The 43,087-nt window shown below is 35.3% G+C and carries 42 protein-coding genes; 11 read left to right on the top strand and 31 right to left on the bottom strand.

Going from position 1 to position 43,087, the window contains the following annotated elements:
• Positions 1 to 335: 335 nt before the first annotated feature.
• Positions 336 to 1,922 carry a GGDEF domain-containing protein gene (locus tag EZV73_RS26025; protein ID WP_240843420.1) on the bottom strand — a complete coding sequence of 529 codons (1,587 nt, stop codon included), beginning with the start codon at positions 1,920 to 1,922 and terminating at the stop codon, positions 336 to 338.
• Between the two features lie 154 nt (positions 1,923 to 2,076).
• Here EZV73_RS26025 and EZV73_RS26020 point away from each other — a divergent pair, with 154 nt between their 5' ends.
• Positions 2,077 to 2,910 carry a sugar phosphate isomerase/epimerase gene (locus EZV73_RS26020; RefSeq protein ID WP_240843419.1) on the top strand — a complete coding sequence of 278 codons (834 nt, stop codon included), beginning with the start codon at positions 2,077 to 2,079 and terminating at the stop codon, positions 2,908 to 2,910.
• On the opposite strand, the gene EZV73_RS26015 is transcribed toward EZV73_RS26020, so the two are convergent.
• The 13 genes from EZV73_RS26015 to EZV73_RS25955 form a co-directional block, all read right to left on the bottom strand.
• The gene (locus EZV73_RS26015) at positions 2,877 to 3,074 is read right to left on the bottom strand and encodes a hypothetical protein (protein WP_240843418.1); all 198 of its coding nucleotides are present in this window, start codon (positions 3,072 to 3,074) and stop codon (positions 2,877 to 2,879) included. The two genes, EZV73_RS26020 and EZV73_RS26015, sit on opposite strands and share 34 nt — an antisense overlap.
• A 35-nt stretch (positions 3,075 to 3,109) precedes the next feature.
• Positions 3,110 to 3,670, bottom strand: coding sequence for a helix-turn-helix domain-containing protein (locus EZV73_RS26010; protein WP_240843417.1), 561 nt, complete (start codon positions 3,668 to 3,670; stop codon positions 3,110 to 3,112).
• Positions 3,671 to 3,678: 8 nt separating this feature from the next.
• Entirely contained in the window at positions 3,679 to 6,042 is a 2,364-nt protein-coding gene (hypD, locus tag EZV73_RS26005) for a trans-4-hydroxy-L-proline dehydratase (RefSeq protein WP_240843416.1), read from the bottom strand.
• Position 6,043: 1 nt separating this feature from the next.
• Positions 6,044 to 6,868 carry a glycyl-radical enzyme activating protein gene (locus EZV73_RS26000; protein ID WP_240843415.1) on the bottom strand — a complete coding sequence of 275 codons (825 nt, stop codon included), beginning with the start codon at positions 6,866 to 6,868 and terminating at the stop codon, positions 6,044 to 6,046.
• 9 nt (positions 6,869 to 6,877) lie between these two features.
• Positions 6,878 to 7,963, bottom strand: coding sequence for a Xaa-Pro peptidase family protein (locus EZV73_RS25995; RefSeq protein ID WP_240843413.1), 1,086 nt, complete (start codon positions 7,961 to 7,963; stop codon positions 6,878 to 6,880).
• Between the two features lie 207 nt (positions 7,964 to 8,170).
• Positions 8,171 to 10,642: a hypothetical protein gene (locus EZV73_RS25990; protein ID WP_240843411.1), complete on the bottom strand. Its 2,472-nt coding sequence runs from the start codon at positions 10,640 to 10,642 to the stop codon at positions 8,171 to 8,173.
• A gap of 77 nt (positions 10,643 to 10,719) precedes the next feature.
• On the bottom strand, positions 10,720 to 11,808 hold the full coding sequence (locus tag EZV73_RS25985; protein ID WP_240843410.1) for a mechanosensitive ion channel family protein: 1,089 nt from the start codon (positions 11,806 to 11,808) through the stop codon (positions 10,720 to 10,722).
• Positions 11,809 to 11,944: 136 nt separating this feature from the next.
• Positions 11,945 to 12,142 carry a hypothetical protein gene (locus EZV73_RS25980; RefSeq protein WP_240843408.1) on the bottom strand — a complete coding sequence of 66 codons (198 nt, stop codon included), beginning with the start codon at positions 12,140 to 12,142 and terminating at the stop codon, positions 11,945 to 11,947.
• 23 nt (positions 12,143 to 12,165) lie between these two features.
• Complete coding sequence (locus tag EZV73_RS25975) at positions 12,166 to 13,170, bottom strand: ABC transporter permease (protein WP_240843406.1); 1,005 nt, start codon at positions 13,168 to 13,170, stop codon at positions 12,166 to 12,168.
• 13 nt (positions 13,171 to 13,183) lie between these two features.
• Complete coding sequence (locus tag EZV73_RS25970; RefSeq protein WP_240843404.1) at positions 13,184 to 14,299, bottom strand: ABC transporter permease; 1,116 nt, start codon at positions 14,297 to 14,299, stop codon at positions 13,184 to 13,186.
• Complete coding sequence (locus tag EZV73_RS25965) at positions 14,300 to 15,172, bottom strand: ABC transporter ATP-binding protein (protein ID WP_240843403.1); 873 nt, start codon at positions 15,170 to 15,172, stop codon at positions 14,300 to 14,302.
• Between the two features lie 18 nt (positions 15,173 to 15,190).
• Positions 15,191 to 16,402: an efflux RND transporter periplasmic adaptor subunit gene (locus EZV73_RS25960; protein ID WP_240843402.1), complete on the bottom strand. Its 1,212-nt coding sequence runs from the start codon at positions 16,400 to 16,402 to the stop codon at positions 15,191 to 15,193.
• A gap of 144 nt (positions 16,403 to 16,546) precedes the next feature.
• Complete coding sequence (locus tag EZV73_RS25955; RefSeq protein ID WP_240843401.1) at positions 16,547 to 17,146, bottom strand: TetR/AcrR family transcriptional regulator; 600 nt, start codon at positions 17,144 to 17,146, stop codon at positions 16,547 to 16,549.
• 363 nt (positions 17,147 to 17,509) lie between these two features.
• On the opposite strand from EZV73_RS25955, the gene EZV73_RS25950 reads away from it, so the two are divergent.
• Positions 17,510 to 17,710, top strand: a complete 201-nt coding sequence (locus EZV73_RS25950) for a cold-shock protein (protein ID WP_240843400.1) — start codon at positions 17,510 to 17,512, stop codon at positions 17,708 to 17,710.
• A gap of 84 nt (positions 17,711 to 17,794) precedes the next feature.
• On the opposite strand, the gene EZV73_RS25945 is transcribed toward EZV73_RS25950, so the two are convergent.
• Positions 17,795 to 18,904: a YidE/YbjL duplication gene (locus tag EZV73_RS25945; RefSeq protein ID WP_240843399.1), complete on the bottom strand. Its 1,110-nt coding sequence runs from the start codon at positions 18,902 to 18,904 to the stop codon at positions 17,795 to 17,797.
• A 117-nt stretch (positions 18,905 to 19,021) separates the two neighbouring features.
• A complete protein-coding gene (locus EZV73_RS25940) occupies positions 19,022 to 19,372 on the bottom strand; it encodes a rhodanese-like domain-containing protein (protein ID WP_240843397.1) in 351 nt (116 codons plus the stop codon).
• Positions 19,373 to 19,492: 120 nt separating this feature from the next.
• On the opposite strand from EZV73_RS25940, the gene EZV73_RS25935 reads away from it, so the two are divergent.
• A complete protein-coding gene (locus EZV73_RS25935; protein WP_240843396.1) occupies positions 19,493 to 19,768 on the top strand; it encodes a LysO family transporter in 276 nt (91 codons plus the stop codon).
• Positions 19,765 to 20,364 carry a lysine exporter LysO family protein gene (locus EZV73_RS25930; protein WP_240843394.1) on the top strand — a complete coding sequence of 200 codons (600 nt, stop codon included), beginning with the start codon at positions 19,765 to 19,767 and terminating at the stop codon, positions 20,362 to 20,364. The genes EZV73_RS25935 and EZV73_RS25930 overlap by 4 nt, the downstream gene beginning before the upstream one ends.
• Positions 20,365 to 20,379: 15 nt before the next feature.
• Here the strand turns inward: EZV73_RS25930 and EZV73_RS25925 are convergent, their stop codons facing one another.
• The 4 genes from EZV73_RS25925 to hcp form a co-directional block, all read right to left on the bottom strand.
• Entirely contained in the window at positions 20,380 to 21,927 is a 1,548-nt protein-coding gene (locus EZV73_RS25925; protein ID WP_240843393.1) for an HD domain-containing phosphohydrolase, read from the bottom strand.
• Between the two features lie 2 nt (positions 21,928 to 21,929).
• The gene (locus EZV73_RS25920; protein WP_240843391.1) at positions 21,930 to 22,754 is read right to left on the bottom strand and encodes a sensor histidine kinase; all 825 of its coding nucleotides are present in this window, start codon (positions 22,752 to 22,754) and stop codon (positions 21,930 to 21,932) included.
• Positions 22,755 to 22,840: 86 nt separating this feature from the next.
• Positions 22,841 to 23,080 carry a hypothetical protein gene (locus tag EZV73_RS25915; protein WP_240843389.1) on the bottom strand — a complete coding sequence of 80 codons (240 nt, stop codon included), beginning with the start codon at positions 23,078 to 23,080 and terminating at the stop codon, positions 22,841 to 22,843.
• Positions 23,081 to 23,143: 63 nt separating this feature from the next.
• Positions 23,144 to 24,793 (bottom strand): hydroxylamine reductase, encoded by a 1,650-nt coding sequence (hcp, locus tag EZV73_RS25910; RefSeq protein WP_240843387.1) that lies wholly within the window; start codon positions 24,791 to 24,793, stop codon positions 23,144 to 23,146.
• A 400-nt stretch (positions 24,794 to 25,193) separates the two neighbouring features.
• Here hcp and EZV73_RS25905 point away from each other — a divergent pair, with 400 nt between their 5' ends.
• Entirely contained in the window at positions 25,194 to 26,624 is a 1,431-nt protein-coding gene (locus EZV73_RS25905) for a hypothetical protein (RefSeq protein WP_240843385.1), read from the top strand.
• 191 nt (positions 26,625 to 26,815) lie between these two features.
• On the opposite strand, the gene EZV73_RS25900 is transcribed toward EZV73_RS25905, so the two are convergent.
• From EZV73_RS25900 to EZV73_RS25870, 7 genes are all read right to left on the bottom strand, one after another.
• Positions 26,816 to 27,610 (bottom strand): EFR1 family ferrodoxin, encoded by a 795-nt coding sequence (locus EZV73_RS25900; protein WP_240843383.1) that lies wholly within the window; start codon positions 27,608 to 27,610, stop codon positions 26,816 to 26,818.
• A gap of 45 nt (positions 27,611 to 27,655) precedes the next feature.
• Positions 27,656 to 28,606 (bottom strand): SDR family oxidoreductase, encoded by a 951-nt coding sequence (locus tag EZV73_RS25895; RefSeq protein WP_240843381.1) that lies wholly within the window; start codon positions 28,604 to 28,606, stop codon positions 27,656 to 27,658.
• 113 nt (positions 28,607 to 28,719) lie between these two features.
• Complete coding sequence (locus EZV73_RS25890; RefSeq protein ID WP_240843379.1) at positions 28,720 to 29,121, bottom strand: hypothetical protein; 402 nt, start codon at positions 29,119 to 29,121, stop codon at positions 28,720 to 28,722.
• 118 nt (positions 29,122 to 29,239) lie between these two features.
• Positions 29,240 to 30,229, bottom strand: a complete 990-nt coding sequence (locus EZV73_RS25885) for an AraC family transcriptional regulator (protein WP_240843377.1) — start codon at positions 30,227 to 30,229, stop codon at positions 29,240 to 29,242.
• Between the two features lie 163 nt (positions 30,230 to 30,392).
• Entirely contained in the window at positions 30,393 to 30,788 is a 396-nt protein-coding gene (locus tag EZV73_RS25880) for a hypothetical protein (RefSeq protein WP_240843374.1), read from the bottom strand.
• A gap of 126 nt (positions 30,789 to 30,914) precedes the next feature.
• Positions 30,915 to 31,904, bottom strand: coding sequence for an NAD(P)-dependent alcohol dehydrogenase (locus tag EZV73_RS25875; protein WP_240843372.1), 990 nt, complete (start codon positions 31,902 to 31,904; stop codon positions 30,915 to 30,917).
• 191 nt (positions 31,905 to 32,095) lie between these two features.
• Positions 32,096 to 32,926, bottom strand: a complete 831-nt coding sequence (locus EZV73_RS25870) for an SDR family oxidoreductase (protein WP_240843370.1) — start codon at positions 32,924 to 32,926, stop codon at positions 32,096 to 32,098.
• 331 nt (positions 32,927 to 33,257) lie between these two features.
• Here EZV73_RS25870 and EZV73_RS25865 point away from each other — a divergent pair, with 331 nt between their 5' ends.
• Genes EZV73_RS25865 through EZV73_RS25855 form a run of 3 tightly spaced genes read left to right on the top strand, consistent with a single transcriptional unit; the run spans position 33,258 to position 36,067 of the window.
• On the top strand, positions 33,258 to 33,938 hold the full coding sequence (locus EZV73_RS25865) for a Crp/Fnr family transcriptional regulator (protein ID WP_240843368.1): 681 nt from the start codon (positions 33,258 to 33,260) through the stop codon (positions 33,936 to 33,938).
• 9 nt (positions 33,939 to 33,947) lie between these two features.
• A complete protein-coding gene (locus tag EZV73_RS25860; protein ID WP_240843366.1) occupies positions 33,948 to 34,649 on the top strand; it encodes a class I SAM-dependent methyltransferase in 702 nt (233 codons plus the stop codon).
• A 2-nt stretch (positions 34,650 to 34,651) separates the two neighbouring features.
• Positions 34,652 to 36,067 (top strand): 4Fe-4S binding protein, encoded by a 1,416-nt coding sequence (locus EZV73_RS25855; protein WP_240843364.1) that lies wholly within the window; start codon positions 34,652 to 34,654, stop codon positions 36,065 to 36,067.
• A gap of 19 nt (positions 36,068 to 36,086) precedes the next feature.
• Here the strand turns inward: EZV73_RS25855 and EZV73_RS25850 are convergent, their stop codons facing one another.
• The 3 genes from EZV73_RS25850 to EZV73_RS25840 all read right to left on the bottom strand — a co-directional run bounded on the left by EZV73_RS25850 (position 36,087) and on the right by EZV73_RS25840 (position 39,874).
• Positions 36,087 to 37,118: a PTS transporter subunit IIC gene (locus tag EZV73_RS25850; protein ID WP_240843362.1), complete on the bottom strand. Its 1,032-nt coding sequence runs from the start codon at positions 37,116 to 37,118 to the stop codon at positions 36,087 to 36,089.
• An 84-nt stretch (positions 37,119 to 37,202) separates the two neighbouring features.
• Positions 37,203 to 38,201 (bottom strand): phosphotransferase enzyme family protein, encoded by a 999-nt coding sequence (locus EZV73_RS25845; RefSeq protein ID WP_240843361.1) that lies wholly within the window; start codon positions 38,199 to 38,201, stop codon positions 37,203 to 37,205.
• 89 nt (positions 38,202 to 38,290) lie between these two features.
• Complete coding sequence (locus tag EZV73_RS25840) at positions 38,291 to 39,874, bottom strand: hypothetical protein (RefSeq protein WP_240843360.1); 1,584 nt, start codon at positions 39,872 to 39,874, stop codon at positions 38,291 to 38,293.
• A gap of 100 nt (positions 39,875 to 39,974) precedes the next feature.
• Between EZV73_RS25840 and EZV73_RS25835 the strand changes: the two genes are divergently transcribed.
• Positions 39,975 to 40,457 (top strand): GNAT family N-acetyltransferase, encoded by a 483-nt coding sequence (locus EZV73_RS25835; protein ID WP_240843359.1) that lies wholly within the window; start codon positions 39,975 to 39,977, stop codon positions 40,455 to 40,457.
• A gap of 11 nt (positions 40,458 to 40,468) precedes the next feature.
• Positions 40,469 to 41,377, top strand: coding sequence for an NAD-dependent epimerase/dehydratase family protein (locus tag EZV73_RS25830; RefSeq protein WP_240843358.1), 909 nt, complete (start codon positions 40,469 to 40,471; stop codon positions 41,375 to 41,377).
• 14 nt (positions 41,378 to 41,391) lie between these two features.
• Here EZV73_RS25830 and EZV73_RS25825 read toward each other — a convergent pair whose 3' ends face one another.
• Complete coding sequence (locus tag EZV73_RS25825) at positions 41,392 to 41,922, bottom strand: cob(I)yrinic acid a,c-diamide adenosyltransferase (protein WP_240843357.1); 531 nt, start codon at positions 41,920 to 41,922, stop codon at positions 41,392 to 41,394.
• 129 nt (positions 41,923 to 42,051) lie between these two features.
• Here EZV73_RS25825 and EZV73_RS25820 point away from each other — a divergent pair, with 129 nt between their 5' ends.
• Positions 42,052 to 42,963: a 4Fe-4S binding protein gene (locus EZV73_RS25820; protein ID WP_240843355.1), complete on the top strand. Its 912-nt coding sequence runs from the start codon at positions 42,052 to 42,054 to the stop codon at positions 42,961 to 42,963.
• Positions 42,964 to 43,087: the final 124 nt, after the last annotated feature.

Below are 43,087 nucleotides of genomic sequence, written 5' to 3'. Positions count from 1 at the left end.
TACAAAGTCATATTATAGAACTTGCCCATATGAATACTGGTTTGATAAATCGTTTCATCAAATCTAGACTCAATTTCTACATGAAATGAATAAGCTAATTTTAAAGACTTTGCTTTCTTTTTCTTAACACGTTTTATTCCCATTATTTACCTCCTCTTAACTATGATTATACATCATAATCTCAAAAGAAGCAAACGTTTGTTCGATGTTGTTTTATTACACATAGTATGCCTTTTCAAAGTTGATTTTATATCAATAAGTGCATTTGTAATATCGTTCCACTACAATAATGATGAGTATTTTCAAGGCATACAATCATGTTTAGAAATTTTAGATCAATACAATCTCCTAAGCAATAAAAAAGATTTCATTCTTTCGTCGAAGCTGACAATAACCTCTTCACAGAAAGCTTGAATAAGTGTAGGTTCTCCTGAACTTACAACAATAAAATCATCCCCACCTATATGACCTAAAAAGCTTGAATAAGGCATATAACGATCAATGGCCTTCTGTAAAACTTCAGATGTCATCTTGAGAACCTGATTCCCCCTTTCAAAGCCATAAACATCATTATAAACCTTGAAGTTATTTAAATCAGCATAAATGACACAGGATGATCTTTCAGTCTCAAGAAGACTGGTCATCACTCTGTTGATTATAGGATTACCCGGTAATCCTGTTAATGGGTTGAGTTCTCTTGCATGGTTTTTCTCATAATTAATTGCATAGTCTAATAAATCACTCATTGTTATGATACCAGCATAGTCATGCCCCTTGAGTACAACAATATCATCGTATAAAGATTCTGCATCTCTTTTTAAAGCTTTATTGGCAACTTCTAGAATAGAATCATAATAATCAACAACCATGGGAGACTTATTGACAATCAAGTCAATGGGTCTATGGGAATAGACCGAATAGCCAAATTGCTTGGCAAAGGCCTTGTTGATTTCTCTTAGAAAAACCAACCCGATAAGTCGCTTATTTTCTACAATAGGAATACTTTTCAGTTGGCTCAAGTTCATGCACTCAAAGACATCACGGCACCTTGTATCCGATGGAAATTGACACCTTTCCTTGATCAAATGATGGATAAAATGATATTCCTCGCTGTAATTTACAACTTGATGGATCAACTTGTTTTCTCTTTCTATTACATTTAATACATTCGGTGATAATGGCTTTATCTCTTGACTAGGCCTCTGTATATAATAGCCCTGACCATAATCTACACCCATGCCAATTAAGGTTTTTAACTCATCCATAGTCTCCACGCCTTCAGCAATGGTCTTCATATCAGCCAATCTTGCGATTTCTACGAATGACTTGACAATGGCCTGCTTAAACTTGTCTCTTTCTATATGACGGATAAAATCCATGTCTATCTTTAAGAACTTAGGATAAACCTCATACAAGGTCTTGAGTCCTGAGTAGCCAGCACCAGCATCGTCTAGGGCTATATGGTAGCCTTGATCCTTATAATGATCCAGTATAATTTTGAAATCCTGATAGGACTCTATAGCAGTTCTTTCTGTTAGCTCAAGTACAATATCATCAGGTGACACACCATAAGCTTTTAGACGTTCTTTTGTAAAACCTGACTTAAATTTACTATCTTTGATCACATTCGGGTCTACATTTAAAAAGAGCTTATATTTATCCGTAAAAGTTGCTTGTTCTATGGCCTTTACCCTTAAGAGCTGTTCTAGTTCCCAGGTCTTGTTCAAAAGTTTCGCAACCGACAGTAAAACAAGAGGTGAATTCAGCAAAGAATTTTCAGGTCCGCGACTCAAGGCCTCAAAAGCATAAATCCTTCCCGATTTCATATCCACAATTGGCTGAAAGAGTGTTGTAACACGTCCTTCTTCTAATACCTTGTTAAACTCCAAGACCATACTCTGGTTGATTGTTACTGGTTCCATACACACTACCTCCATTAGCATAATAACGGACCAATGTTAATGGCCTGTAAAGACCACCTTAATCTTTCTTTAAGTTTTAAGATTTTATGTTAAATGATTCAAATCCGCCTTGAAGCAAAAGTATACATGCATATAATGAAGTCAAGGAGGCAATATGAAATTTTTTATAAGCTTAAATGAACTGAGAAGGTTAAATGAACCTAAACTGCAAATCGAAATGTTAAGTCAGATGGGGTTTTATGAACTGGTAGATGGCATTGAGATCAACGCCAACCTAGATGATCCTTTAGAGGTTATCAGACTTTATGAATATGCAGATATATTAGATCAAAACGATAAGTCCATCCAAATTCATGTACAGGCTGTTTTTTCAAATCACTACAATGATTATGACTATTTATCTAATGCCTTAAGCATCTACGGTAAACTTGCTGACCGATTAAAAACAAGACTCATCGTTGTGATTCATTCTGTTGAACATGAGGCTATTGATGTGGCTGAATACAGAACTTTAAAACTTCTAGATAAGCTTTATGCCCTAAGAACGGTTTATCAATACGATCTAGATTTTGTCATCGAGAATTTAATCAGACCAAGAATGGATTCTACAAATCTTTATAGAATTCTTAACAAATACAAAACACCTTTTTGTTGGGATGTAGGTCATGCCATTATGAATGGTTATGAACCGCTTCTTCCTCTAGAGGATACTCGACAACTTAAAAACGTTCATCTTCATGATGTCAATCAAACAGATCATCAGCCTTTTATCTATGGCAAAACGGATTACTATAAAATCATTTCATATCTGAAGAAGAATAACTACAGGGGCGCTATTGTTATAGAAATTGCCTATGACAATCTTAGAGGCAGTAATCTATCAGATAAATTAGAAGACTACCTTTGTCAGGTAGCCTTAGTTAAAAATGCTTATGAAACTATATCGTCTTTAAATTATCCTCCGGCAGTTAAAAAAGCCATTCTATAAGCCTCAACTATTTTTTCAGCTTGATCACCTTCCACGACAATGCTTGTGGATGGAATCCTAATAGACCCCATCAGTCTATCAGGATTTTTTATTAGGCGGACATTTTCTTTATCTTTAAAATAGGCTTCTAGGTCCTTAAATGGTATAGAACTGTCTACGGTCATTTGCTCTCCTTAAAAAGAAAACACTCAAAAGAGTGTTATTTCTTAAACTTATTTGGTGTGTTTACAACTAAGACTTTTACATTTTTACTTGTGCAGTTTGTCCAGTTGTGAGGTTTTCTTGAATCAAAGTGCATGGCATCACCAGGATACAACTGATGAATTTCATTATCCAAGTTGACTGTTAAAATCCCCTCTAATACATATACAAATTCTTCCCCATCATGACCATAAGGATCATTGGCTTCCTCTTCACAGTTAGGAAGAATCACCTGTAATCTCGGCAGCATGTCCATGGTGTCAGGATTAAGTGTTAAATGGTAATCGATAAACTGAGAATTCTTAATGGTAAAAACCTCTTGCTCATAAGATCTTAAAACTTTTCTTTCACGCTTTTTAGGCATTGTAAAGAAATAAGACAAGTCTGCATCTAGAGCTTTAGCGATTGTATCTAGAGATGAAATCGCAACAGACGTAACCCCTCTTTCGATTTGTGATAAGAAACCAATTGAAAGATTGGTCTTTTGACTGAGTTCCTTTAGGGTCAACTCCTTCATCGTTCTAAGCGCTTTTAATTTACTACCTATATCGTTTACCATGTAACCTCCTAAAAACCTTTATGTTCTGTTCTATTAATAATTTCGTCCTGTAAGGCTCTGCTTAAATGGTTAAAGTAGTCACTGTATCCTGCAACACGTACGATTAATTCCTCGAAGTCTTCTGGATTTTCCTGCGCCTGTTTCAATAAGTCTGCACGTACCACATTAAACTGAATGTGATGACCGTCCATTCTGAAATAGGATCTTACCAAAGATGCCAGTGATCCTATGGCACTTTCAGTTTCTAATAAATCTGGCGTAAACTTCTGATTTAAAAGTGTACCGCCAGTTTTAAGATGATCCATCTTTGCAACCGACTTAATGACAGCTGTTGGGCCGTTTCTGTCACCACCCTTTGTTGGAGAAATCCCCTCTGAAAGCGGTAGTCCACTAAAACGACCATCTGGTGTTGCACCAATAACTGAACCAAAAAATACATGACATGTTGTTGGAAGCATATTGATTCGATAATGACCGCCTATAGGATTCTCTCGACCATTTACTTGATGATAAAACTCATCAAATACAGATTTCATCAGATCATCTACATAGTCATCATCGTTACCATATTTACGCGTCTTATTGAATAAGAGTGCTCTTTCATAATCATGACCTTCAAAGTTCTTATCTAAAACCTGTAAAAGTTGATCCATAGATAAGGCTTGTTTTTCGAATACGTGATCTTTAATGGCAGACAAAGAATCTGATATTGTACCAATACCCACACCTTGAATATATGATGAGTTGTATCTCGCACCACCTGCATTGTAATCAACGCCTGATGTGATACAGTCATCAATGACAACAGACATAAATGGGGCTGGCATTTCATTTGCATACAATCTTCCAATAACATTAGAACCTTTAATTTTTATATCAAGGAAATACTTCAATTGTTTTTTAAATGCATCAAATAAATCATCATAAGACTTAAAGTATCTTGGGTCGCCTGTTTGAAGGCCAATTGATTTCCTTGTATACTTATCATAGCCATTATTCAGTGTAATTTCAAGAATTTTCGTCAAATTGAAGTATCCCTGAAGAATATAAGCCTCTTTACCAAATGCACCCGTCTCTACACAACCAGAACAACCACCTTCTCTGGCATCTTCTAAAGACTTGCCCATGTTTACCATTTCCTCAATTACAGCATCTGCATTAAAAATGGATGGTTGACCACGACCTTCTCTGATGACTCTCAAGGCATGTTTGATAAAACCTTCTGGATTCTTTCTAGAAAGCTGAACATTTGAACTTGGCTGAACAAGGCGCATCTCATTAATACAATCCAAGATCATATAAGACATATCGTTAACCGCATCCAAACCATCAATGGTTAAACCACCCACACCGATATTGGCAAAGTCAGTATATGTCGCTGACTCTAATAGGGTAAAGCCTACCTTTGGCGGTGCCGGTTGATTGTTAAACTTAACCCAGAACAGATTTAAAAGTTCATAGGCAAAATCTTTTGTTAAAGAACCTTCCTTAACTTCCTTCTCATAAAACGGTTGTAAATGCTGGTCTAATCTTCCTGGACTAAAGGCATCCCAAGTATTCAACTCCGTTGTAATACCAAGATGAACGAACCAGTAAGCTTGAAGGGCCTCCCAGTAATTAGTCGGTGCGTTTTCTGGTACCCTGTCACAAACTTCTGAGATTTTTATAAGTTCTCCTTTTCTTACAGGATCATCACAAGCTTCAGCCAATTCTCTAGCCTTATTCGCATGTCTTTTACCATACATGATGATGGCATCACATGTTATCAGCATAGCCTTGAGTTCTTCTCTTTTTTCATAGGCTCTTAAATCATTTGAAAAATCTAACTTATCTAAAGACGTTTGAATCTCTTCTTTGAAATCTTTAAAGCCCTTTAAGAATATCTTCTTATCAGCTACAGTATGACCAGGCGCTCTTTGTTCCATAAACTCTGTAAATACACCTGCTTCATAAGCATTAATCCACTCAGGTGTCATATTAGAAATAATCTTTGATCGCATAGATTTCTTTTCCCAATATGGGATACCGATGCTTTCTTGAAAATCATAAGCTTCTTTTTCTACTTTAAAGGAAACTTGTTTTCTCGACTGCATGACATCAAAATCTGACAGTTCATGACAACACAGTTCTGGATATGTAGGTGCACCTGCAGGTTTTGCCCCTTTCTCACCAACAATTAATTCTCCATCACCAATATAAATCGGCTTTCTTTTTAGTATCTCATAAAAAGACATGGCTCTTAAAACAGGCGTTGATACTTGACCAAAATGTTCCTTATAAACATCTGTCACATATCTTGCCCTATCTATCCAAATATGAGGCACAGCTTTTAAACTTTCTTTACGCAATCTTTTCACACGTTCTGTTAACATATTAGCCTCCTATAACAGTTTTGATTCCCTGATTTACAAAGAATGATTCTAAGCTTTCTAACGCTTCATCTGATGGTCTTTTAAAGGGTTTAAACTCATAATCATTCATCAGATGTTCATACTTATTTTCCGCATAGTTGTGGTATGGTAATAGGTTGACCTGTAATACATGGTCACTTGTGATTAATTTTTTTACTTCTTCCAAATGTTCTTTTGTATCATTGATACCTTCTAAAATAGGTAGTCTAAGGTAGATATCCTTAATCTCTATAAGCTTCTTTAAGTTATCAATAATCAGGTCATTGGCTACACCTGTCAGTTCCTTATGAATCTTTGAATCAGTATGTTTGACGTCATACAAGAACAAATCCACATAAGGCAGGATCTTGTCAAAAGAAGTCCAAGGTGCAAAACCGCAGGTATCAATGGTCACATGTAGATCATGCTGTTTGCAAAGCTTCAAAACTTCTAATAGAAAATCCACTTGCAAGAGGGGTTCGCCACCTGAAAAAGTGACACCACCACCTGATTGCTCATAAAAGACATGATCTTTCATGATTTCATCAAATAAGTCTTCTGGACTGTAAGTCCTAGAAACATACTTGAGTGCTTCAGAAGGACAAAGGTCCGGTTTTGTAAATGCATCACATGTGTTACAGCCAATGCATTTATCTTTATAAAATATTCTTTCCTGTTCTCTACTGATACTTTCAGGATTATGACACCACTGACAAGTCAAAGGACATCCCTTCATAAACACAGTCGTCCTGATACCAGGCCCATCATGCAGCGCATATTTCTGAATGCTAAATATCTCGCCTGTCATCATACTCTCCTAACTGAGTACTTGTAACTCTCTTGGGAACTTTGATAAAACTTCATACCCATCTTCTGTTACCAGCACTGTATCTTCTATTCTCATACCACCCCAACCAGGCACATAAACACCCGGTTCAATGGTCACAACATTACCTGTTTCAATTTGAGCTGTTGTTGTATTACTCATAAAAGGTCCTTCATGAATATCAAGACCTACACCATGACCGAGTCCTGGATAGTAATACTCAAGATAGTCATCAGAAATGATCTCTCTTACAACAGAGTCTGGATCCTTTGCAGAAATATTACCTTTAAGAGCCTCAATACCACCAATGGTTGCCTTTAGCATCATATCGTATAGTTCTTCCTGCTTTTGACTGGCCTTACCAATGATGAATGTTCTAGACATATCAGAATGATAACCCTTATAAAGTGCACCAAAGTCTATTTGCAAGAAGTCACCTTCTTCTAATTTTTTATCACTTGGTTTACCATGTGGTAAAGCAGTTTTTGTACCAGAAACAATGATGGTATCAAAAGATATATTGTCAGCACCATATTTCTTTAAGTTATACTCAAGTTCACCTACCAAGGCAAGTTCTGTTACACCAACCTTTATAGATGGTAGTAAAGCTTCTAAAGCCTTATCAGCAATCGAACATGCCACTCTTATGTTTTCAACTTCATCACTTGTCTTAACGGCTCTGAATTTTTCTATCAAGCCCACTCTTGATTCTAAAGTGATTTCTAACTTATGATGATCAATGGCATTTTTCAAGTTGGTATACTGGTTAAAAGTATAATCATTGCCATTAAAAATCAGTTTTTTAATACCAAACTTCTTTAAGTAATGTAAAATGGTATCCGGATCTGGCCTTTTAGGATTATGCCATTTTGTTACTTCAAAGCCTGGGCATTCATTTCTTGCTTGCTCATCGTATCTGCCATCTGTCATAAAAACTTGGCCCTCATGAGACAGTATCAGGTAAGCTGCTTCTCCAGTATATCCAGACATATATTTTACATTGGATTCGTTGCTGACTAATAAAGCTTGGCCTTTTACTATATTTTCTTGCTCTAACAAACGTTTAATTCGCGACATTTTCACTTCTCCTTATAATTATTATACTCATACTACAATTATAAATAGATAAACACTTATATTCAAGTGTTTTGGACATATATATTTAACTTTTAGTAAAAAAATATATCTTCTTTTTACTTGTGTGTAAAATTATTATAGATAATAAGCCTTTTACTGCACAAAAATAAGGTATGATTTTACTAAAATCATACCTTACATCTTATGCTATTTAATTACAAGTAAAAGATCATCATCATCAAAACAAACACTTTCATTCTTATTGGGGTTGATGTCCACCTGCATCAAACCACCTTCTCTAGTGATATAACCTATTAAAATGATGTTTTTCATCAAACACTTTCTTGCTACTTCAAAAACGGTTTGGTCTATTGTGCCTACTATGTCTGCTGCTAAAACAGCACCTACCCTATTACCGACTTCTAAAAGTTGTTCCTCAACCTTTAATGTCATATTGTCCTTATCTAAAAGCGACAAGGCAACATTTCTACACTTATCATTTTCAATGACCAAGTCCACATAATCTATTTCATAGGCAAACTTAACATCTTGAGCAGAGTTAATGACAGCAGAAACCACATAATTATGTTTCTTCCTATTATATAAAGCATCTAAATATGCCAGACACTCTAAACATAAGTCATCATTTTGGTCATCTGATAAGTCAGCATAACCTGTAAAAACAACCATTTGAGGTGGATGACTCTTAAAGACACTGTCTATGTCTTCGTAGAGTCTACTTTGACTGACTGTTTTAGTTGTCACTTTTGATTTGGATAAGTCCTCTATGAGCTTGTCTTGTTTATCACCTATCATCAAAAGTCTATGGACCGATTCTTTTACAAAAGGCAGGGCCTTGTGATGATTCTCATATGACAGCTTTTTATCTAAACCATTGAAATCCGGTTTTGTATTAGAATCCATTAGAAGTATAAGACGATCCTCTTTTTCTACAATCGTTTTTCTGTCTGGATTTAAAAGTATCTGCCCTTTTCGCTCTAGACCGATGACTGTAGAATAGGAAAAGCCGCCTGCGATTTTACCAAACTCTTTGCCGATAGTCTTTCTAACTTCCTCTAAAGATATGACAAGGTCACCTTCTGCCCCCATCAGATTACCATACAACTTCAAGTATTCTTTTAAATCAAGCGCCCTGAACAAGGCATCAAACTCAAGGTTTTGTCTGTAGTAAATCGACATTCTATCACCAAAGGTCTGTTTGGCCATGCCACCCATATCAGACATGAGGACGATATCAATATCTCTATATCTCTCAGCCTTTAAAATTGAGTTTACAAGCATGGCTATTCTTAAGCTTTCTTCTTTTTTATCTCCTATTATAACCACTGAAGAAGCTTGTGTAATACCGATATTCATCAAGGTGTTTTTACTAGACAATTCCCCTGACCGACAGACAATATTCGAAACCGACGTCATAAGACCATACTCTGAAATCTCATCCTCAACGACCTTTCTAGACAACTTAGAAACAATCACAATGTTTAGATCCTTCTTCTTCTGGAACTTGATCAAGTTATCCAGAATCTTTAGGGTATCTTCACAAAATCCTATAAAGATAATATGGTCTCTTTCTAATATTTTCGAATTACCTTCTCTAAGCTTTTCTATCCTAGACGAAAAAGCACCAGAGATCATACCTATAAAGGTAGAAATCAAACCTAAACCAAGAATGGTTGCTATGGTTGTGATCAAAACAAACTTAGCATTGTTAGAGTCAGGATCTGTCGCCACATTACCTGGATCAAGAACCCTCATAAAAGATAACCAAAGCATTTTGGTAACAGAGCCATCCGTAACCTCGGGCGTTTCAATCATTAAGATGACAGAAACTGTGACTATAACAATAAAACCGATAAAAAGAAGAAGGCCTGTAATGGCGATATTGCCATAAGACATAAAACGATCAAACCTATAAGACATTTTTTCCTGTAGGGTCTTTTCATTTGAAAAACGCTCTAATTGTTCTTCTTCATCTAAAAATACAAATCTGGCATTCTTTCTTACTGCGTTTGTAAACAAGAGTGTAAACAACAAGTACATTGTAAACTCATATGAGAAAGAACCTATGAAGCCCAAGAGCGAATTGTATATGGCAAAATACTCTTTTAAGAACAAAATAATGATGGGATAGATGATGTATAAAAACTTTAGTCTGGACTTATTTTCGATCTTTCTTACAAGAAAATAGGCCATTACCATCATATAAGTTAGAGGTATAATGATGGCTGAAGCCGTTCTAAGTAAGGACTGTATCCCATCCTCAAACAAACCTATCACAATAAGATTGGAAATACCGATACCAATCCCTATACTGAGCGAATAGATAACAATATCAAATCTGTTGATGTAATGTTCAGACTTTAGAACACGTCTAAATATGATGCGGTACATACCAAGAACTACAAGTACCGAATATGCCAAAGAGTAAAGTATCTCCCATTCACTAAAATAAATCTCCACCCTAAGCTCTATGAACATCAACTTTAAAAACATATATATAATTGTAAGAATCAAATTGTAAACAGCACCCTTTACAATCAACTCAACATTGATCTTATCGTCATAAATCAACCTTTGTCTGGAAACAATGTACTTGTATAAGAAGACCGAAACCAGTCCTGATAAGAAAATCAACAATATCATTTGCAATGTATTCATAATCCCTCCCCATTTCTACCCATTATAACATAGAGCCCATTTATGGCTGAAAAAAAAGCTGATCAATTAATCAGCTCTTAACCTATAGATTCTTTTTCAACCTTAATCTGCTTAAGTGGTACTGCTAGGCTAACCTCATTGGCTTCTAAAATCTCCATAATCTTAAAGTTTGTATCTTCAGCAATAGATAGATACTCCCCCCATATGGAAGTATTTGAAAAATAATAGAGGAAGATATTCAGTGAAGATTCCCCAAACTTGTTGAACTTAACAAATATGGTTTCATTATGAACACCCTTATGCTCTATCAGCATATCTTCAATATCTTTTACCACTTTTTTAACCGAATCAATTGGTGTATCGATATGTATCTTAAGTTCATAAGAGATACGACGGATATTTCTCTTTGAATAGTTGATGATATTGGAATCAGCCACCCTTGAGTTGGGTACTGTAACAATGGACTTGTTAAACTTTCTAATCTTAGTTGATCTGAAGTTAATGTCTTCAACAGTACCTTCTACATCACCAACTATGATCCAGTCACCAATTGTAAAAGGCTTCTCTGTTATAAGAACCGCACCACCAAACATATTGGCTAAGGTATCTTTTGCAGCTAAGGCAAAAGCCAAACCACCAATACCCAGTCCTGCTACAAAGGTGCCTACATCAAAGCCCCATGTATCAGCAACAATAGCCAGTGTGACAATAAAGATGATGAGTCTAAATAGCTTCGTCATAAACGGAATCATAAGCTTATCGATCTCAATGTCAAAGGCCTTCATAATATCTGAAAACAATGTATTGGATTCATCAGTTGCATTGTAAACTGCCCAGGCAAAGAAGACAATAATTGCAGAAGCATATGCGTTCAGTGCAAATGTGTTAAAGCCTCCTATTTTATCACCTAAAAGATAGTCAAAGTCAATGATGTGATAGACAATGTATAAAACGGTTGCATTCATGACCATTCTAAAAGGTCTTTTTGTTACCTTTATAAAGATATCGTCTAACTGAGTCTTTGTTTTACTAGCACGCTTGTGAATGAAATTCTCAAACATACCCAACACTTTTTTTCTAAATAACCTATAAAGTAAAAGCACCAACAAGCCAATCAAAAGGGATTGGGTGAAGTTATGATGCCATAATTCAATCATCTTTTCCATAAGTCCTCCTGAATCACTATTTTACACGAAATTTACTAAAAATAAAAGTAGTTAACCTTAACATAAAACTATTTAAACAAGGTAAAAGAAAAACCTCTAAGCAGACCTTGCTGCTGAGAGGTTTATTCATCACTGCCTATAAAGTTAAAAGCCATACACCTAATACCAAGAATATCAGTGCCCATACATAGAAGAATATCTCTGTACCCTTATCACCCATATGTTTGATAAAAAACTGTATTTTTTTCAGTTTCCAGATTGCTTCTGGTTTTAAAACAGCTAGGACAATTACCATCACTGCATAAAGTATTGCTAAAATTCCCCATATCATCATAATAAGTCCCTCCACTTCTTTAACTATTCTAAACCTTTTCTAATTCTTGGCGCCAACAAGATAAATACCACACCTGATATAGCCAATACAATGCCTGCATATTTGAGCACATCCATCCATGAGCCATTGTTTGATAAGACTAAATCATTGCCCTTGTAAGTCCAATAGAAAGGTATCCAGTAAAATAAAAATTGCCATTTATCTGCAAGTAATTCTTCTCCAGCAATAGATCCTATTAAAGGTAAAAATAGCATCTTCATATTACCCGCAGCATTCATTACATCATCGTTGTTGATGCCTTCAATAAATCCAACCAAAACACTGATGATACCTGACGTTAAAATCATGATGACAGCATGGAAGAAGTTGATCTCCCAAAAGCCTGTAATCAACAATATTAAGATTGAACCCAAGAGTGGTACAAAAATACCTATCATACTTTTCCCAGCTATAAAACCAAGCCTTGATACAGGTGATAAATGTATAGCCGAGATTGTATTATCAGTCTTTTCTTCAACGATGTTCAAAGCAATGATCATACCTCCAAGCACGGAACAAAGCATCATTGAAGCATTCACCATAATCTTTTTAAGAGGTGGTATGTCTCTTCCATAATCTTTGATTTCAGCAATGGATTCATCTGTCCTAATTTCGTAATAATCAAAAGAAGTTAAGTTCTTTACATAATCAACAACAAAATCAGGCTCATTACCTTGAGTTAAAAGATAGTAGTCACCAGATTGATCTGGCAGTACCGCTACTATATTGTCTCTTTTTTCTACCCTTTCTTCTATTTCTTCAAGACTAGCCAGCAATTCTACTTTTGCAAACTGTTTAAAATATTCACTTTGTGCTGGATTTTCATTTTCCAGAAGAACAATTTCTACCGTTGTATCGTTGATACCGGGTGAAAATATGTTAATCATTACAGCGAATATAATAGGTACAACAATGATATACAGCGTCATAAAGTTTCTTACACTGGTTTTCAAATCTCTCAGAAATACCAAGTAAATTTTCTTTAACATGGTTTACACTCCTTCACAGAGATAATGTTTTCTTAAATCGATAGTTAGCCAGAATAAATATACTAAGGCCAAGAGTTAAGAATGCTAATGAGGCAACAAGTACATAGGTGACGTTGCCGTTAACAGAGATGGTTTCTTTGAAACTTTGGAGCATCACATAACTCGGAATAACCTTTACCCAGTCAGGATCCCAGCTTGGCGTGAAGTAGGAGATGTTAGGCATAATCATAATGACGATAACAACATACATACCACCAAAGGCTTCTACGATGTCCTTATAAAAGGAAGTCATAAACAAGCCTAGTGATGCTGCAAAGAAACCTGATGCAATAATAAAGAGAATCATCAGAAAATAGTTCGGTTGAGTACCCATCACCGGTACAGCAATAATCAAAGTCGTTATGATACTGGTCAGGATAATAACACCTATCTTACTGAGCAAGTAATGCCAAACAGACGATGCTGTTATTGCATAGGCTTTTATAATGCCTTCACTCTTATCTAAAAAGATATAAGCCGCTATGATGAACAAACTCATCAAACTGCCGTTAAAGGTCAAAAATACCGGTATCATATTCTCTTTATCACTTAAAGGCTCTGAATCCTGATAGAGTTTTCTCACCTCAATATTGTTAGAAAAATCTTCAATGACATCGTGACCAGCCAATCGATTGTGATAGACCAATAAAAGATTTTTTAGTTTCTCTGTTTCATATCCCTGCATGTAATAAGAGTGAACAATTTGATTGTCTTCGTTAATTCTTACATGAACAGCTGGCACTCTTTCTACATTTGAAAATGAATCTAATGCTTCTTTACTTTCTAATATATATATTTTTGATTCTTCTGTTTCATAAAGTGTCGCAGGATACATTTGATTATCTGCTTCAACTTCTAACCGTTCAGCAACTTCGTCCAAATCCTCATCTAACAGATTTTTTTTATACCTCTCCTGAATCACTTCAGGTGTATCAAGATACAGATACTGTTTACTTTTACTATCAAAATCCTCAGGGATAACAAATACCAAAAGAAGTAGTAGTATCACTGCCATTGCCAACTCAACATAGAAGTACCAACTTTTCGAAGAAAGAATCAATTCTTTTGAAAAACTGTACCATAGTTTCATCTAGACGAGACCCCTTCCTGTCACTTTAATAAAGATTTCTTCTAAAGTAGCTTCCTTGGTATGCATGGTCTGTATATCATACTTGTTCAAGACCTCTACCATTCTGTCTTTTTCTTCTTGTACAACTGTAGAGAAGGTATCCTTTATAAGTTCACCATCTTTTAAGTACTCTACCTCTACAAGCTTCTCACCATATTTCAGTTTTAAAGCTTTAGGCGAATCAATCAATCTGATTTTACCATCTACAATAAAGGCAACCCTATCACAGAGTTCATCTGCAATGTACATGTTGTGCGTTGTTAAGAAGATGGTGACACCCTTCTTGTTTTCCGCTCTAATGATGTCCTTTATTTGCGAGGCAATTGCAGGGTCTAGACCTGTCGTTGGCTCATCTAAAAACCACATTTCAGGATTGTTGACCATAGATCTTGCAAAGGTCAGTCTATGTTTCATACCTTTTGAGTATTTGCCCGCCTTGATGTTTTCTTTGCCTTCAAGACCTACCATTTTAATAAGGTCCATTGGATTTCTGGTTTCCACATCAAATAACTTTCTATAAAACTCTAAATTTTCTAAACCTGACATCTTGTTATAAACATTAGACTGTTCAAATGACATTCCTATCTTGTTGAACATCTTGTTTTTAATCTCTTTTACATCGTAACCAGCTACTTCTACTTCACCTTTTTGAAGTTGCAAAAGACCTACAAGAATGTTTTGAGTCGTTGATTTTCCAGCACCAGAAGGTCCTAAAAAACCAAAGATCTCACCTTTTTTTATTTCAAAGGTTACATCAGTAACTGAATAATTATCATCGTTACTATATGAATGGTACAGATTTTTCACTTTAATCATCACTTCATTATCATTCATAATAAGCTCCTCATCCATTTATTCTTCAGTTTCCTCCTGATAGTTCAGGATAACCTCTTCGCCTACTAACAAGCCACTAACCACTTCCACATCACCATTAATCATGATGCCAGTTGTAATGACTTTCTCAACCACTTCTCCCTCTTCAAGGACACCTACATAAACTTTTGAATCCTTATAGATCAAAGCGCCTTTTGGTACAACAAGTGCTTGTCTTTTTTCTTCAATCATCACTCGGGTATTTAGTTCTAAACCGAATGGTAAGTCATTAGCTTGGTCTTTTAAGCCAATCTCTACTCGCTGTCTATTTTCTTCTACAGCAAGTTCTGATAAAGTGATAAAAGCCGTTGGATATACTTTATCAACTTTCAAATTCTCAATGACAATATTCATATCTAAATCGTTAACTTCTGCTGGTAAGGCTTCTTTAATAAGGAGGGCATCTTCTACCATAAAGTCTACGTTAATAACTTTTTCTGTCGGGTCTTGAATCTCAAGAATCGCCATACCAGGCATAGGAATATCACCTACAAATGTATGAACCTGAGTTACAATACCATCCACATCTGCATAAACCGCATACTTGTCTTTACTAGATTCTAGTATTTCCAATGAAATCAAGAGAACATCTATATCAGCTTCATATTTTTCTCTTACATGTTCAGAGATCTCTTTTGAAACCTGGTTGTAATTATTCCTTGCAACATTTAAGCTGTTTTGATAGTTCTTAATCTCTTCATCTGCCCTCTCAAGTTCCACTAAAGTTGCAGCCCCATTGTCATAAAGCACTTGAACTCTTTCCTTGTTCTTCTTGGCATTATCCAATAGGCTACTGACTCTAGAAATCTCAATTCTAGCAGATGATATGGTTTCAACATCAGTACCTGACAGCAAATCCTTATAAGTAGCTTCTACACCTTCAATCTGCTTTTTCACCTTTTGAATTTCAAGATCGATGTTGTTTTCATATTTAATCAGTAGTTGCCCCTTTGTAACAGAATCACCTATCTCTAACGAGAAAGACTCAACCTTGTTAAGACCGTTGCCATAATACTTTCTTATATTTCTTGAAGAGACTGTTCCGACATCACCTACATACTTGCCGATTTCTGTCTCTACTACCTGAGTCGTATTGTACTTTGCACCAATGTTACCTGTTGTCAAAACAAAGAATAATCCAACACCTATTACCGCAAATACCAACAATACAATAATTAACTTCTTATTCATAGGACCTCCATACTCAGCTGGTCTGCTGTTCTAATTTTCTTATATTTTTTTATATTATACCCACCTATCATGAGACAAACACATTGATTAGGTTTAAATCAAAAGTAAATATAAATCATTATAAGTTAAGTCATATTACAACCCCTACTTATAAAAGGCTTTTCTTAATATCTCCATATACTTATTGATCTCCTCTACCTGATAGGCCATATCCTTTTCTTCAGAGAAGTTGATGTTTTCGCCAAATTTCTCAATGGTCCATCTTATGATCTCCATGGCTCTTTTAACATCAATATCTTCCTTAAATAAAGTGTAATCAATATTTTCAAAGTAAACCTTTTGAAAAAGATCCAAGTTATAAGCCTTTGATTTTTCAAGTAAAACCTCATAGGACATTTCCCTCAACAATTTAACTGAAAAGTCATACAATTTAGGATAAACCTGCATGATGTTCATTTTAATGATGGCTATATCTCGTATCCTTACAAAGAAGTCACTGTCCATATCATCTAATTTATCTTTTATGGAATTACCTATTGTGATAAAGACAAACTCTACCAAGTAGTCATAAAGTTCTTTCTTGCTTGAAAAATAATGATACAAGAGCCCCTTTGAAACCTTAGCTCTTTTTACAATCATATTGGTGGAAGCTTTTTCAAAATCATTAATCGAAAACTCTTCAAGTGCAGCATTTATGATTCTATCTCTTTTTTCTAAATCCGATGCTTTAAAGACGACATCCATACTTATCACCTCCATACCGACCACTATGGTCAATTTAAGTATAACACAGACCGACCACTTTGGTCAAGTTAAACCGACCGTATCGGTCAGCCTACTCAAAAGCACTTTATTACTAATTATTTCACAGTTCGTAGAACATTGATAAGGACTAAGGAAATTAAATATTACTTTTCTATATATTAACAACATAAAGCTTGACATACATATAGTTAAATGTTAGGGTGTAGATGAGGTTTAAATTAGAAGTGAATGTTTTACCCGATATATCTGAATTAGAGTTACCAGTGTATTCTCCTAATTAAGACATACGTGAAAATGATTTACGGAGATTTAAAAAAACATGAATCAATATAGGAGGTACTCATGACTGGTACAGTAAAATGGTTTAACGCTGAAAAAGGATTTGGATTTATTACAGGTGAAGATGGACAAGACGTATTCGCTCACTTCTCTCAAATCAACATTGATGGTTTCAAAACTTTAGAAGAAGGCCAAAAGGTTTCTTTTGACGTAACTCAAGGACAAAAAGGTCCTCAAGCTGAAAACATCACAGTTGTTGGCTAATTAAACACTAAAACACAATCCTAGGATTGTGTTTTTTTTATTGCCTTGTATTTTATTTTACCAGTTTTAAAATCATTAGCATGTTTAATACCCTATAAAGAGTAGGTTTGTAAATAAAATCATAAAAATCAAAGCAAATGGATAAGTTGCACCATAGCCTGTCACAACCTCTTCTTCATTAAACTTCTCAATGGCAGCTGCTAGACCAGGTGTAGAAGTCATACCTCCGCAAATACCGCCCACAAGATAAACTGTTTCTATCTTCAATAAATATTTACCAACTATCATCCCCACAAGGATACTTGTAATACCCGTTAGGAGCCCCACAAATAACAAGGCAAGACCGGAAGTTTTAACTGCAACCATGGCTGAGTAGCCATAGTTAAGGCCCACAATAGAAAGAAATAGGTTTAAAGATATATTTCTAATAATCTGTAACTGCTTGTGGTTAAACTGAAAGGAAACCTTACCAATAGACTTGATCGATCCAAGTATCAAGGCTGAAACCAATACGCCACCCGTCATCCCAAGTGATAAAGAAGCTGAATCTGTAATCTTTAACTTGAAAGACCCTAACAATATACCAAGTAGGATAACCAACATAAAAGCACCGATATTGAAGCCATACTCGTTTTCTTCTATAGGCTTATGAGATTTAGATACAGTGTTTTGAGCTCTGCCCATGATCTGAGCAAACAAAATAACCACTAAGACACCAGGCACATAGGCAATGGCATAACCAAGACCAACATTTGGACTGTTTGTACCAGCAAGTTCTAAAGCTGATGCTAGACCAGGCGAACTGGTTAAGGCTCCTACATACGATCCTATTACCTGATAAGGTGTATTAAGTCTAGAGATCATTATATAAGTCATAAGACCACCTGTTGCTGTTACAAAGAAACTAAGAATCATAAACTTAAGGCCATATTTTTTTAAGGTATTTATGATATTACCTGAAGCGGCTAAACCAACAGTGGCAATAAAGCCAATTAAACTCATCAAGAAAAGTGTTTTATCAATGACCAGATCTATAGACATAAAAGCCTTTAAAGAGTAGCTTAAAAATAAGCCTACAAATAAGGTTGCAGAACCACCCAGTTTAATGTGCTTGTATTCAATATTTCCAAGTACTTGTCCCACCATTACCACTAGGGCGATGATAAAGAGAGGGTTTGCAAGTATCCCCTTCATATAGCCTCCTTTTGTTGTTGCAAATAAAAAGCCCTTTAAGAGGGCATTAAGTTCAATAGAAGAATAGCACGCGAGTATTTCCATGTCAACAGGATCCTCAAGTAAAGTAATAAAGGTTTAAGTCATACGACTTAAACCTCCTTTAACGTTAATTAAGTTGTCGAAACCCGCCTTCTTTAAAACTCTTGCAGCATTCATGCTTCTTGAGCCTGTTGCGCATAGCAAAACGATGGCTTGGTCTTTTGATAGCTTATCAAGATGTTTATTTAGAGTTTGCAAAGGCATGTTCTTAAAGCCCTTTAACTTATGACTGTTAAACTCATTTGACGTTCTTACATCAATAAACTGGTATTTCTTCTTATCTTTTAAATAAGTTTCTAAAGTAGCCTGATCAATATGGGTCACTTTAGGTTCTGTTATCTTTCTAAAAATCAAGAAAGCAACAACAATTAAAACAATATAAATCATATGCACCTCCACCCCCCTACTATAGGGGTTTATCTAATAGTAACATATGACTATCTTATAATCAATATCTATTGTAAAAAACAGGTTTTCATCTTACACTAATACAGAAGGAGAAATTTTATGTGGAGTATTATTATCGTATTAATTGTTGGTATAGGCATTGGGAGTGTTTTAAAACCAACAGACAAGATCAAAAATATCATAAGCAAATTTCAATTTGTTGGTGTTACCCTCCTCTTATTTGCAATGGGGGCCGGTTTAGGACTTAACAAGGACTTACTTAACAACCTAAAAGACATCGGTTGGATTGGTTTTGTATTTGCAGTTCTAACGACATTATTCAGCATCATATGTGTTTATTTAAGTACAACTTTATTTGAAAGGAGAAGCAAATGACCATTTCAATTTTAGCAGCTATCGGGCTGGGAATCTTGGCTGGTATGACCATTCTCCCAGAGTCTATCGCACCCCATATGGATATGTTTACAACCATTGCCTTGAATATTTTGATCTTATTTGTAGGCATCGATATAGGGATGAACAAGTCTATCTTTAAGGATGTAAAGAAACACGGTTTACTCCTAATCATTGTGCCACTTTCAATTGTTGTCGGTTCTATAGCAGGTAGCTTAATTGCAGGCCTTATCGTTAAAATGGATAACAATCTCAGTTTGGCTGTTGGCGCAGGCTATGGCTGGTATTCTTTATCAGGCATCTTATTAACGAAATTACATAGTGCTGAAATTGGGGCTATTTCATTTATGACCAACGTCTTTAGGGAGATATTTGCCATACTCACCATCCCATTTTTAGCTAAGTACTTAAATGACTATACAACCATAGCACCGTCAGGTGCAGCATCCATGGATACCATGTTACCACTGGTATCTAGATACACCAATCCAGAGGTCGTTGTTATCTCTTTCTTCAATGGTGTTGTTTTATCTTCATTGGTACCAATACTCGTACCATTCTTTTACGCATTAAAGTAGCAGTCCAATGGACTGCTACATATTTTTTACACCAGAAGTAATATTATTTAAATTATTGATAAAAATATCAACCAAATCAGGATCAAAGTGTTTACCTCTTTGACTGTTGATATAGGCAAGTGTCTCCTCAATCGGCACAGCGTCCTTATAAATCCTCTTATGACTCATTGCATCAAAGACATCTATGATTGCCATCATTCTTGCATTTAAAGGTATCTCAAGCCCTTTCTTTCCTGCAGGATATCCAGAACCATCAAACTTCTCATGGTGATTTAAGGCAATTTCTGCTGCCATTTTAATAACTGGTAAGTTAGGATTTTTAAGAATTCTGTAACCATGATTTGTATGGGTCTTCATTATTTCAAATTCTTCTTCAGTCAACCTGCCAGGCTTTTTCAAAATTCTATCAGGAATAGCGATTTTACCTAAATCATGCATGGTAGAAGCTAACTTGATAAGCTCACTTTCTCCATAAGAATATCTGTTACAAAGGGCAAACTGATACATCATTTCTGAAATCCTCTTAACATGACTGCCTGTTTCTTCAAAGTGACTCTCAACCGTTTCAGCAAGGGCAAATACAATCTCCTTTTGAGTAATCTGAAGCATATTGTTTAAAATATAATTGTCCAGTGCAATTGAGAAGTTAGACAGGAATAAGTTGATTAACTGAAAATCTAAGTTATCTTTTTTACCGTCAATGTATATATAGTTGTTGGACTGGCTGTTTCCATGACTTTCAATGATAAAGCCCGTTTCTAAAGAATGAATCAAACCTTCCTTTGGTTCATCAGAGTTGATCCACTTGGTTATATAGTTGAGTTCACCTATGGACTCTACTTCCTGATTAACAAAGTGCTCATACTTACCCGTTGCTGCAATGATCTTATTCTGAGTAGATTGTTCTAAAATAACCATACCATCAGATAAAGGCGAAGCTTCTTCACGTATGTACAGCATCTCAATTGGATCATAATTAAATTGAGACAACTCATTTAAAATAGTTACTAAGAAGTCATCCAATGTATTGTGTTCAAATAAACTGGCACTGGCCTTGATAATTTTTTCAAGACCCTTTCTATTTTTTTCAAGGGTTTGAAGGTCTCTGTAATTTCTCAAGGAAGAATAAAGGGTCGTATTCAAGCGTTTAACAGTCAGTTCAGTTTTCAAGCGGTAGTCATTGATGTCATACTGCTTTATCACTTCTTCTTCAGGCGCTTCACCGGGCTGACCTGTTCTTAAAACAATTCTTGTCAGTTTATTCTCAAGTTCTTCTCTTAAGTACTTAACCACTTGAAGGCCGGAATCATTGTCCTCCATGACCACATCTAGAAAAACAATTGCTGTATCAGGATTGTCTTTTAGGGCTTGTTTGGTTTCCTTACCAGAATAGGTATCAATAAATGAAACACCCTTTCCTTCAAAGTTAAAATACTTTAAGATAACCCTGGTCACTCGATGGATTTCCTCGTCATCATCAGCAATGATTATTTTATAGGTATCTTCATATGTTATTTCGTCTTCTTGATCTTCTGCTAGAAAATCCATAGTATTATCAACCATATCTACCTCTTTTCAACTTCGCTTAAAGGAACTCTTATGATGAACTTAACACCCGATTCCTCATTTCTAAAACATTCTATTGTACCATTGAGTCTTTCTACAACCAGCTGATTGACGATAGAAAGACCAAGTCCTGTTCCGCCATCATCTCTTTTGGTTGTGTAATATGGTTCAAAGATTTGCTTTAGAGCATTTTCTTCAATGCCTACGCCATCATCTGTATAAGTAATTGTCAAGTAATCTGTCTTATTAACAGAAATGGTTATAGACCCTTCTGTTTGATCCTTAAAGCCATGAATAATGGAATTCATAACAAGGTTGGTGATTACCTGAGAATAGATACCTGGATAAGAATAAATTCTTACATCATGACACGCCACCACAATTTTATGACCTGCTCTTTTATACTCATGTTTTAAGGTCTTTACAATCTTTTCTATATAATCACATAGATTAAAGTCAATTTTTATGCCATTGCTTTGATAAGAAGATATTTCTTTAAAATCTCCTATCAGCTTAGCAGCCCTATGTAAGTTTTGATTAAGGATTTCAGTGCTCTCATTTACATTGGAAAAATACTGTTCCAAATCAGACTTTTTAAGCTTGCCTTCTTCAAATAAGTTAAGAACCTTTTGATTTTGCACGTCGATAAAAGAAGCTGCTGACACTGCAACACCAAGGGGTGTATTGATCTCATGTGTGATCCCCGGAACAAGCTCACCAAGTAAAGCCAGGCGTTCTCTATCAAGATAAGAATGCCTAACTGCTGTTAACATTTTTTTAAGTCTTTCTACTTCATTTTCTAAATCTTTTATTTTGTCATCCATATTTGCCACCTTATATATTTTATATCTATCTTTATATTTATCCAAAATAGAGAGAAATAATCAAAAAAAAACGTCCATTGGACGTTTTAAACATATTTACCTGCTGCTTTAATTCTTGAGCTGTCCATAGCGCTGCATGGCGTTACTGCATAAACCATGCCACATGAGCAAGCATGCTCTAAAGTAGCCATTTCTACCATCTCATTACATGATTCACATTCAAACTTATGAACCATAGGCATTTTATTCTTGTTAAAGCCCATCATTCTAATTTTTTGTAAGATGGCCATGCCATCTGTCATATTGCCACCACATCCGTCGTGCATTTTATACCTCCTAAAAATCCTAAATCACTATACAAAATAAAAGCTGCCGAAGCAGCTATTATATTAGTTTAAAACAAAGTTCTTGATGTCTTCATCAACATCGCCATTAGGTGCAATACCAAAGCTTTCAACCAATACGTTTGCAACGTTTGGAGATAAGAATGATGGTAATGTTGGTCCTAAGTGGATGTTCTTAACACCTAAGTATAGAAGTGCTAATAATACTGTTACAGCCTTTTGCTCATACCATGCAATGTTGTAGAAGATTGGTAATTCATTGATATCTTGAAGCTCAAATACTTCTTGTAATTTCATTGCAATGACAGCTAATGAGTAAGAGTCGTTACATTGACCAGCATCTAATACTCTTGGAATACCACCGATATCGCCTAAACCTAACTTGTTGTATCTGTACTTAGCACAACCAGCAGTTAAAATGATTGTATCGTTTGGAAGCGCCTTAGCAAACTCAGTGTAGTAATCTCTACCTTTTTGTCTACCGTCACACCCAGCCATAACAACAAACTTCTTAACAGCGCCAGTCTTAACAGCATCAACAACCTTATCAGCTAATGCCAATACTTGATTATGAGCAAAACCACCAACAATCTTACCAGTTTCAATTTCAGTTGGAGCTGGTAAAGTTTTAGCCATCTCGATTACTGCAGAGAAGTCTTTCTTACCATCTACAGCTTCAATGTGTGTACAACCTGGGAATCCTGAAGAACCAGTTGTAAAGATTCTCTTTTGAACGTCACCCTTAGGAGGCACGATACAGTTAGTAGTGAATAGAATTGGACCATTGAAAGTTTCAAATTCTACATCTTGTTTATGCCATGCATTACCATAGTTACCTACTAAGTTGTCATATTTTTTTAACTCTGGGTAGTAGTGAGCTGGTAACATTTCACTATGTGTATAGATGTCAACGCCTGTACCTTGAGTTTGATCTAATAATTGCTTAAGGTCGTTTAAGTCATGACCAGAGATTAAGATTGCTGGATTGTTTCTAACACCAATATTTACTTCTGTTAACTCAGGGTTACCGTAAGCACCTGTGTTAGCAGCGTCTAATAACGCCATTGTCTTAACTGCAAATTCACCAGTTTTAAGCGTTAATGCAACTAATTCATCAGCAGTTTTTTCTTCTGTAATTGCTACTAAAGCTTCTTCAACAAAAGCAACAATTTCAGTGTCTACTTTACCTAAGTTTGCTGCATGCTCATAGTAAGCTGCTAAACCTTTTAAACCATATGTGATTAATTCTCTTAAAGATCTTACATCTTCATTTTCAGTTACTAAGATACCTACTGTTGAAGCTTTTTCATCAAAACTCGCTCTTTCGCCATTCCATGTTAAAGAATCATGTGTAGGGTTACAACCTTCTGTATTAAGACCATCTCTGATTGAGTTTCTTAATTGTAAACCAGCTTCAATTTTGTCTTTAATTACTTCACCATCAAAGTTTGCATTTGTGATTGTAGTAAATAAAGCATCCATTATGTAAGCTTCAGCTTCTTTACCATTTTTACCTTGTGATCTTGCGCATTGATTTACTGCCGCTACACCTTTAGTTACGTGGATTAATAAATCTTGTAGATTAGCTACATCTGCAGGCTTACCACAAACACCTTGCTTTCCTGAACATCCTTTATTACCTGCTGCTTCCTGGCATTGGAAACAAAACATTTTTGCGTCTTTTACTTCAAACATAGAACTTCCTCCCTTTGTAGTAGTTACAATTATCTTCTTAATTCCCGTGAGAATTATTTTTATCTTTCTTACACCAATAACTATACTATAACAGTCAAGTATTTTCTGTACCATATGTTACAAAAATAAATAAAATCCATTTTTTATTATGCTTTTGTTTCTTTATAACCTTTATTATTAACAATATGCCAACTTTGAATCAAACTATTAAACACGCTAGCGTAAATATTAGAATTAAATCGGTTGTGTATACTGTAGGTAGATCTGCTATGTAATGTATTGAGATTTTTTTAACAAAACTTGCACAAAATAAATCTGTATAAAACTATTTTATTACAAACAAAATCACGCAAATTATAGATTTGCTGATATAATAGCAATAGGACTTGAGGAGGTTAACTTGAGATTAAATAAAATCATGGTATTGATCTTGGTGATGCTTTTAGCAACAGTTAATACCGTATATGCAGGAAACGAAGTAGAAGTAGCTATACCAGAATTTGAAATTGAAATTGGTGAACAAGCCATTGACAATGTTCACAATGAATTTCCATTGATTCTCTACAATGATATTACATACTTCCCTATGACTTGGAACTTTTCTAGATCACTGGGTTTATCATCAGATTGGAACAGTCAAACAGGACTAAGCATTGCTCAAACAAGCGAAACCGAGAAATTAGTTCAAGATAAATCTGTAACTAATGATTTATCAAGAACATACAGGGCGACAATTGCTGACTTTGATATCAAACTAAATGGTAATGCCATTAACAACAGTACTGAAGACTACCCCATCTTACTCTTTAGAGATGTGACTTATTTCCCACTAACATGGAAATTTACAGTCGATGAATTCGGTTGGGATTCAAATTTTGACCAAGAAAAAGGTCTACGTATCTCAAACAACAGGATTCAAACCACTGTTCATATTGACAACAGCGACAACAATACCACAAGTGTATCTGGTGTAAATAATTCATCAGTTGTTGTCACAAACAATAACATCGACAACAGTGTTAATGACAGCAACAATACCTACAATGATTATTCGACCCATATCACAAATAACATCGATAATAGTGTCAATCTTGAAACAGAAGCTAAGTTAGATGAACTTTTAGAGCAAATCCAACAATTAAATGATAGCAGTTTGAATAAGGGTAATATCTTGATTTCATATTTTCTAAAAGATAGTGAAACAGGTGCACCGGTCGCTAATGCCCAAGTATATCTGAACAATATGCCAGTAGCTGTCAGTAATGACACGGGTCTTGTAGAAATCGATGTCTATCAATATGCTCAGTATATGATTCAAATCAAACATGATGATTACTACTCAGTAACATTTAATCAAGCATTTAATGATTCTAAAATTATCAATCAATCACTACAAAATAAACTGACCTCTAATATCATTAAACTCGGTGTTGATAACATCGTTTTAAGAGAAGTAGAAACTGAAATCATAGATGGCAGAAAAGTAGACAAGATTGATTACAAGTTCGAATCTGATGATAAGGTACTGGGACTTTGGGAATCAGTGGATTTTGTTGATCAACCAACAGATTTTATAGCAGGCCTAAAAAGCTTCCCTGGTGATCTATACTTAAAGAACCTTGAATTCTATAAAAATGGTTCTACCAACCATGCATGGTCTTGGACAAAAGGACTTGCCTTACATGATGATGATAATACAGCCTCTAGATATTTTATTGCAGAAGTCGATGGCGAAGTGTTCTTATTCTTTGAATGGAAGTCAGGCGATTACACCATTCGTGGTGATGAACCAAATTATTATGTCTTAAAAAGAGTGGTTTCCAATGACTAATAAGCAGCACATCGAGTGCTTCGTTACTTATGAAAACCAAATTTTCAAACCAAAAAAGATGCTACCTCTTAATGGGAGCATTCTTGTTTGTTCTATATTCTAAAATAAGAACATCATTTCCTTGTGAATGTGAGATATAAGTAACTGATTAAGCGTACTTTATTAGAGTGCGCTTAATCTATTTATATAAATCATATATTTGAATCGACAATTTCCTTTAATTGTACATTGCTATTTATATACCTATCCCGACTGACTTGTCCATTAACATGAATAGCATTTGAAGGACAGTGGTGCAAACATGCAAAACACATAAAGCACTTGTCGCTTAGTTTTATCTTTCCTTTTTCGTGGTCCACTTCAATATTATCTACCGGACATACCTTCGAACAGATACCGCACTGTGTACAAGAATCTTCAACTTGCAGATAGTTATCAATACCTTCACCATAAACATGCACCTTCAGTCTTTTTTCATTGAAAGGTCTTCCCGCTCTAGAGGCCATGTAATTAAAAGCTCCCTTTTGAAGCATATTCTCTTTTAAAAGCCACTTTTTTGAAGACTCAATGTCCAACTTAATAGCTTGCAACTGCTTACTAACTTCTTTCTTATGTTCATTGGCTATTTCCTTTTTCATATCAAAGGTAGGTACATAGTTGTCTACCATTTTTATTCTATTAATGTAATCGAAAGAATAGCCAGCATCTATACTTATATCATGTAAGTGTTTGGCAACTGCACCAGAGTATATACCATAAGTCGTAACAGCAAACAAATATCTGCAGTTGAATTTAGCTTTTTTAAGAAAGTCAACCAGATAAGATGGCACACCCCAGGCGTGTAGAGGAAAAACAATACCTATCTTATCATCTGAAAATTCATAAATCCCCTTCTTGTCCATTTGCGGGATCGAAAGCAGTTCTCCTCCCAAAGCCTTGGCTATATAAAGGCTATTACCCGTAGCCGTAAAATAAAGTATCTTCACCTTAAACTCCTCCTATATTAAACTTATAAAATCAATTGATACTACTTACAGATGCCATCTTACACCTGTTGCTTTTTCTGATAAATCCCATAATCTCTTTGATACATTTTTGTCTAAAGCATGTGCCTTGATGCCACAGTTTCCAACTGGTCCTACCCAGTTAGAACGGCCTGTTGGTCCATAAAATCCACTTTCATCTAGATTATCTTCAGTCGCACACATCAACTCTGGATAGGCGCCTTTTTCTGCAGATTGAACCATAGGTGATAATTTCATTAAACCAAATGTAATTCTCATTAATAAAGAACCACTGGTGGTAATCAAAGAAGTAGCTGAAGAGCCTGGATGACAGGCATAGGCCTTAACATTTTTCTTTCCAGCCTTTTTTAGTCTATCTTGCAATTCATAAATGGTCATAATTTGCGCAAGCTTACTTTGACTGTATGCATCATTAGCCTGATAATCTTTATCCCAGTTCATATCATCAAACTTAATGGTTTTGATGCCCATGTCATAACCCATACTCCCAACGGTTACAATACGACCATTAGATTTATCAAGCATATCAAATAAGAGTGCTTGTAATGTGAAATGACCATAATAGTTCACACCAAGTTGACTTTCAAATCCATCTACGGTCAACACTTGCTTTGGTACTTGTGCTATTGCGCCATTACACATAAGAGCATCAATGCGATCTACTTCTTCTAATACTTGATTTGCTGCCTTTTTTACAGAAGCTTGATTGCCTAAATCCATGGTGATAAATGTTACATCCACATTTTCTCCAAGCTCATCTTTAATCTTTCTTATATGTTCTTGTGACTTACTAGGATTTCGATTTAACATCACTACTTTCCCACCTTTAGAAGCAAGTATTCTCGCGGCTACAAATCCTGTACCACTAGTCGCTCCTGTAATAACATATGTTTTACCACTTAATGACTTAATCCTGTCTGGGGTCCATCCTTTACGTCCAAATCTTGTGTCTGCCATTATTCCTCCTCATTATCTTATGAAAATAAGCAAATCAATGTAACTATTTTTTCTAATATATGAAAATTTTAACATTACAAAGTTATAAATGTCCGTCAACTTTCAACAAGGCTTTACTTACCTAGTAAAAACTCTTTTACTTCATCATTAAAATCTGTGTTAAAAGCTTTTGAAAAAGTCTCCATACCATGTAGTCTTGATAATCTATTGGTTTGCATCATTGTAACTGTACTGCTGGTTAGTGTTGCCATTTTTTTACTCTGCAGTGAACTTATATAAGCATCATTACTCTCCCAAATCTGACTGACTTTTTTAGGCCAAGCACCTTTAGCTTCCCTATTATCAATTAGAAGACATACTGTTTCTTTGTCTTTCATAGCGAATATTAAGAGTTCAGCCATTGCCTTTCCTTCTTCCATATTAACTATAAAACTTGTGTTCTTAATAAAAAATATGTTTCCTTCTTTCCAATAGCTTGTCGTCTTAGGTAAACTCTTATCAAACAAATTACTCATCATATTCCTCCTCATAGGACTGTGTCATCTTTACGTTCTTTACTATACATACATCATACATGAGACTAAATGTCATTCACATGCTTTTATGTGCCAATCTAATTGCTTTATGTGCCAATCATCCAGTTACCCCATGCTTCACTCTAAACTGTTTAACCGTTAAACCAGTCCATTGTCTAAAGGCTCTCATGAAGACGTACATGTCACTATAACCTAGTAAATAAGCAACCTCATCAGTAGATAAAACACTGTTCATCAAAAAATTCTTGGCCATAAGCTCTCGTGTGTGGTTGACTTGTTTAACAAAAGTTGTGTTCTCTTCTGATAGCTTTCTTTGCAAGGTTCTTTTAGATAAAGCCATATCTTTAGCAACCACTTCTATGGTCCCATTTCCTGCAGGAATCAACTCCATTAATAAGGTTCTAACTTTAGCCGCAAATGTATCATCAGTTTCTAGTTCTTCAATTCTCTTTTTAAGTTCCGGCTCCAAGTAGTGCCACATCACATTGTTTTTGGTTATAAAAGGCTCATGTACATCTTTTAATGAAAAATGCAGTCTATTGACATCAGACAAAACAGGCTCAATGCCAAAATAGTCACTTATCCTTTTTGGACATTCATCAACAAGCTCTATTTTTGTAGGTATAATCTCCATACCAGTGCCAGCACGTATCATATTGATCATAGACATGTTTTCTGTAAGGGCAACAAGTCTCGGCAACTTTGTCTTATTTTCATCATCAAAGGTAAATTCTAGTGTCAACTCATGATCATTCACAACAACATAAACAACAAAAGGTCCAATCAATTTCTTATACTCTGCCACTCTTTTAAAACATTCCATACCATTACTGGCACATAGGCCGGCAAATATGGGAGGTGAAAAAGCGAAAACCTGGGAAATATCACTGTACCTGATCATCGATTCATCATCCATACTCTCTTCAATGGCATTCATGAGTCTAATATAATGGTCTCTATCAATATAGATGCCTTCCTTTTCCATATGAAGAGGCAATCCAGCAATCTTATAAACTCTTTCAGATGAAATACCATAAGACTCTAAATACATTTTATATTCTTTACCTATCCAGTACATTCTTTTCATATATATCTCCATTCATTTTCAATCTTCTTTATAATAACTCTACCCCTAAAGCTCAACTTTTAAAATAGCATTTAGTGCCAGACTTTAGCTTTATGTGCCAAATCAAATTATAAAAAGACAAATCATGAAAAATCACAATTTGTCTCTAGTCTTGAATCTATGTTTAACTATTTAGAAAGTTTTTAACATCATCATTAAACTCACTGTTAAAAGCTTTTGCATACTTTTCTACACCACCAAATCTAGCATGCCTGTTCATTTGCATAGTCGTTATGCTACTATTTGTCAGCGTGGCAATTTTTTTAGTGTACACCATTTTAGAAGAAGCATTATCAGAAGCACTTGCTTCTAAAACATCTTGCGGCCAAGCACCTTTTGCCTCACGGTTATTAATAACGATCCCCTTTATAGATGAATCATTCATAGCCATGCCAATCAGTTCACTTATGGCCTTATTCTCTTCCAAGGTGATTAGAAAACTTGTATGTTTGATAAAGCATAAGTTGTCTTTTACCCAGTAACTTGTTGTTTTTGGTAGTTTACCATTAAAATTAATCATATTATCCTCCTTGAATCCGATTAGACTCTACTACTTGTTTCTAATATGATTATAATTAAATCAAGCAACAAATCCTGTGATATTCTTGGACACGATATGAAGATTCTTGCTAAACAAGCTCTTTAATTACTCAGATTTATCCTTAATTCTGATCAATATATTGCCTTGTTTCTTTCTATCTTCCACGTATTCATGGGCTTTTACGATATCGTCCATACTCATGATTTTATCAATAACAACATCTATTTCCCCTTGATCAAGCATTCTGACAAGCTCTATTAAATCAGCTTCCTTTTGGGGAGATGTTGTACAAATGACTTTTCTTCTATCTGCCTTGACTCTTTTAGAAAATCTCTTATGTTTGCCAGAAGGATTCCCAACCATTAGCAAACCTGAAGCTTCTAGAGATTCAAAGGCCTTTTCAACGGGTGCTTTACCAACGATGTCAAAGATAACATCATACTTATCACTTAAGTTATAGAAGTCCGTTACATTGTAGTCAATGACTTCATCGGCTCCTATACTTTTTAACATATCAAACTTATCGCTGCTATCAACAGCAGTAACATATGCACCTTTTCTTTTAGCCATTTGGATTGCCAAAGTACCTATGCTACCTCCAGCACCATTGATTAAGACTTTATAATCTTCTTTAATACTGGTCTTATCCATAAAGTGCATGGCTTCTAGACCTCCAACTGGTAAACATACTGCTTTTTCACTAGAAAGGGAGTCAGGAATTAATGTGTGGCAACCCATGCCAGGCTTTTCTTTAATAGAAATATACTCACCATAACCACCCATACTAATACCTAAAGCTGCTACAAGTCTGTCACCTGCTTTGTACTTGCTAACCTCATTGCCTACTTCAACGACCCTTCCTACCATCTCTTGACCTAAAATTCTGTTTCGAGGTTTAAAAAAGCCCAAATACAATCTTAAAGCCCATTTAAAGAGAAATGGAAATTTTAAAGCTCTAAGTTCGCAATCGCCTGCTGTAACTGTAGAAAGTTCAACTTCAACCAAAAACTCATTTTCTCCATAAGTGGGTAGATCAGATTCTCCAATCTCAAGTACTGAGGGCGGTCCATATCTATTCCATTTAACAACTTTCATACGATTCACATTGCTAAAATATCATTATCCACTTTAACAAGCTCTCCTTTCTTATATAGATTTGAATTCAGCTGTTTCATATGCTGTCCAGCTTTCATAATCATATTATACCCAATCAGTATAAAAATACTAAAAAAACAGAAATAAATTACTTATTCCTGTTCTCTTATGCATAATATACTTGCTTAATATTAGCCATTGTCCTTGATGGCATACTGTGATTTCATATGCTTTACATATGCTTCATCACCATTTTCCTGTCTCATAGAAATCAGTTGTTTGGCATCCTCACCTGCAATGTATCTGATCTGGTCAGTACCATCTGTCGCAGCCTTAAAGATGACTTCTGCCACCACTTCAGGTTGACTGTACATATCAGGACCAGCAGCTTGCATCATAGCCATCATGTTCTCAACATATGGATTATAATCTGTTACTACATCAGATGCAGCAAACTTCATCGACCTGCCACCAAAGTCAGTGGCAATGTTACCAGGTTCGATAAGTTTAGCCTTAATGCCTAATCCTTCTAGTTCATAGGCAAGTACTTCCGTAAAGCCTTCTACTGCAAACTTAGTAGAATGGTATGTTGAAATGAGTGGGAATGTGATCTTCCCCCCCATAGATGAGATGTTCATAATAAGGCCTTCTTTTTGCTCTCTAAACTTAGGTAGGAAGGTTCTCGTCACATCCATTAAACCAAATACGTTGACATCAAACTCTTTTCTAATTTGCTCAGGTGTAGAGATTTCAAAGGGACCATATAAGGCATAGCCTGCGTTGTTTAAAAGTGCATCTATTTTTTCAAAGTCTGAACTAATAGACTCATAAGCCTTATCAATAGATGTTTGATTGGTTACATCTAACTGATAAACATTGATGTTTTCAATCTTTTGAAGTTCCGTCTCCTTGTCAGGACTTCTCATGGTTGCAGCGACTTGCCAATCATTTTCTGCAAAATATAATGCTGTCGCACGACCAATGCCTGTAGATGCACCAGTAATTACAATTGTTTTTTTCATAGTATTTTTTCCTTTCTTATCTTTAAGTTGAGTCAAGTATACTATTAATCCCATTTCACAAATATGACATACCGCGCCATAAAAATAGCAAATTCCGCCTAACATCTTTATAACAATGATATCTACTCGTTAAGAGAAGCTCTTTCTGGGTATTTTTATATAATAGGAGAGTCTTTTACAAGTTCAAATGCCCTATCATCCTAGAATTGTTTACTAACGTGTTCATACATAGTATACTAAACAAGTCTAGTAGATACCTAGATCAAGGAATACACTTGAAGACTATCAAAATCCTTTTAGATAGTTTAAACTTAAATAAAGGAGCCAATAGATGAAGAAAAAATATTTAGAAATCGTTCATAAAAGTCATCTCTTTCAGAACATGACCATGGACGAAACAGAAAATATATGCACAACACTTAACAATAAAATCAATCAGTTTAAAAAAGGTGAAACCCTCTTTGATGAAGGTGATCACTGTGAGAGTCTAGGCATCATTTTAGAAGGTAAGGTGGAGTTGTCGACTTATTTTATATCAGGTGATGTTTCCAACTTAATTACAATGGGACCGGGCGATATATTTGGTGAAGCTGTTTTGTTCTCACCAAAAGACGACTACCCGGTTTCAATAACTGGTGTTACTGCTACTCAAGTCCTTTTAATAGACAAGAAAACACTCATTGAAACCATGGAAACCCACCCTATTTTTCTAGAAAACTACTTAAACATCCTTTCTAGAAAATTATTGTTTTTAAATGATAAGTTTAAATTATTGTCTTTAAGTACCATCAGGGGAAAGATTGCTCATGTTCTAATTAAGTTATCCAAAGAACAAGACAGCCTGACAGTTAAACTGCCCTTTTCAAAAGAAAAAATGGCCCTTCATATCTGTACAAGAAGACCCTCTCTATCAAGAGAATTATCTAAAATGAAACATGATGGTCTTATAGACTATGAGAAATCTACAGTTAAAATATTGGATTTTGACGCCTTGGCAGATGAGTTATTCTAGGAGGTTACAATGTATAAGACTATTGCAAATGTGTATGATTATATCTTTCCACAAAACCAAATGCAACTTAACTTCATCAACAGCATTTCTGAAATAAAAGCTGATGATGATATTTTAGAGATCGGCTGTGCTACTGGAAACTTAACAGACCTGCTTAAAAGAAAATCCGATAAGGTTATGGGAATCGATCTAGATACCGGTCTTCTAGAAGTCGCTAAAAGAAAGTACCCTCATATGGACATTAGAGAAATGAACATGTTAGAAATAGAAAGTCTTCATAAAAATTTTGATAAGATTGTTTGTTTTGGTAACACCTTAGTTCACTTGTCTAATAGACAAATGGTGACAGACTTCTTTAAGAGTGTCTATAAAACACTTAAACCAGGCGGTAGCTTTGTGGTTCAAATCATCAACTATGATAGAATCATCGAAGGAAATATCAACCATTTAGCAACCATCGACAATGACCATATTCAATTTGTTAGAGATTATATAATACACGATAAGACTGTGGATTTTAAGACAAAACTGACCATTAAATCTGATGGCACAGTCATAGAAAATTCAATTCCTCTTCTGACACTTAGAAAAAAGGAAATTGAAGACATGCTTCAGGACATTGGTTTTAATCAAATCAGCTTTTACGGCAACCTTAAAGGTCAGCCACTTACAAGTCAGTCAGTTCCTTTATTATTTTCTTGTGGGAAGTAAATATGAAAAATAGAATTATAGCAGCACTCGCTTTTATTATTATGATTGGTAGTGTTTTATTGATAAGGCTTAATCCCGGACTCTTTGATTTTTCTGTCATTCATAATTTATTCGGACCTAACATACTATATAGAGAGCATTTTTCAAGACTGCCTCTCTATGTTGGTTTTATAGGCATAGCCATCACTCTGTTACATGGTCCTATTTTCTGTGGTTATCTTTGCCCTTTCGGAAGCTTTCAGAGATTTATGCATTTTCTCGGAAGAAAAATAGGTATCAACAAGAAAATGGCTTTAAAACTTCATCAAAAGCTGTCTTCAGTTAAATACCTAGTTTTGATAGGATTTGTTTTTACCATACTCACAGATAATGTCATGGCTTATATCAATCTAGATGCCTACCATGGTTTTATCAGACTCTTTTTTGGAGGTATCACCCTTATAGGCGGTAGTTATTTAATCTTAATAACGCTGATGAGTCTCATACTAGAAAGACCATTTTGTAATTACTTATGTCCATATGGTGCAAGTTTAAATCTGATTGCTTCCATTAGAACTTTAAGAGTCACCAGGCATGAAGACAAGTGCATCCACTGTAATATGTGTGATAAGGTATGTCCTGTTCAAATTGAAATCACAAAATCAGAGACTGTAAAAGACGTCAACTGTCTTTCTTGCAGTAAATGTATTGATGTATGTCCTAAAGAAGGAGCTATAAACAAAAAATTCTCACCAATCGGCGCCATGCTCAGCATCGGTGTTATGGGCCTTCTTATTTCCTTCTATCAGGTTCAAGAAATGCCTGTGATTGCAGATGACTTTGAACTGCCACCACCTGCTGAGGAGATAAGTCAAACAGTCATCGAAGAGGATGTTACAGAAGAAGAGATCGTCTTAAAAGAATCTTCTACAGAGGACTACTACTCTAACCCAGTAGATTTCATAGATGCGAACTTACTATCCGAAAAGAATGCGGCTGCCCTTTTAGCTCATCAAGAAGCTCTGAGGATTGAAGCCGAGAAGAAAGCTGAAGAAGCAAGAATCGCTAAAGAAGAGGCTGATCGTAAAGCACAAGAAGAAGCCGATAGGCTTGCTAAAGAAGAAGCAGACCGCAAGGCACAAGAAGAAGCCGAAAAAGCGTCTGCCGGTCTTTATAATGACGGCACTTACAAGGCTAGGGTCAATGCTTACCAACCTGGTATGGTTGTACAAATTGTTATAAAGGACGATGTTATTCAATCAGTCGAAATACTAGAACATAATGAATCCAGGTCTTATTATAACTTTGCAACTCCAAAAGTAATAAAAAGCATTCTAGATACCAACGGTACAGATGTTGATACTATCGCTGGATGTACTTACACAAGTAGAGGTGTTATAAATGGTGTTAATGCATGTTTGAATCAGGCAAAAAAATAGACTCGCAAATGCGAGTCTTTTATAGTTCTAACTTTAAATCATTTTCTTTAATCCAGCCGATTTGTCTTAAAATATAGGCAAAGGCCAGTGAAAATGCCATCGGTAATAGAAAATGTACAATCAGTATTGGCGCATAGATGCTGGCTCCTGAATAGCCGACAGCCTCCATGGCTTCAACAGTACCAAACTGTCCAACAAGACCACTGGTTCCCATACCCGATCCTATAGCTGTATTTTCTAATTTAAACACAATGGTTGCAATTGGTCCCGTTATGGCCGATGCCAATGTCGCCGGAATCCAAATACGCCAGTTTTTAACGATGTTAGGCATTTGAAGCATAGACGTGCCTAATCCTTGTGAAAAGAAACCTGACCAGCCGTTTTCCTTAAATGAAATAACCGCAAAACCGACCATCTGTGCTGCACAACCTGCTGTTGCAGCTCCTGCTGCCAAACCGCTCAAACCAAGCATAATACCAATCGCTGCACTTGAAATAGGTAAGGTTAAGGCCATACCCATGAGTACAGAAACAATAATAGACATCGGTAATGTGTGTAACTCTGTTGCAGAAACAATCATTTGACCAAAACCTGTCATAAATGCATTAATCGGTCCACCTACTAAAGAACCTATTAAGCAACCTGTAATGATGGTCACCGATGGCGTTACTAAGATGTCGATACGTGTTTCTTTTGAAACCATTTTACCAAACTCAGTACCAACTACAGCTGCAACAAATGCGCCTACAGGACCACCAAGTGCAGCTCCTACAGAACCCGTTAAAGTTGATGCGAATATAACCAGTGGCGGTGCTTCTAAACCATATGCTATTGCTACTGCAATTGCAGGACCAGTCATCGCTCTAGCAACTGGCCATATTGTCTCATACAAAAGCGGAATATCTAATTTTAAACCAATTTGATTTAAGATACTTCCTATAATAAGAGATGAAAACAAACCATAAGTCATATAAGACAAGGCCGTTATCAAATAACGTTTAGTAGAAATCTCAATATTTTTCCTTTTTAAAAATCCTTTAAATTTACTCATTTTTCTCCTCACTCACTTTATGCTACATCACTTTTATACACCAAACTGGTCAACATAGCAAGGCAAGTTAAGAGATTAACAAACTTAATCGAGATTAAAATCAGGACCATGAAGCGCTTTAAGGTAAGTCATCACCCTGTCTGTGTTCACATCTAAATACTTTTCTACATCATCAGATATAGCCAAAATGTAGTTCATATAGTTGACTCTTCTTGCAATCATCAACATCTTCATTTCTTCCTCATCTATGTCAATATCCCTAATAGACCTATAGCCTTTAAAAAATGCTTTTTTATAATCTTCATAATCGTCGTCTAATTGATAATAGAATAAGAAAATAGAAATATCGTGTATCTCATAACCCACACAGGCATCTTCGAAGTCAAGAAGCCTTAAGGAATTTCTATGAAGCCTCACATTGTATGGATTGAAATCACCATGAATCAAGAAAGGCTTTTCATTGTAGAGTTTTGCCATTCTTTCATCTAAGTAAGGAATCATGTAATCCAGAAGTTTATAGGTTTTATCACTCACCTTAGAACGATATTTGTCCATCTTATAAAAATAGTCATCTCCAGAAAAATACAGGACTTTATCTAGACGTTTTGGATTTAAAGTCTTGGGTAATTTATGAGTGCTTGTTACCTCATGTACTTTTGCCATGATCCTACCAATTTCGTAAAAATGCTCAACCTTTTCATTTTCGTCCAAATCTTTTCCTGGCAGCCACTCATAAACAGAGACACGCTTTTTTACGTCATCATAAGGTGTATCCAAATAGGTAATGAAATCACCTTGTTTATTCTTTACAGGTACAGGTACCTGAATATCTGTATTTTCTTTAATCAACTGTAGAAAATGCATTTCTACTAGAGCATCGTCCATATTGGAATTGATTTCTTGATAAACCTTTACAGCATACTTCTTACCCTTATCGTCAAGGACTTTATAGAAGATATTTGTTGCTTCTTCTAAGAAGGTCATCTTTTTTACATCAATATCGTAGTGTTCTAGTCCTAACTCAATTATTTTTTTACTACGCCTAATACGGCCCAACCTTGTTAAGTCATCAAAATTTTTCATAACAGCCTCCCCTCTTTAGCTTATCATGATTATGTGCACTTTTATTTTACAGAATTATTTCACCAAAAAAGAGCCACAAGGGCTCTGTATTATAGGTTCATCATAATGTATGGTCCAAATATCAAGGTGTGAAAAGCAATATCAGTGATATAAAAAGGTATATACTCAGTTATTGGATTATCAAAATGACGGTGCTTATTGATGACCATATAAGTGTAAATGGCCAGTATATTGGTCACTACCATAAAAGGTAAAGTATAGTTCTCTAGTATCAAAGGCAAAGTGATACGACTGACAAACTGTGCCTGTATAAATATCTTAGCCAAATTGTGTAGGATAACCATAATGATAAAAACAGCGGTGTGATGTTTTTCAAAAAAAGTAACAAATAGCATATAACATGGCATAATAACAAGCATGGTTACAGCCAATATAAATATGCCCACTACAATCATATAGGTTGGCACCTTCATCAAGACATCAATGGTTTGATAGAAGATATCCAGTAGCCTTTCTGATGTCAGAACTAAAGAGGCCTCAATATAATCTGGATCATCAGAGGCTATTCTGACTGTCATGGTCCCTCTTTTAAGTTCTCCCCAGATCAAATAATCGTATGTATCACCTTTTAGATATGTATACTCTCTTGGTCCTCTATAAGTCTTTGTTAAAGCCCTTATCTCCTCTGTTTCTAGGTTGTAGGCCATGATGTTGAAAAAGTTATGATAGGATTTTCCCAGTAACCTTGCTGGTTCTTCATGATTCATAAGGACAATCATTTCATTTTCTGAAATCAAATCAGTCCAATCTTGAAGCTTCTTATAATTTTTAGAAAAAACAAGGGATTCTTTACTTAAATCATATTTGTAAAAATTCAAGTATGTTGTACCAAACTTCATATCTTTGACATTGATTTTATAAGCTTCTAGATCATCAATGCTTGTAACTTGAAAGTCAATTGGCTTTAATCTGAGTTCATCTACTAAAAGCGGTGCTATAGAAACAGATTTTAAGAGGTGACCTTCCTTGTCATATAAATCTTTCTGAATCATCCTGATACCATCTATAATGGTCAAGTAATACAAGGTATAGTCATCATCATATGTAACAACATTCACCACATCATAAGCTTTGTTTGGCATTTGAAGTTCAATATGACCCTTAGATGATAAGACTTCTAAATTATCCTCTTTTTTTACCATAACATGGCTATTTGAAATATGATAATTAGGATGATCTATATCAAATTCATATGTCTGCTGAACCTTTAAGTCCTTGTTAAACTTAAAGCATGAAAAACTTTCTCCTGATTTAATAACCATTTCAAAATAATCATCATAAGCTGTTACATAGATTTCCTCAGCAGGTGATTTCAACTTCAAAAGTTGCCCTTGTCTGACCAAATCCAACTTATCCGTATAAACCTTGTACTTTACAGTTTCATTATCAAGATAGACAATATTTAGCTCATGGTTAAATGTCATGTAAGACAGTTGCCTTTCAAAAAAATCCTCGTAATCAGTGGATGTTTCATAGCTAAATAAGGGTTCATCTTTAGACCAGCCCTCAGATGGCAAGGCTTGATATTCATGAGTCATATAGGCATAGAGCCCTACAAGGATAACAAGCACTGCTGCAATTAAAACTGTTTTCAAAAGTCCCTTAGAATACATACTTTTTCCCCCATAGTAATATGATAGCACATAATTAAAGATCTATCATAATTACTTGCCACTATATTAAATACATACTAAAATGTAGGTGGAGGTGACTATGAAAATCAGAAATGCAGTATTAAAGGATTTAGAAACTATAACCAACATAGAATTAGAATGCTTCCCAATTGCTGAGGCAGCTAAAAAAGATGCCATAGAAGACAGAATCACAACTTTCTCTGATGGCTTTTTAGTAGGCGAAGTTGATGACAAAATCATCGGTTTCATTAATGGAGCAGCCTTTGATGGTATGACCATTAAAGACGAATATTTCTCTGATATGAAATACCATTCAGATAAAGGTAAAACACTGGCTGTTTACGGTCTAGATGTTCAACCTGACTACCAACATAAGGGTTATGCAAGAAAACTTATGAATGCATTTATTGAATATGGAAAATCGAGCCAACGAAGCTTTATCATCCTAACCTGTAAAGAACATCTTTTACAATATTATGAGAGCTTTGGCTTTGAAAATAATGGCTTATCAGAATCCAGTCATGGTGGTGCCAAATGGTATGACATGACCTTAACTTTATAAGAGGAGAAAATATGACTATACTTGTATTGGGCGGTTCTACCTTTGTCAGCAGAAGCATTGCTGAACATTTTATCAATGAAAACTATCAAGTAGACATCTTTACTAGAGGCATTAAGGAAATCCCTTACTCTGGCTATAGAAACCATATCAGAGGCGACAGGCACAAGCCCGAAGACTTAGAACAGTTAGTAGATAAATACGACTACGTCATCGACATTACCGCCTATACGGAAATGGATGTTAGACTTTTACTTGAACACTTAGATACAAGCAGACTTAAACGGTTTATCTTCTGTTCCTCAGGTGCCGTTTACTGTCCAAGTAAGAACTTAATAAAAGAAGATTTTCCACTAGGAGAAAACCACAACTGGAGAAAGTACGGCTTAGACAAACTTCAAGCAGAAAACTATCTGATGAAGGCCTATGAAAAGGACCAGTTACCTCTTGTTATCTTTAGGCCGACCTACTTATATGGTCCAGAAAATGCCTTGTATAGAGAGTCTTATTTCTTCGACCAATTAGAAGCTGGACGACCAATTAAGGTGCCTAATAGTCAAAATAGAACTCAGTTTATACATATTCATGACTTATGTTTGATCGTCTCAAGTATGTTGAAAAATGATGCCTGTATCGGCCAGGCCTACAATGTAACCCACGAACATATTTATGATTTTAATGACATGTTAGATGTATTTGAAAAAGTAACTGGTAAACATGTAGAAAGAATTCTAACCGATGAGCAGCCATCGAGAAAGTATTTTCCTTATAGGGATGTTACCTATACCTTAAGTATAGACAAACTAAAAGAACATGGTTTACATGTTCCTAAGTTCGATCTTTATGAAGGTCTTAAACAGACTTATGAATGGTACAAGAAAACCAATCCAAAACTTCATGATCCATTTATGACTGATATATAGAAAGCTTGTGCTTTCTATTTTTTAAATTCAATGTAAGTCAGTTCTGATTCTAAGAATCTTGCAATCGAGTAAATGGTATCTGATAGACGATTGACATACTTCATGACTGTATCCGATACTTCTTCAAGTGATTTTAAAGTAATCATTCTTCTTTCAGCTCTTCTACAAATGGTTCTTGCCACATGCAAATGTCCGGATGCCAAGTTGCTGCCTGGTAAAATAAAAGCATTTTCCTGGTCCATAATCGATGTGAAGTGGTCAATTTGCTTTTCTAAAAAAGTAATGTCTTCTTCTGTTACTCTTGAAACAAATTTTCTATAGTCTGATGTAGCCAGTTCCCCCGCCACGTCAAACAATGAACGTTGTAATTTTGAAACCAAATCTTTGATTTCTTTTTCTTCTATATAGTTTTTAGCAAGTCCTAAACTTGAATTTAATTCATCAATGGTCCCATAGCTTTCAACTCTAATATAATCTTTAGATACTCTAGTGCCATCATATAAACTTGTTGTACCCTTATCTCCTGTTTTAGTATATACTTTCATAGGCCATCCTTTCTCTTCATATTCATACTATACCATAATGGTATAATATTAAACATACTTTATATTTTCATAATAATTTCTTTTTCAGCTAAACCGTATTATAATAGACTTACTTAATGGAGGCATAAAATGAAACCTATATTACCAGACATAAAAAACTATTATGATGTCAACAAATTGATACAACCCGGTCCAAATGCTCACATTGGTCTGAGTGTGCCACAAGTTATCCGAGAGTACGGTAGCATCAAAGGTAAAATGAAAGATCTACCCTATGTACTACCCTATATGATCCGTTGTATTCGCGAGAGTAAGAATTCATACAAATATATCAATTACCAACCCAATCAATCTAAGCAAATATCCGATCAAGCGCTTAAAGAATTTGAACAATTATGTTCCGACATGGGCATAACTGAAATCGGTTATACAAAAGTTGATCCAGATTTTATTTTTAAAGACAAGGGCATTTTATTTGAAAATGCCATCGTCTTAATAATGGAGATGAACAAGGATAAAATCGATACGGCACCTTCTTCAATAGCAGTCAGCGAAATCTTTAGAACTTATATGACCTTAGGTGTTATTGTTAATAAGATGACTACCTTCTTAAAGACACAAGGACTCAACGCCCAAGCCGGACCGGCTATAGGGGGAGATGTCAATTATCCTATGCTTGCACAAAAAGCAGGCCTAGGTCATACAGGCAAACACGGCCTTTTGATTTCACCTAAAAGTGGTCCAAGTCTTAGGATAGCTTCCATATATACAGACATTGAAAATCTACCCTTTACAAGTGGTGATCATGAGTGGATTGAATCGTTTTGCAAAACGTGTGGTAAATGTGTCAAAGCTTGTCCAGCTGATGCTATTTACGATCAGCCTGTCATACTGGATGATGGTTCTAAAGAATGTGTGGATTTTAAGAAATGTGCCGTACCATTTTCGAACAATCACGGCTGCACACTTTGTGTAAAGAAGTGTACTTTCTTTAAAGGCAAATATGAAACCATAAAAAAAGGGGCTGTCGAAAGTAAATAATTAACAAAACAAAAATGAACTATGAATCAGATGATTTATAGTTCATTTCTTTTATTTATCAATTGGTAAAAATTACAAAAAGGAAAAGTAGATCCGATGTCGAATCTACTTAGTATACATAGTA

Origin of the sequence: Acidaminobacter sp. JC074 (assembly GCF_022496765.1) — a bacterium.
GTDB lineage: Bacteria > Bacillota > Clostridia > Peptostreptococcales > Acidaminobacteraceae > JABXKX01.
This window is presented reverse-complemented; position numbering and strand designations above follow the sequence as displayed.

What these genes read in the sequence shown, in the direction of transcription:
- EZV73_RS26025 (WP_240843420.1), bottom strand. Translation starts at nt 1,922, where the DNA reads ATGGAACCAGTAACAATCAACCAGAGTATGGTCTTGGAGTTTAACAAG.
- EZV73_RS26020 (WP_240843419.1), top strand. Translation starts at nt 2,077, where the DNA reads ATGAAATTTTTTATAAGCTTAAATGAACTGAGAAGGTTAAATGAACCT.
- EZV73_RS26015 (WP_240843418.1), bottom strand. Translation starts at nt 3,074, where the DNA reads ATGACCGTAGACAGTTCTATACCATTTAAGGACCTAGAAGCCTATTTT.
- EZV73_RS26010 (WP_240843417.1), bottom strand. Translation starts at nt 3,670, where the DNA reads ATGGTAAACGATATAGGTAGTAAATTAAAAGCGCTTAGAACGATGAAG.
- hypD (WP_240843416.1), bottom strand. Translation starts at nt 6,042, where the DNA reads ATGTTAACAGAACGTGTGAAAAGATTGCGTAAAGAAAGTTTAAAAGCT.
- EZV73_RS26000 (WP_240843415.1), bottom strand. Translation starts at nt 6,868, where the DNA reads ATGACAGGCGAGATATTTAGCATTCAGAAATATGCGCTGCATGATGGG.
- EZV73_RS25995 (WP_240843413.1), bottom strand. Translation starts at nt 7,963, where the DNA reads ATGTCGCGAATTAAACGTTTGTTAGAGCAAGAAAATATAGTAAAAGGC.
- EZV73_RS25990 (WP_240843411.1), bottom strand. Translation starts at nt 10,642, where the DNA reads ATGAATACATTGCAAATGATATTGTTGATTTTCTTATCAGGACTGGTT.
- EZV73_RS25985 (WP_240843410.1), bottom strand. Translation starts at nt 11,808, where the DNA reads ATGGAAAAGATGATTGAATTATGGCATCATAACTTCACCCAATCCCTT.
- EZV73_RS25980 (WP_240843408.1), bottom strand. Translation starts at nt 12,142, where the DNA reads ATGATGATATGGGGAATTTTAGCAATACTTTATGCAGTGATGGTAATT.
- EZV73_RS25975 (WP_240843406.1), bottom strand. Translation starts at nt 13,170, where the DNA reads ATGTTAAAGAAAATTTACTTGGTATTTCTGAGAGATTTGAAAACCAGT.
- EZV73_RS25970 (WP_240843404.1), bottom strand. Translation starts at nt 14,299, where the DNA reads ATGAAACTATGGTACAGTTTTTCAAAAGAATTGATTCTTTCTTCGAAA.
- EZV73_RS25965 (WP_240843403.1), bottom strand. Translation starts at nt 15,172, where the DNA reads ATGAATGATAATGAAGTGATGATTAAAGTGAAAAATCTGTACCATTCA.
- EZV73_RS25960 (WP_240843402.1), bottom strand. Translation starts at nt 16,402, where the DNA reads ATGAATAAGAAGTTAATTATTGTATTGTTGGTATTTGCGGTAATAGGT.
- EZV73_RS25955 (WP_240843401.1), bottom strand. Translation starts at nt 17,146, where the DNA reads ATGGATGTCGTCTTTAAAGCATCGGATTTAGAAAAAAGAGATAGAATC.
- EZV73_RS25950 (WP_240843400.1), top strand. Translation starts at nt 17,510, where the DNA reads ATGACTGGTACAGTAAAATGGTTTAACGCTGAAAAAGGATTTGGATTT.
- EZV73_RS25945 (WP_240843399.1), bottom strand. Translation starts at nt 18,904, where the DNA reads ATGAAGGGGATACTTGCAAACCCTCTCTTTATCATCGCCCTAGTGGTA.
- EZV73_RS25940 (WP_240843397.1), bottom strand. Translation starts at nt 19,372, where the DNA reads ATGATTTATATTGTTTTAATTGTTGTTGCTTTCTTGATTTTTAGAAAG.
- EZV73_RS25935 (WP_240843396.1), top strand. Translation starts at nt 19,493, where the DNA reads ATGTGGAGTATTATTATCGTATTAATTGTTGGTATAGGCATTGGGAGT.
- EZV73_RS25930 (WP_240843394.1), top strand. Translation starts at nt 19,765, where the DNA reads ATGACCATTTCAATTTTAGCAGCTATCGGGCTGGGAATCTTGGCTGGT.
- EZV73_RS25925 (WP_240843393.1), bottom strand. Translation starts at nt 21,927, where the DNA reads ATGGTTGATAATACTATGGATTTTCTAGCAGAAGATCAAGAAGACGAA.
- EZV73_RS25920 (WP_240843391.1), bottom strand. Translation starts at nt 22,754, where the DNA reads ATGGATGACAAAATAAAAGATTTAGAAAATGAAGTAGAAAGACTTAAA.
- EZV73_RS25915 (WP_240843389.1), bottom strand. Translation starts at nt 23,080, where the DNA reads ATGCACGACGGATGTGGTGGCAATATGACAGATGGCATGGCCATCTTA.
- hcp (WP_240843387.1), bottom strand. Translation starts at nt 24,793, where the DNA reads ATGTTTGAAGTAAAAGACGCAAAAATGTTTTGTTTCCAATGCCAGGAA.
- EZV73_RS25895 (WP_240843381.1), bottom strand. Translation starts at nt 28,606, where the DNA reads ATGGCAGACACAAGATTTGGACGTAAAGGATGGACCCCAGACAGGATT.
- EZV73_RS25890 (WP_240843379.1), bottom strand. Translation starts at nt 29,121, where the DNA reads ATGAGTAATTTGTTTGATAAGAGTTTACCTAAGACGACAAGCTATTGG.
- EZV73_RS25885 (WP_240843377.1), bottom strand. Translation starts at nt 30,229, where the DNA reads ATGAAAAGAATGTACTGGATAGGTAAAGAATATAAAATGTATTTAGAG.
- EZV73_RS25880 (WP_240843374.1), bottom strand. Translation starts at nt 30,788, where the DNA reads ATGATTAATTTTAATGGTAAACTACCAAAAACAACAAGTTACTGGGTA.
- EZV73_RS25875 (WP_240843372.1), bottom strand. Translation starts at nt 31,904, where the DNA reads ATGAAAGTTGTTAAATGGAATAGATATGGACCGCCCTCAGTACTTGAG.
- EZV73_RS25870 (WP_240843370.1), bottom strand. Translation starts at nt 32,926, where the DNA reads ATGAAAAAAACAATTGTAATTACTGGTGCATCTACAGGCATTGGTCGT.
- EZV73_RS25865 (WP_240843368.1), top strand. Translation starts at nt 33,258, where the DNA reads ATGAAGAAAAAATATTTAGAAATCGTTCATAAAAGTCATCTCTTTCAG.
- EZV73_RS25860 (WP_240843366.1), top strand. Translation starts at nt 33,948, where the DNA reads ATGTATAAGACTATTGCAAATGTGTATGATTATATCTTTCCACAAAAC.
- EZV73_RS25855 (WP_240843364.1), top strand. Translation starts at nt 34,652, where the DNA reads ATGAAAAATAGAATTATAGCAGCACTCGCTTTTATTATTATGATTGGT.
- EZV73_RS25850 (WP_240843362.1), bottom strand. Translation starts at nt 37,118, where the DNA reads ATGAGTAAATTTAAAGGATTTTTAAAAAGGAAAAATATTGAGATTTCT.
- EZV73_RS25845 (WP_240843361.1), bottom strand. Translation starts at nt 38,201, where the DNA reads ATGAAAAATTTTGATGACTTAACAAGGTTGGGCCGTATTAGGCGTAGT.
- EZV73_RS25840 (WP_240843360.1), bottom strand. Translation starts at nt 39,874, where the DNA reads ATGTATTCTAAGGGACTTTTGAAAACAGTTTTAATTGCAGCAGTGCTT.
- EZV73_RS25835 (WP_240843359.1), top strand. Translation starts at nt 39,975, where the DNA reads ATGAAAATCAGAAATGCAGTATTAAAGGATTTAGAAACTATAACCAAC.
- EZV73_RS25830 (WP_240843358.1), top strand. Translation starts at nt 40,469, where the DNA reads ATGACTATACTTGTATTGGGCGGTTCTACCTTTGTCAGCAGAAGCATT.
- EZV73_RS25825 (WP_240843357.1), bottom strand. Translation starts at nt 41,922, where the DNA reads ATGAAAGTATATACTAAAACAGGAGATAAGGGTACAACAAGTTTATAT.
- EZV73_RS25820 (WP_240843355.1), top strand. Translation starts at nt 42,052, where the DNA reads ATGAAACCTATATTACCAGACATAAAAAACTATTATGATGTCAACAAA.